This window comes from Janthinobacterium sp. 67, from assembly GCF_002797895.1.
Lineage (GTDB): Bacteria > Pseudomonadota > Gammaproteobacteria > Burkholderiales > Burkholderiaceae_D > Janthinobacterium.
On sequence record NZ_PGES01000001.1, the window covers coordinates 113,506 to 171,176 of the forward strand.

Sequence of the window (57,671 nt, forward strand, 5' to 3'; positions counted from 1 at the left end):
TATCCCACGACAGGCGTGCATTGACGGCGTGCTTGGGCGTGTCGCTCAGGGGCTTGCCCGCGTTGCTGCCACTCTTCTGTTCGCTTTCCGTGTAGGTGTAGTTGGCGCTGGCCGACAAGGTCTTGCCCAGCGGGAAGCGCGTGTTCAGCTCGACGCCGCGTGTGACGGCCTCATCCACGTTGACCGACTGGCCAAACGCATCGACGTTGGGCCAGTTGCCGAAGCTGACGCAGCCGGGACGGTTCGGCGACGGGCGGTAGTCGCAGTTGACGAGGCCCGTGCCCGTCGTGATCTTGTCCTTGAATGCGTTGTTGAACACGGTGCCGCTGGCGGTCCAGCCGGCCAGGTTGTCGAAGTAGGCGCCGATTTCCGTGGTCGTGCTCGTTTCCGGCTTCAAGTCCGGGCTGCCGACGAGAGGGATCGTGCCCTGGCCGCCAAAACCGTTGATGCCGGGCGACAGTTGTTCCACGCGCGGCGTCTTGTAGCCCTTGCTGACGCCGCCCTTGACGGTCCAGCTCGGCGTCGCGTTCCACACGGCATACGCGCGGGGGCTGGTCTGGCCGCCGAAGATGCTGTGATCGTCATAGCGGGCGCCGAAGGTCAGCGCGACGTTCTCCAGCACTTGCCATTCGTCTTCCACGAACAGGGCTTTTTGCGTGAACTCGAATGTCTTTGGCGCCACGCCATCCGTCATTTCCGCCTTCCACCATTGCGCGCCGACGGTCGCCATGTGCTTGCCTAATGGCATGACCAGCTTGGTGTCGAACACCTGGCTTTCCACTTCCAGCGTGCGCGCGCTGCCGGCCACGGCGCCGGGCGTGCCTGGCGGAATCGTGCGGCCCAGGGTTTCCGTCTTGTTCACCATGTAGCTGCTGTCGAGGGTGCCGAAGCCGAAGCGGCCCGTGTGCGACAGGGTCCACTGGTCGCGCTTGTATTTCTGTTCCGGGCCGTAGCCGCCTTGCACAGTCTTGGTGCCGAGCTGGCCCTTCGAATTATCGTAGGTCTGGCGGCCTGCGTCGGCGTCGAGGATGACGGTGTGGTAGCGGTTTGGCGTAAAGGCCAGGCGCGCGCCGAAGTTTTCAATGTCCGCACGCACGGGGTTGGCGCCCATGCTGGCGGTCGTATTCCCGCCGGCCGCATTCGGGTAGCGGATATTGGCCGCGTCGCGGCGCTGCTTGCTGCCGCGCAGGGACAGGCCCAGCAGGTCGGTAGCGATGGGGCCACTCAGGTAGAAACGGCCGGCCTTGACGTCGCCGAAGTCCGATTCCTGCTGCGCGGTGTAGTCGGCCGAGACGGAGCCCATCCACTGCTTGCCCACCTTGCGCGTGATGATGTTGATGACGCCGCCCATGGCGTCCGAGCCGTACAGGGTCGACATGGGGCCGCGGATGATTTCGATGCGCTCGATGGCGGCCAGCGGCAGCATGAAGCTCGTCTGCGTGCCGCCGAAGCCGTTCGGCGTGACGTTGCCGGCCGCGTTCTGGCGGCGACCGTCGATCAGTACCAGCGTGTAGTCGCTGGGCATGCCGCGGATGCTGATGTTCATGCCGCCCGTCTTGTCGCCCGCCGCGCCCACGTCGATGCCTTCCACGCTTTCCAGCGCCTGCGTCAGGTTGCCGAAGCGCTCCTTCGACAGCTCTTCGCGCGTCAGCACCGTGATCGAGGCGGGCGCCTGCTTGATGTCCTGCTCGAAACCGGCGGCGGAAACGACCACTTCGGGCATGCTGGCAGGCGCGCCCGTCTGGGCGTGCGCGGGCAGGCAGGACAGGGCGGCCAAGGCCAGGGCCAGGGTGGTGGGGCGCGGCAGGCGCGCGCGGCGGGTACTGTTGGACATGCAAACTCCTGGGGGTTAATTAGTTATTGGTCTGTATTACCGATGTAATGGGAATCATGAAAGCAATAAGAATCATTTACAATTGCGGTCATGGCTATCCACAAAATATGTCGCTCCGGATCTTGCGCAGAAGTTCTTAAGAGATTCTTAACGGCTGGCGGCGGCGTGAAAACCTGGTCCTTGCGGCGTACCTTGCTGGCCGTGCTGCTGGGCCTGACTCTGTCCCTGTGGGTGGGCAGCGCCGCCATCGTGTACGTGGAAGCGCGCCGCGAAAGCCAGGAATTGTTCGACCAGTCGCTGACCGAAACGGGCCATCTGCTGCTGTCGCTGGTGGAAAAGGATGCGCGCGAACACGGCTTGACGGGGCCCATCGACCTGCCCCTGCGCGGCCAGCCGAATCCCCACCAGTATTTGCTGTTCAAGGTGCGCGACGCGCAGCAGCGCGTCCTGTACCGCAATGACGCGGCGTCCGACATCGCCCTGTCGCGCAGCGCGCCGGACGGCCTGTCCTGGACCAGCATCGGCGGCCAGCGCTGGCGGTTGTTTTCGCTGTGGGACCCGCAGCGCACTTTGCAACTGCTGGTGGCCGAGCCGACCAGCCACCGCGACGACATCAGCCGCGGCTTCTTTTACCGCATCGCGCTGTTTGGCCTGCTGCTGGTGGCGCTGGCCACGATTGCCATCTGGTGGAGCATCCACCGCGTGTTTCGCGTGCTGCAGGCGTGCGCCGATGAAGTGTCGGCGCGCACGCCCGATGAACTGGCCGACGTCAGGCTCGCGGGCGCGCCCGCCGAGCTGCATCCGCTGCTGCTGGAAATAAACCGCCTGTTCGGCAGGGTGCGGCAAAGCCGCGACAACGAGCAGCGCTTCACGGCCGATGCGGCGCACGAATTGCGCACGCCGCTGGCCGCCATCAAGACCAATCTGCAAGTGCTGCAGCGGGCCCGCAGCGCGGACGAACGCGAGGAATTCATCGCCGCCCTGGGCGCCAGCGTGGAGCGCGCCACGCGCCTCGTCAACCAGTTGCTGGCGCTGGCGCGGCTCGATCCGCAGTCGCAAGCGGAGACGGCGCTGGCGCCGGGCGACCTGACGCACCTGCTGGCGCAGCAGGGCGCGCAATGGCAGGCGCTGGCCGCGCCGTACGGGCTGTCGCTGAGCGTGAACATGGCGCCGGCGCCGTGCGCGCTGCACGCGGACAGCCTGCAGCTGCTGCTGCGCAACCTGGTCGACAATGCCCTGCGCTACACGCCGGCACCGGGCTTTGTGGCCGTCAGCTGCGGCGTGGAGAATGGGCGCAGCTGCCTGCGCGTGGCCGATACGGGACCGGGCATCGCTCAGGAATGGCACGAGCGCGCGTTCGAGCGCTTCGTGCGCCTGGGTGGCGGGCAGTTGCCGGGCAGCGGCCTGGGACTGTCCATCGTGCGCCGCATCGCCGAGCGGCATGGGGCGCACATCGTGCTTGGCACGGGCTTGCAGGGCAGGGGGCTGGCGGTGACGCTCGTGTTTCCCGCGCCTGGCGTGGCCAACGGCTGCGCGATCCGATAGCGATAAAACGCACAAGACGGATGCGGAATGCGGTATCTTTCTGTTATGCACAGCCCACACCAGCACACGCCTCCCGACATCCCTTCCTTATCCCTGGCCGCCGCGCGCGCCTTGCACCTGGCCGCGCAGGGCCTGCTGCAGGCGCGCCGCAAGAAAGCCGTGAAGGCCGACGTGCTGGCCGCCATCCGCCAGATGGGCGTGCTGCAGATCGACACCATCCACGTGGTGGCGCGCAGCCCGTATCTGGTGTTGTGGAGCCGGCTGGGCGACTATCCGCAGCCATGGCTCGAGCAATTGCTGGCCGAGGGTGCGCTGTTCGAATACTGGGCGCATGAAGCGTGCTTCGTGCCCATCGAAGACTATGGCTTGTACCGCCACCGCATGCTGGACCCGGCCGCCATGGGCTGGAAGTATTCCGTCAAATGGATGTCCGAGCAGGGCGACGCCGTCGCTTCCGTGCTCGAACATATCCGCGCCAACGGCGCTGCGCGCTCGGCCGATTTCGAGCGCACGGATGGCAAGGCAGGCGGCTGGTGGAGCTGGAAGCCGGAAAAGCGCTCGCTCGAAGTACTGTTCACGTCGGGCGTGCTGATGATCGCCAAGCGCCATCAGTTCCAGCGTTATTACGACCTGGCCGAACGTGTTTTGCCGGGCTGGCACGACGGCTTGCTGCCGACCGAAGAACAGGTGCGCCGGCGCCTGCTGCTGGCCAGCGTGAAGGCGCTGGGCCTGGCGCGGGCCAGCTGGATCAGTGACTACTTCCGCACGAAACAGCCACGCGCCAGCCTGACGCATGATTTGCAGGCGCTGGCGGATGAGGGCGCGCTGCTGCGCTGTACGGTCGACGGCTGGATGGACGCCGTGTACGTGCATGCCGGGCATGGGGAGTTGCTGCGCGACGCGGCTGCCGGCAAGCTGGCGCCCACCCTGACGACGATTTTATCTCCGTTCGACCCCGTCGTCTGGGACCGGCGCCGCGCGCTGGAATTGTTCGGCTTCGACTACCGGCTCGAGTGCTATACGCCCGCTGAAAAACGCCGCTATGGCTATTTCAGCTTGCCGATCTTGCGGCGCGGCGCGCTCGTGGGGCGGATGGACGCCAAGGCGCACCGCGCGCAGGGGCGCTTCGAGATCAAGTCGCTGGCGCTGGAGGACGGCGTGCGCGTCAGCCCCCGCCTGGTGCAGGACGTGGCCGGCGCCGTGCGGCGCCTGGCGCTGTGGCATGCCTGCCCGCAGGTCGAGATAGCCCAGGCGCAGCCGGCCGCTTTTGGCGCGCTGCTGGCCGAGGCGCTGCAAGACGGCGATGCCGCCGCAAGGCGGGCCGCATGATGCTGCCGCCGGCTCCCTCCCATCTGCTCGGCGCGGACGGCCAGCCATGTTTTGGCCGCTACACGGGCCAGCTGGACGCCTTCGACTGGGCCGCGCTGGCGCCGCCGCACGCGCGCGGCGCCTTGTGGCGGCTGTTCCACCACAAGCGCTGGCATTACGTGGCCCTGTCGACACCGGCCGTATTTTGCGGCGTGGCCATCGTCGACCTGGGCTGGACCAGCACGGCGTTCGCGTATGCCTTCGACCGCCACAAGGGCAAGATCGTGGCGACCTTTTCGCAGGATGGCATCCCCGGCCTGTGCGCGTCGGTGGCGCCGCATGCGGGCGCGAGCAGCCGTTTCCGTTTTTTGTCGCACAAGATCAGCATCGAGGCGCAGCCGCAGCAGCGCTGCCGTCTGCGGCTCGATTGCGGCCATTTCGGCATCGATGCGGAATGGGGCCCGCCCGTGGCGCCCACCTTGCTGGCCATCGGCCCCGTGGGCGAGGGCGGCAGCGTGCATGCGACGCAAAAGTCGGGCGGCTTGCCCTTGTGGGGCACCGTGCGCTGCGGCGCCGTCGGCTACAGTCTGGACGACGGCGTGGCCAGCTTCGATTATTCGAACGGGCTGCTGGCGCGCGAGACGGAATGGCGCTGGGCTTCGGCGCACAGCCTGGACCTCGGTTTCAATCTGCAGGCCGGCTATTTCGGCGCGCATGAAAACGCGCTCTGGCTCGATGGCCAGCTGTATGCGCTGGGCCGCGCGCATTTCGACTTCAATCCCGATAATCCGCTGGCGCCGTGGCATGTGTGGACGGACGACGATCTGCTGGACCTGCACTTCAAGCCGGAAGGCGCGCGGCGCGAAGACAAAAACCTGTGGATCGCCGCCAGCCGCTACATCCAGCCCATCGGCACGTTCAGCGGCTGGGTGCGCACCAGCGCGGACTCTCCCAAGCGCATCGTGGCGCAGCTGGCGGGCGTGACGGAAAGCCACCGCTCGCGCTGGTAAGCATGCTTTTTCGCGAAACACATCGCAAGGTCAAATTTATTTGCCTGCGCATCCTTTACACTGGCGCACAGTCGCTCCGGCAAACCATGAGGCCAGAACATGAGTATCCGTAATCTCGACAAGCTGTTCAAGCCGGCCTCGGTGGCCCTGATCGGTGCCACGGCGCGCGAGCGCAAGCTGGGCGCCATCGCCCTGTACAACCTGCTGGGCGGCGGCTACCAAGGGGAAATCTGGCCCGTCAATCCCAAGTACGACGAGCTGATGGGCCTGAAATGCTACCGCAAGCTGGCGCACTTGCCCAAGGCGCCGGACCTGGCCATCATCTGCACGCCGCCCGCCACCATCACGGCGCTGATCCGCGAACTGGGCGCGCTGGGCACGCGCGCGGCCATCGTCATGACGTCGGGCCTCGATCCCGTGCGCGAGCAGTCGCTGCGCCTGGCCATGCTGAAGGCGGCCAAGCCGCATTTGCTGCGTATCCTGGGGCCGAACAGCATGGGCCTGCTGGTGCCGAAGCTGGGCTTGAACGCCAGCTTCGCCCATGTCGGCGCGACGAGCGGCAAGATCGCCTTCGTGTCGCAATCGGGCGCGCTCGTGTCGGGCGTGCTCGATTGGGCCAGTGCGCACGGCGTGGGCTTTTCCAAGTTCATTTCGCTCGGCACCAGCTACGACATCGATTTCGGCGACCTGCTCGACTACCTGGCCGGCGACGTCGACACGGCCGCCATCCTGCTGTACATGGAAGACATCCAGGCGGCGCGCAAATTCATGTCGGCCGCGCGGGCGGCCGCGCGCAGCAAGCCCGTCATCGTCCTGAAAGCGGGGCGCGAGGCGGAAGGCGCGGCCATGGCGGCCTGGCATACGGGCGCGCTGGCCGGCTCGGACGCCGTGTACGACGCGGCCATCCGCCGCGCCGGCATGCTGCGCGTGTATTCGGCCGAGGAACTGTTCGACGCCGTGGAAACCTTGACGCATATCCGCTCGCAGCGCGGCGAGCGCCTGGCGATCCTGTGCAACGGCGGCGGCCTGGGCGTGATGGCGACCGACGCGCTGGTGGGCAGCGGCGGCAAGCTGGCCGAGCTGTCGCCCGATACCGTGATCGCGCTGGAAAAGGCGCTGCCACGCGGCTGGTCGCACGACAACCCCGTCGGCTTGCCCGGCGACGCGGCCGTGCAGCGCTATGCCGACGCCATCAAGCCGCTGCTCGACGAGCCGCAGGCGGACGCCTTGCTGCTGCTGCACGCGCCCACGGCCATGGTCTCGTCGATCGACATCGCCGAAGCCGTCACGCCGCTGATCAAGGCCACCTCGCGCACGGTGCTGTCATGCCTGCTGGGCGGCACCACGGTGGCGCCCGCGCGCCAGGTCTTCAACCGGGCCGGCATTCCCACCTACGACACGCCGGAAAAGGCCGTGCATGGCTTCATGCAGATCGTGCAGTACCGGCGCAACCAGGAAACCCTGATGCAGGTGCCGGCGCAGCTGCCCATGTCGGCGACGCCGCGCCGCGCGCGCGTGCGCGAAATCGTCGCCGCCGCGCTGGCGGCCGGCCAGACGGTGCTCGGCGAATGCCGCTCGAAAGAGATTCTTGCCGCCTACGGCATTCCCGTCGCCACCACGCGCATGGCGGCCGACGTGGAAGAGGCGCTGGCCGTGGCGGCCGACATCGGCTATCCCGTCGCGCTGAAGATCCATTCGCCCGACATCGCCCACAAATCCGACGTGGGCGGCGTGGCGCTCGACCTCGACACGCCCGACATACTGCGCACGGCCGCCGCCGCCATGGAGAAGCGCGTGCGCCGCATGCGCCCCGACGCGCTGATCGACGGCTTCACGGTGCAGCAGATGGCGCGCCGGCCGCAATCGCATGAACTGATCGTCGGCGTCACGACGGACGCCGCCTTCGGCCCCGTGATCCTGGTGGGGCAGGGCGGCATCGCCGTGGAAGTGACGGCCGATCACGCCATCGGCCTGCCGCCGCTGAACATGGTGCTGGCGCGCGACATGCTGGCGCGCACGCGCGTGTCGAAACTGCTGGCCGGCTACCGCAACCAGCCGCCGGCCGACATCGACGCCATCTGCTACACCTTGATCCAGGTGGCCGAACTGGTGGCCGACATCGGCGAACTGGCCGAACTCGACATCAACCCGCTGGTGGCCGACGCCGACGGCGTGATCGCCCTCGACGCGCGCATCCGCCTGCAGCCCGGGCAAAAGAGCGACCGCCTGGCCATCCGCCCGTATCCGCAGGAGCTGGAAGAGCAGGTGACGTGGATGGAGCAATCGATTCTGCTGCGCCCCATCCGTCCCGAGGATGCGCCGCAGCACATGGACCTGTTCCACGCGCTGGACCCGGACGACGTGCGCCTGCGCTTCTTCACGTCCATGCGCGAGCTGCCCGTGTCGCAGCTGGCGCGCCTGACGCAGATCGACTACGACCGCGCCATGGCTTTTATTGCCACCCACACGGGCCCGGACGGCAAGCCGGAAACCCTGGGCGTGGTGCGCGCCGTGGCCGACCCGGACAATATCCACGCCGATTTCGCCATCGCCGTGCGCTCGGCCCTGAAGGGCAAGGGGCTGGGCCACATCCTGTTCGAGAAGCTCGTCGACTATTTCCGCAGCCGGGGCACGGAAGCGCTGGTGGGCGAGGCCATGGCGCGCAACAAGGGCATGCAGCGGCTCGTGAAAAGTTTTGGCGGCGAAGTCACGCCATCGGAAGAGCCCGGCGTCGTCAACCTGCATATCGGCCTGCGCGCGCCGTAAAAGAAAGCGCGGCTGGCCCGCCGCGGGTTTGTGCAGGATCAAACCGGGCCCTGTCGGTAGTCTTTACACTTTCACTTCCAGGATGATATATCCGGCACGCTTTGGGAGTGAGTGCATGCTTACGGCAACATATATATTGGTGTCCCTGTCGGTGGAACAGTCCAGCATTCGCATGAGCCTGCTGGCCTTTCAGAAGTACATGCACGTGCAGCTGCGCCAGCAAAGTAGGCTGAGCCTGACGCAACTGCAGTATGCGGGCGACTGGCTGAACCGGCTGTACCAGGGCGGTTACTGGCGCAAGGTGGAGATGTATCTGATCCCCGCCATCCGCCAGGCCACGCCGCATGCGGACGGTTTGCTCAATGAGCTCAACGGCTTGAACCACGCGGCGCTGGAAAGCATCAATGTCGTGCAGCAGCGCGCGGGCGCCGTCCTCGACCATTCCGAATTGCAGGCCGAGCAGCTGTGCGCGGCCATCGACGCCTTTTGCGGGGCCTTGCTGCAACGCCTGGAAAAAGAAGAGCGCGAGCTGTTCGCGCTGGCGCGCAAGGTCATCGTGGGCGAAGCGTGGTTTGCCATCGCCTACCAGTTCCTCGCCCACGATGCGCGCGCGCAGGAAGCGCGCCGTGGCAAGGCGCAGGTGCTGCCCTTTGTTTTGCCGGCAGCCGGCGGCGCCGCAACGGCGGCGGATGCCGCAGAGTCCGCGCCTCGCGTGCCGCCACAGCCGCTGCGTGCGCAGGCTTGAACGGGTAGCGAGCGCACACCACGCCTGGCGGCATGTGCCTGGGCTGTGATGGCGGCTGGCACCGCTTCATAGGGAAAAGATACAGGGAAAGATTCGCTTTATCCATTTGATAACTTGTTCAGTCCTGTCCGATGCAATACCCCGGGCTTTGTTATGATGGTGGTTTTGATCCACGCGAAACCCGTCATGTTCGAATTTCTCTTCAAGCGTTCTGCCAGCAAGACTGCCGCTCCCGATCCTGTCGTGGCAGAACAGGCCGCCGCCTCGGCGCAGAGCGCATCGCGCCGCGCCGAACAGGTTGCGCGTGCCCATGCCGTGGCGGGCGACGAAGCCGCCGCCGCCGATTTTATTGTTTCCAGTGAATTTGCCGATGCCCGTCTGATCGCGGCCGAACACGTCCATGCCTTGCCCCTGCTGGAAAAAGTCCACCACGCCATGCGCAACACGGACCGCCGCGTGGCCAAGCTGATGCAGGGCCGCATCGACCTGATCCGTCACCAGGCTGCCGAGACGCAGCGCGCCCAGGCCAGCATCGACACGGCCCAGCGCCTGTTGAACGATGAAAAGCTGAGCCCGAACCAGGTAGCCGAGCTGGACCGCCAATGGCAAGTCATCAAGGCCACGCCCGAGCTGGCGACGGCCTTTGCCGCCGCGCGCGCCGCACTGGCCGCCCGCCTGGAAGCGCAAGTGCTGCTGCAGCGCGCCGTGATCGACGCCGTCGCCGCCGCGCGCGCGCTGGCCAGCAATGGCCAGTCCGCCGGCGAGCTGGCGCAGGCGCTGGCCCGTCTCGATGCGGAACATGCGCAGCATGCGCAATCGCCTGAGCGCGCTTCCTTGCCGAAACACCTGGAAACCGATTTCGCGCAGGCACGCGAGCAGGCGCAGTCCGCCTTGCAAGCGCTGCAGCAGCACCAGGCCGTGTTCGATGCGCGCCAGACCGCGCTGGCCGAATGGCAGGCGCAGGACGCCGCCACGCTCGATGCCGATACTCTGAAACGCGCCTGGCAAGCCCTGCCGCGACTGCCCGAGTCGCCATTGTCGGACAGCCTGCAACAGCAATTCGCGGCCCTGCTGGCCAGCGCCCCTGCGCCCGTGCACGCGGCGCCAGAGGCCGCGGCGGCCCATGCCGAGCCTGTATCTATACCTGTATTGCGCAAGCCGCGCCAGGAACACGCGCCCGTGTCGAAGGAAGCGACGGAGCAATTCTTCAAGGTGCTCGACGCCATGGAAGCGGCACTGCAGGATGGCTTGCTGCACGTCGCTTCCGAGCACGACAAGACTTTGCGCGATACCAAACACGGCCGTTTGACGCCGGCGCAAGCGGACCGCCTGGCCCACGTGCGCGGCGAATTCAAGCGCCTGGCCGACTGGGCGCGCTGGGGCGGCAACGTGTCGCGCGAGGAACTGGTCAAGGCGGGCGAGGAATTGCCGGCGCTGGAACTCCCAATGGCCGAACTGGCCAAGAAAGTGGGCAGCCTGCGCGAGCGCTGGAAGTCGCTCGACACCCTGTCCGGCCCCGCGCCCAAGTCGCTGTGGGAACGTTTCGACGCGGCCTGCAGCGTGGCGTATGCGCCGGCGGCCCTGCATTTCAAGCAACTGGCCGAAGAGCGCCACGGCAATGCGGCCAAGGCCCAGGAATTGATCGCGGAAACGGCGGCCCTGGCGGCCGAAGAAAGTACCGACTGGAAACATGTTGCTTCCGCCTCGCAGCGCTTGCGCCAGGCATGGACGCGCCTGGGCACCATCGACCGCAAGGAAAAGAAACGCCTGGACGCGGAATTTGGCGCCGCGCTGGACGCCCTGTCGAAGCCGCTGGAAACGCAGCGCCAGATCGAGACGGCGCGCCGCGAACAATTGATCGTCGAAGTGGGCTTGCTGAAACCATCGGAGCGCAACACGGTCGACATGCTCAAAGCCTTGCAGGATAAATGGCAGGAACTGGCGAAAGCCCTGCCGCTCGAGCGCCGCGCCGAACAGGCGCTGTGGCAGCGTTTCCGCGCCGCCTGCGACGATATCTTCGCCAGGCGCAAGGAAACGGCCCACGCTGCCGACCACGAGCGCCGCGAACACCTGCATGCGCGCGAAGCGCTGTGCGCCGCGCTGGAAACGGCCGTCGTGCCCGAGGGCGACGACAGGGCCCGCACCGCCTTCATCCATCACTTGCTGCGCGACACGCGCGCCGCCTGGAACGCCACGGGTCCCGTGCCGCGCGCCAGCGAAGCGAAGATCGAACAGCGCTACCAGGCGGCCGTCGCTGGCGTGCAAGCACAGGCGGACGCCATCGCCGAACGGGCAGGCGCGGCCCAGGCCAACGCCTTGCGCGACAAGCTGCGCCTGGTGCAATCGCTGGAAGCGGCACTGGCTGATGGTGGTGCCGGCGCCGACGCGCAGGCGTGGAGCGAGCGCTGGAGCGCCTTGCCGCCGCTCGACGCCCAATACGAACGCAGCCTGCAGCAGCGCTTTGCCGCCGCCCAAGGCGCGCTGGGCGAGGGCAGCGCCGCCTACGTCCAGCAATTGCAGGCCAACCAGGAGCGCTTGCTCCATGAAGTCTTGCGCCTGGAAATCGTCGCCGGCGTCGACAGCGGCACCGAATTTGCCCGCGACCGCTTGAAAATGCAGGTGGAAGTGCTGCAATCGTCGCTGAAATCGGGCCAGAAGCCGCTCACGCAAGCGTCGCAGCTGATGCAGCTGTGCGCGATCGCCGCCGCCACCGATGCGCGCACGGCCAGCCGCATCGAAACCTTGCTGCGCCGCATAGGAGGCAACGCCAAATGAGTACCACCGTTCGCGTCCAGCAAGCTGATTTTGACTTGAGTCAAGAAATCGCACAATTGCGTGCAGGCAACCCCAAGGTGGGCGCCGTCGTCGGCTTCGTCGGCACGGTGCGCGACATGAACGAAGGACTGGACGTGGCGGCCATGGAGCTCGAGCACTATCCGGGCATGACGGAAAAGTCCATCGAAACCATCGTCGAGCAGGCACGGGGCCGCTGGTCCCTGTCCGGCGCGCTGGTGATCCACCGTGTAGGGCCCCTGCTGCCGCAGGAGCAGATCGTGCTGGTGGCGGTCTCGTCCGCCCACCGGGGCGAGGCCTTCGCGGCCTGCGAATTCATCATCGACTACCTGAAGACGGAAGCGCCATTCTGGAAGAAGGAAGATACGCCGGAAGGGGCGCGCTGGGTCGATGCGCGCGACAGCGACGAGACGGCACTGGACAAGTGGGCGGCAAAAGCAAGCGCCATTTGAATCGTACGGGCCCCGCACCGTAGCTTTTGCCCAAATGCATCGGTTTTCTGCTTTGTGTATGCTTGAAAAGTACTTCCTCACCCCAATTTGGTTAACAACTAATTAACCGGGAGCGCTTTTCATGCGACAAGACAAACTGACTACCAAGTTACAGGAAGCCCTGGCCGATGCGCAAAGCTTGGCCTTGGGCAACGACAACCCCTATATCGAACCAGTCCATTTGCTGACGGCCCTGCTGAACCAGGACGACGGCGGCGCCCGCTCGCTGTTGCAGCGGGCCGGCGTCAACGTGGGCGGCCTGTCCAAGGCCCTGGGCGCGTCGATCGAACGCTTGCCCAAGGTGTCTGGCACGGGCGGCGACGTGCAGGTCAGCCGCGAATTCGTGGCCTTGCTGAACCTGGCCGACAAGGAATCGCAAAAGGCGGGCGACCAGTTCGTCTCCAGCGAAATGGTCTTGCTGGCCATGACGGACGACAAGTCCGACTGCGGCAAGCTGGCGCGCGAAAACGGCCTGACCCGCAAGGCATTGGAAGCGGCCATCGACGCCGTGCGTGGCGGCAACAAGGTCGACTCGCAGGAGGCCGAAGGCCAGCGCGAAGCCCTGAAAAAATACACCTTGGACCTGACGGAGCGGGCGCGCAAGGGCAAGCTCGACCCTGTGATCGGCCGCGACGATGAAATCCGCCGCACCATCCAGATCCTGCAGCGCCGCAGCAAGAACAATCCCGTGCTGATCGGCGAACCGGGCGTGGGCAAGACGGCCATCGTCGAAGGCCTGGCCCAGCGCATCGTCAATGGCGAAGTACCCGAGTCCCTGAAAGGCAAGCGCGTACTGTCGCTGGACATGGCCGCCTTGCTGGCCGGCGCGAAATTCCGCGGCGAATTCGAGGAGCGCCTGAAATCCGTGCTCAAGGAACTGGCCATGGATGAAGGGCAGACCATCGTCTTCATCGACGAGATGCACACCATGGTGGGCGCGGGCAAGGCCGAAGGCGCGATGGACGCGGGCAATATGCTCAAACCTGCGCTGGCGCGCGGCGAACTCCATTGCGTGGGCGCCACCACGCTTGACGAGTACCGCAAGTACATCGAGAAGGATGCGGCGCTGGAACGACGCTTCCAGAAAGTGCTCGTCGACGAGCCGACCGTGGAGGCGACGATCGCCATCCTGCGCGGCTTGCAGGATAAATACGCGCTGCACCACAAGGTGGAGATCACGGACGCGGCCATCATCGCGGCCGCCGAGCTGTCGCACCGCTACATCACGGACCGTTTCTTGCCCGACAAGGCGATCGACCTGATCGATGAAGCGGCGGCGAAGATCAAGATCGAGATCGATTCGAAGCCGGAAGTGATGGACAAGCTGGAACGCCGCCTGATCCAGCTGAAGATCGAGCGCGAAGCCGTCAAGAAGGAAAAGGACGAAGCATCGTTGCGCCGTCTGGGCCTGATCGAGGAAGAGATCGTCAAGCTGCAGCGCGAATACAATGACTTCGAGGAAATCCTGAAGGCGGAAAAAGCCGTGGTGCAAGGCAGCACGCACATCAAGGAAGAGATCGAGAACGTCAAGCTGCAGATGGAGCAGGCCACGCGCGAGAGCAACTGGCAGAAAGTGTCGGAGCTGCAGTATGGCAAGCTGCCGCAGCTGGAAGCCCAGCTCAAGCAGGCTGACAGCGGCATCCCGAAACTCGACCCTGACCAGCCGAAGCTGCTGCGCACGGAAGTGGGCGCCGAGGAAATCGCCGAAGTGGTGTCGCGCGCGACGGGCATACCCGTGTCGCGCATGATGCAGGGCGAGCGCGACAAGCTGCTGCACATCGAAGAGAAGCTGCATGAGCGCGTCGTGGGCCAGGATGAGGCGATCACGGCCGTGGCGGACGCCATCCGCCGCTCGCGCGCCGGCTTGAGCGATCCGAACCGTCCGTACGGTTCCTTCATGTTCCTGGGGCCGACGGGTGTCGGCAAGACGGAATTGAGCAAGGCGCTGGCGACCTTCCTGTTCGATACGGAAGAATCGATGATACGCATCGACATGAGCGAGTTCATGGAGAAGCATTCGGTCGCCCGTCTGATCGGCGCGCCACCGGGCTACGTGGGCTACGACGAGGGCGGTTACCTGACGGAAGCCGTGCGCCGCAAGCCCTACAGCGTGATTTTGCTGGACGAAGTGGAAAAGGCGCATGCCGACGTCTTCAACGTGCTGCTGCAGGTGCTCGACGACGGACGCATGACGGACGGCCAGGGCCGCACGGTGGACTTCAAGAATACCGTCATCATCATGACCTCGAACCTGGGTTCGCATAAAATCCAGGCCATGGAAAGCGATGATCCCGGCGTCGTGAAGCTGGCCGTGATGGCCGAGGTACGCTCGCACTTCCGTCCCGAGTTCGTCAACCGCATCGACGAAATCGTCGTGTTCCACGGCCTCGACGAGAAAAACATCGGCGCGATCGCGAAGATCCAGCTCAAAATTCTCGAAGAACGCCTGGCGCGCATGGACATGCAGCTGAGCCTGACGGACGCGGCCCTGCAGCAAATCGCCGAAGCGGGCTATGACCCGGTGTATGGCGCCCGTCCTCTGAAGCGGGCGATCCAGCAGCAGATCGAAAATCCGCTGTCGAAGCTGATCCTGGAAGGCAGGTTCGGCCCGAAAGACGAGATCCGCATCGACGCCCAGAACGGCAACCTGGTGTTTACGGGTGCGCAGGTGGGGCTGGATAAGGTGTAATTCGTGCCCCCAACGGCGAAAGGCTGGGGTCGGACCCTCAGGGTCCGACCCCGGTCTTCGCTTTTGGGTTGAATCTTAGCAAGGGCGCAATCGGGCTAGACCTGATCGCGCCCTTCTTGCTATCATCGGCACTATTTTCTGACTAATTCCGGAGGCGGTACGATGGCAAACACATGGCAAGCAGGGCGGCGCATTGGAGTGGGACTGGCCTTGGCGGCGGCCGTACTGGCCTTGCCTGCGCACGCTCAGGCCCAGGAAGAGAAAGTCCTGAACATCTATAACTGGTCGGACTATATCGGCGACGATACGATCAAGAATTTTGAGAAGGAAACGGGCATCAAGGTACGCTACGACGTTTTCGACAATAACGAAATCCTCAATGCGAAACTGGTGGCGGGCAAGTCCGGTTACGATATCGTCGTGCCGACGGCCCAGTGGGCGCGGCTGCAGATCGATGCGGGCCTGCTGCGCAAACTCGACAAGAGCAAGCTGACGAACCTGGGCAACCTGGACCAGAACCTGCAGGCCAAGCTGGCGAAGATCGATCCGAACAACGATTACCTGGTCGACTGGCTGTGGGGCTACACGACGGTGGGCATCAACGTCAACAAGGTCAAGGCCGCGCTGGGCGGCATGCCCATGCCCGACAATGCCTGGGACCTGATCTTCGACCCGAAATATGCGGCCAAGCTGAAATCGTGCGGCGTGTCCTTCCTCGACTCGCCGTCGGAAGTGCTGCCGGCCGCCCTGCAATACCTGGGCAAGCCCGCGTACTCGAAAGCGGCCGCCGACTACCAGGAAGCGGGCAAGGTGCTGCAAGCGATCCGTCCCTACGTAACCCTGTTCAGTTCGTCAGGCTACATCAATGACATGGCCAACGGCTCCGTCTGCGTGGCGCTGGGCTGGTCGGGCGACATCAATATCGCGCGCCAGCGCGCCATCGATGCGAAGAACGGCAACGTGATCCAGGTGCTGGTGCCGAAGACGGCCGCCCTGATGTTCGACACCATGGCGATTCCCGCCGACGCGCCGCACCCGAACAATGCGCACCTGTTCATCAACTATATCCTGCGTCCGCAAGTGCATGCCAGCCTGAGCAACAAGGTGTTCTACGCGAATCCGAATCCGGCCAGCATCAAGTATGTCCGCAAGGACATCGGCGAGAACAAGGCCATCTTCCTGTCGGACGCCGACAAGCAGCGCATGGCCGCGCCGGAAGCGACCACGGCCGATATCCGCCGCTTGATGACGCGCATCTATACGAAGTTCAAAACGGGAGTGTAAGACGGGAGTGTAAAAACGAGGATGGCGCGAGGGACGGGCCTGTTGGGCCGTCGCTGGCGCCATGCGATAGTGCCGAGGTGAGCGCTACTCGTGATAGCGGTCCATCAGCTTATGGTGGCTGCCGCGCATTTCTTCGACCAGTTCAAAGGCGACAAAGCCGATGATGGCGGCGAAGATGGCGATGAAGAGAAAAACGAGGAAGGTGATTAACATGGTCTTTCAGCCGCCGTTGGACGGCCGTCCGCTGGGTTGCTCAATGTGCCAGAGCAGCGCTCCAACACGTAGTTGATGCAATTAAACTCTAGCAGATCGGCAGCGCTTTACAAGGCTGCTGAGTTCTGAACGCCACCAGTATTTGTCCCAGCGCACTTTTTGCGTATTTCAATCCGGGGTCTGTCACTGCGTGATCGGAATGCGTCCCATTGGGACGCATTCCCCCGGCGGGTCTGACCCCGTGGCCTATTTCACGACCAGATCATGCGCCATCACGGCTTTCAGATAAACGCTGATCGGGTCGCCCGGCTCGCGCTGCGAGAACCACCACGCGCTGGCCTTGCGCATTTCCCATTCCTGTTCCTCGCCCGTCAGCAGCAGGGAGGCCGCCTGGCCCAGGGTGGGCTGGTGGCCGACGATGAGCACGGTTTCCTTGCCGCCGGGCCAGTTGGCCGCCTTCAGGATGTCCTCCGCCTCCGCGCCGGGCGCCAGTTCCGGCATCAGCTTGAACTTGCGCCCCAGCGCTTCCGCCGTTTGCAGGGTGCGCAGGGCGGGGCTGACGAGGATACGGCAATTTTCCGGTAGTTGCGAGGCCAGCCATTCCCCCATGCGGCGCGCCTGTTTCTGGCCTTTGACGGTCAGGGCGCGTTCGAGGTCGGGAACGCCCGGCTCGGCTTCTGCGTGTCGCCACAAGATGAGATCCATGCTGTACTCCTCTGTGTAGAATTGCCTATTCGCCGACCTCCGCGCCCGGCGTGCCCAGTGTGTGCATCAGGTATTGCTGGGCGCTGAACGGCGTTTGCTTGCCGCGCGGCTTGCGGCGCGCGTAATGGCCCGTCGGCTCCAGTTCCCATGCATTTGTATTATCCTTCAAATACGGATTCAGGCCTTCGGCGATCACGCGCCGTTTCAGCGCCCGGTCAAGTACGGGGAAAGCCACTTCCACCCTGCGGAACAGGTTGCGGCTCATCCAGTCGGCGCTGGCCAGGTAGACATCGTGCGCCAGGTCGTTGCGGAAATAATAGATGCGGCTGTGCTCGAGGAAACGGCCGATCACGGAGCGCACCTTGATGTTTTCCGACAGGCCAGGCACGCCAGGCTTCAGGGTACAGGCGCCGCGCACGATCAGGTCGATCTTCACGCCATCGGTCGAGGCCGCATACAGGGCGCGGATCACGGATTCATCGACCAGTGCGTTGACTTTCACGATGATGCGCCCGCGCCGGCCCGCACGGGCGATCTTCGCCTCGTTGCGGATTGCCTTGATGATCTCGCTTTGCAGGCCGAACGGCGCCAGCCACAGATGGTTCAGGTTGTGCGGCTTGGTCAGGCTGGTCAGGTGGATGAAGACTTCATTGACTTCCACGGCCAGGTCCTGGTTCGCCGTCAGCAAGCCGAAGTCCGTGTACAGCTTGGTCGTCGTCGGGTGATAGTTGCCGGTGCCCAAGTGGGCATAGAAGCGCAGCGCGCCTTCTTCGCGGCGGATGACGAGCGCCACCTTGGCATGGGTCTTCAGTCCCACGACGCCGTACACGACCTGTGCGCCCGCCTGTTCCAGCTTGTCGGCCCAGTTGATATTGGCTTCCTCGTCGAAACGCGCCATCAATTCCACGATGACGGTCACTTCCTTGCCCATCTTCGCGGCCGTGATCAGCGACTCCATCAAGTCCGAGTTCATGCCCGTGCGGTAAATCGTCTGCTTGATGGCGACGACGGACGGGTCATAGGCGGCGCTGCGGATGAAGTCGATGACGGTCTGGAACGACTGGTACGGGTGGTGCAGCAAGATGTCGTGCTTGCCCAGCGCGGCAAAGATATCGTTGCCGATGGCTTTATGGGCGAGGCCGGGGAAGAACGGCGGGAAGCGCAGCTCCGGTTGCTTCACGTGGTCGATCATTTCCGACAGGCGCACCAGATTGACGGGGCCATTGACACGGTACAGCCTGCTTTGATCCAGGCTGAACTGGTCGAGCAAGAACTGCGACAGTTCTGGCGGGCAATTGCGCGCCACTTCCAGGCGTACGGAAGTGCCGAATTGGCGGCCGACCAGCTCGCCTTTCAGGGCCTGGCGCAGATTCTTGACTTCATCCTCGTCCACCCACAGGTCGCTGTCGCGCGTGACGCGGAATTGCGAATAGGCGATCACCTCGCGCCCGGCGAACAGGTCCGAGATGTGCGCATGGATGACGGACGACAATAAACAGAAGGATACGCCATCGCCGGAGATCTCGTCCGGCAGCTTGATGACGCGCGGCAAGACGCGGGGCGCCTTGACGATGGCGATGGCCGTGCCGCGGCCGAACGCATCCTTGCCGCTCAGCGAGACGATGAAATTGAGACTTTTATTGACCACCTGCGGGAACGGGTGGGCCGGGTCGAGGCCGATGGGCGTCAGCAGGGGCCGCACTTCGCGGTCGAAATACTGCTTGACCCAGGCGCGCTGCGCCTCGTTGCGGTCGCTGTCGCGCAGCAAATGCACGCCCGCTTCGCGCAGGGCCGGCAAGACTTCGCTATTTAATATCTCGTACTGGCGTTCCACCAGCGCATGGCATTCCTTGCCGATGCGCTCCAGGTTGGCCGCCAGGGCAGGGTGGCCGGCCAAGGTGCCGCCGATGCTGCCCGCCGCCAGCAGGCTGGCCACGCGCACTTCGAAGAACTCATCCATATTGCTGCTGACGATGCACAGGTAGCGCAGGCGCTCGAGCAGCGGAATGTTCGGGTCTTCCGCCTGGGCCATCACGCGCCGGTTGAAAGTCAGTTGCGACAGCTCGCGGTCAAGCAGGATGCCCGATTTGGTCACTTCCGTGTGCAGTTCAGGTTTCATATTCTTTTGTCTTTGCAGATAGTTAATTCTAGCCGTATTTCATCATGTATGACGCGTTGTGAGTGTAATCATGAAATATGACGTAAGCGTGACATAAGCTGTCATAAAGCGTCGCCGGCCCTGTCATTTTTCGGGCCGAAAATGGCAGTTCTCGGGGCGTAGGCAATTATTTCAGGATTTTTTGATCATGTCATAAAGCTGTCATATTCGCTTGCTAGACTGCGCAGCATTCAACCGGGACTTTGAGCCCCTAACAACCCTGAGGACTTGATATGCAAATGAAGCAAATGTTCAAATTTATCGTCGTGGGTGCTTCGGCAGCGATGGCATTTTCTTCCGCTTCCGTCATGGCGGCAGATATGACAGGTGCTGGCGCAACCTTCCCGTACCCGATCTACGCCAAATGGGCCGAGACGTACAAAGCCAACACGGGCAACGGCCTGAACTACCAGTCCGTCGGTTCCGGCGCTGGCATCAAGCAAATCAAGGCCAAGACTGTTGAATTCGGCGCCTCGGACATGCCTTTGAAGGCGGAAGAGCTGGAAGAAGCGGGCCTGATGCAATTCCCGGCCATCATGGGCGGCGTGGTCACCATCGTCAACCTGGACGGCGTAGCCCCAGGCCAGCTGAAAATGACGGGTAAAGTCGTCGGCGATATCTACCTGGGCAAGATCACCAAGTGGAGCGCGCCTGAAATCGCCGCTCTGAACAGTGGCGTCAAGCTGCCGGACACGGAAATCACCGTGGTGCACCGCGCCGACGGTTCGGGCACGTCCTTCCTGTTCACCGACTTCCTGTCGAAAACCAATCCGGAATTCAAATCGAAAATCGGCGCTGGCTCGGCTGTGAAATGGGCCGTGGGCGTGGGCGGCAAGGGTAACGAAGGCGTCGCCGCCAACGTACAGCGTATCAAGGGTTCGATCGGCTACGTCGAGTGGGCTTACGCCAAGAAAAACAAGATGTCGCACACCCAGCTGCAAAACAAGGACGGCAACTTCCTGCAGCCTGACGACGAAAACTTCAAGGCAGCAGCCGCTTCGGCACCTTGGACGCAAACCCCAGGCTTCGGCGTGGTCCTGACCGACCAGGCTGGCAAGAACAGCTGGCCGATCACGGGCGTGTCCTTCATCCTGATGCACAAAGTCCAGGCTGACGCCGCCAAGGCAAAAGAAGTGCTGAAATTCTTCGACTGGGCCTACAAAAACGGTGGCGCCGCTGCCGTGGAACTGGACTACGTGCCTATGCCGGCATCGGTCGTGAAACTGGTGCAAGAGTCGTGGAAAGCCAACCTGAAAGACGCATCGGGCAAAGCCATCTATTAATTCGATAGCTTGACCATGTAAGTACCTGACATCCTTGGCCCGCCAGCAGCACGGCGGGGCAGGGAGTTAGCCAGGACCGCCCGCAAGCCCTTGCGGACGGTCCTGGCTAAAGAAGCAACCATAAAACAAGAGTTAACAACAGCAGTACCGGCAGTACCACCCACATCTGGCACAATATGAGCGCACAATCTACCTCCTCCACGATCCCCATGCCAGGCGGCACCATGACCGATTCCATCAGTCACGCGCAAATGCTTTCCACCATGCGCAAGCAGCGCATCCAGGATTTCATGTTCCACAAGGTGACGATGCTGTTCGCCCTGTCGGTGCTGATCGTCCTGGTCGGCATCATCATTTCGCTGATCATGGAATCGATACCGGCCTTCAAGACCTTCGGCCTGCATTTCATCGTTTCGGCCGAGTGGGACCCCGTCAATGACCAGTACGGCGCCCTGATCCCCATCATCGGCACTCTGGTGACGTCCGTCATCGCCTTGCTGATCGCCTTCCCCGTCAGCTTCGGCATCGCCCTGTTCCTCACGGAAATCTGCCCGGCCTGGCTGCGCCGCCCGCTGGGCACGGCTGTCGAGCTGCTGGCCGGCGTGCCATCGATCATCTACGGCATCTGGGGCCTGTTCGTGTTTGCGCCCCTGTTTGCCGACCACGTCCAGCCTCTGCTGAAGGCGACTCTCGGCAACGTGCCCGTCATCGGCCAGCTGTTCAGCGGCCCCATGATGGGCATCGGTCTGCTGACGGCCGGCCTGGTGCTGGCCATCATGATCATCCCCTTCATCGCTTCCGTGATGCGCGACGTGTTCGAGATCGTCCCTGCCGTGCTGAAGGAATCCGCATACGGCCTGGGCTGCACGCGCTGGGAAGTGGTGCGCAAGATCGTCTTGCCATACACCAAGACCGGCGTCGTCGGCGGCGTCATGCTGGGCCTGGGCCGCGCGCTGGGCGAGACCATGGCCGTGACCTTCGTCATCGGCAACGCGAATAAACTGTCGTGGTCGCTGTTTGCCGCCGGTAACAGCATCACTTCGCTGCTGGCGAACGAATTCGGCGAAGCGCAATCGGCGCTGCACGTGTCCTCGCTGTTCTCGCTGGCCCTGATCCTGTTCGTCATCACCTTTATCGTCTTATCCGCCGCCAAGCTGATGCTGGCTGGCATGTCCCGCAAGGAAGGCACGAAATGAGCCAAGTAAGCACTCTCGACGTTCCGGCCAAGCCGGCCATGAACCCCGTCTACCGCAAGCGCCTGCTGATGCACCGCGTCGGCATCGCCCTGTCGGTGGCCGCCATGGCCCTGGGCCTGGCCGTGCTCGTGTGGATACTGTTCACCCTGGTGATCAAGGGTTTCGGCGCCTTGTCCGTCGACCTGTTCACGCAAACGACGCCGGCGCCCGGCAGCGAAGGCGGCGGCTTGATCAATGCCATCGTCGGCAGCGCCCTGATGGTGGCCCTGGCCACCGTCGTCAGCACGCCGATCGGCATTTTGGCCGGCATCTACCTGGCCGAATACGGCGAAGAAAACAAGCTGGCGCAAGTGACGCGTTTTGTGACGGACATCATGCTGTCGGCGCCATCAATCGTCATCGGCCTGTTCGTGTATGCGCTGTACGTGGCGCATGTCAAACACTTCTCCGGTTACGCCGGCGCCATCGCGCTGTCCCTGATCGCCGTGCCCGTGGTCGTGCGCACGACGGACAACATGCTGCGCCTGGTGCCGAACAGCCTGCTGGAAGCCGCGTTCGCCCTCGGCGCGCCGCGCTGGAAGGTTGCCACCCTGGTGCGCTTGCGCGCCGTGAAAGCTGGCGTCATCACCGGCGTCCTGCTGGCATTGGCCCGCATCGCCGGCGAAACGGCGCCGCTGCTGTTCACGGCCCTGAATAACCAGTTCCAAAGCTTCAACATGAATGCACCGATGGCCAACTTGCCGTCCGTCATCGCATCGTTTGCGATGAGCCCGTACGACAACTGGCGCTCGCTGGCCTGGGGCGGCGCACTGCTGATCACCTTCAGCGTGCTGGCCCTGAATATCCTGTCGCGCACCGTGTTCAGCCAAAAAGTCCCTAATTAAACAGATACCGAGCGAAGCGAACCCCTATGAATACGCAAATGAATCCAGCCCAAGACTTGGCACCAAAGAAAAAAACCATCGAGATTTCGGGCCTGAACTTTTTTTACGGCAAAACGCAAAGCTTGCATAACGTCAACCTCGACATCCACGAAAAGAAAGTCACGGCCTTCATCGGCCCGTCCGGTTGCGGCAAGTCGACCCTGCTGCGCACCCTGAACCGCATGTACGACCTGTACCCGGGCCAGCGCGCGGAAGGCTCGATCCTGTACCGCGGCCGCAACGTGCTCGATGCGGACCAGGACGTCAACATGCTGCGCGCCAAGGTCGGCATGGTGTTCCAGAAGCCGACACCGTTCCCCATGTCCGTCTACGACAACATCGCCTTCGGCGTGCGTCTGTATGAAGACCTGTCGAAGGGCGAAATGGACGAGCGCGTCGAGTGGGCCCTGAAAAAGGCCGCGCTGTGGGGTGAGGTCAAGGACAAGCTGAGCAAGAGCGGCCTGTCGCTGTCGGGCGGCCAGCAGCAGCGTTTGTGCATCGCGCGCGGCGTGGCCGTCAAGCCTGACGTCCTGCTGCTCGATGAGCCGACCTCGGCGCTGGACCCGATCTCCACGTCGAAAGTGGAAGAGCTGATCAGCGAACTGAAACAGGATTACACGATCGCCATCGTGACGCACAATATGCAGCAGGCGGCGCGCTGCTCCGACTACACGGCCTATATGTATTTGGGCGAGCTGGTGGAATTCGGCGAAACGGACCAGATCTTCATGAATCCGGCCCGCAAGGAAACGCAGGATTACATCACGGGCCGCTTCGGCTGATCCGTCCCGCATAGCTACTACAAGACAACTGAATACGGAGAGACAGCATGATAGGCGAACATTCATCCAAGCAATACGACAACGAACTCGAAGCGATCCGCTCGAAAGTGCTGCTCATGGGCGGCATCGTTGAAACCCAGTTCCTCGACGCGATGACCTGCTTCCGCATCGGCAATGCCGAGCGCGCGGACCGCGTGATGCGCGAAGACGACGTCGTCAACCAGCTCGAAGTGTCGCTCGACGACGCGTGCAGCCACCTGATCGTGCGCCGCCAGCCGGCCGCCAACGATCTGCGCACCATCATGGCCACCATCAAGGTGATTACCGACCTCGAGCGCGTCGGCGACGAGGCGACGAAAATCGCCCGCGTGGCAAAGAACCTGCACAAGCGTGGCAACGGCGTCGTCAACCATTACGAGATGGTGCGCGGCATCGCCAACACGGCCACCGACATGCTGCACGACGCCCTGGACGCGTTCGCGCGCAACGATGGCAAGCAAGCCTTACAATTAATTGCACAAGATGCCATCATCGACCACGAGTTTCGGTCTATCATGCGCAACCTGATTACCTTTATGATGGAAGACCCGCGCACGATTTCGGCGGCGCTCGACACCCTGTGGGTGGCCAAGGCCATCGAACGGATCGGCGACCATGCGAAAAACATCGCCGAATACGTGATTTACGTGGTTGAAGGCAAGGACATCCGCCACACCAAGGTGGCTGCTCCCGCCATTTCCGAGGAGCTCCCTGAGTAAGCTTTATGGCATCTGATAAAACCACGGTATTGATTGTTGAAGATGAGCCGGCCATCGTTGAACTGGTGACCTATTCGCTGCGCGAATCCGGCTGGAATTGCTGTTCCGTACAAAACGTTGCCGATGCCTGGGAATTCATCCAGCACCGCACGCCGCACCTGATCCTGCTGGACTGGATGTTGCCGGATCAAACAGGCTTGCGCCTGCTGTCGCGCATCCGCGCCGACCGCAATTTCGCCGCCATCCCCGTCATCATGCTCACCGCCAAGAGCATGGAAGAAGACAAGCTGGCCGGCTTGAACAGCGGGGCCGACGATTACGTCACCAAGCCGTTCTCGCCGCGCGAGCTGCTGGCCCGCGCCAAGGCTCTGCTGCGACGCAAGAGTCCGGAACACGCGCAGGCGCCCATGCGCGCCGGCAACGTGGCCCTGGACCCCGTCAGCTGCACCGTGATGATGGATGAACAGAAGATCGATATCGGCCACGCCGAATACAAGCTGCTGAAATTCCTGCTGGCCCATCCGGAACGCGTGTTTTCGCGCAGCCAGCTGCTCGACAAGGTGTGGGGCGACCATGTGGTGATCGAGGAGCGCACGGTCGATGTCCACGTATTGCGCTTGCGCAAAGCCTTGAAAGAGGCGGAAAGCCTGATCAAGACCGTGCGCAGCGTCGGCTACATGTTGTCTGAAAAGTAAAGTTTGACTCTATGAATCCGAAATTGCTGTTCTGGGTACCGGCCGCCCTGCGCATGGTGCTGGCGCTGCTGGGCGTGGCCGTCGTCTGGTATCTGTTTGGCGCCACGTATGCGCTGGGCATTGCCTTCGTGCTGATGGCCATGATGGTGTTCGTGCAGCTGTCGTATCTGTTCCAGCTGAGTAACTGGCTGGACAATCCGCAAAGCGCCAAGCTGCCCGATGGCTGGGGCGCCTGGACCAGCATTTTCGCGCGCCTGTACCGCATGCGCCGCGACGACGAAAAAAACCAGGCCGAGCTGACGGAATGGCTGGCGCGTTTCCGCCAGGCCATGCACCTGCTGCCCGACGGCGTCGTCATCATGGACGACGTGCTGTTCCTCGAATGGTGCAATCCCGCCGCCGAGAAACACCTGGGCCTCACGCACGAGCGCGACAAGGGCATGCGCGTGACGAACCTGATCCGCAGCCCCGAGTTCATGGATTACATCATCCTGGGCCGCTACGACCAGCCGCTGACGATCACCTTCCGCAACCGCAAGCTGATCGTGCAAATCATTCCATTCGAGAACCGCCGCCAGATCCTCGTCACGCATGACGTGACGGAAACGGAACGCATCGAAATGATGCGCCGCGACTTCATCGCCAATGCCTCGCACGAATTGCGCACGCCGCTCACCGTCATCGTTGGCTTCCTGGAAATCGCTTCCGCCGAGCTGGACCTGGACGCCACCACGCGCGCCGCCCACCTCAAGCTGATGACGGAGCAGGGCCACCGCATGCAGCATCTGATCGAGGACATGCTGACCCTGTCGCGCCTGGAATCGGTCGACTATCCGCTGCGCCCCGAGCCCGTGGATATCAAAAAGCTCATGCAGCAAGTCTTGCGCGACGCCAAGGGCTTGTCGGCCGGCAAGCATGAAGTGACGATGGAATGCAACGGCCCCGGCGTGCTGGGCAGCTACGACGAGCTGTACAGCGCATTCGGCAACCTGGCCTCGAACGCCGTGCGCTACACGCCGGCCGGCGGCACCATCACCCTGCGCTGGCAGGATGGCCCGGCCGGGCCGCAATTCATCGCGCAAGATACGGGCATCGGCATCAGCCAGGAACATATCTCGCGCCTGACGGAACGTTTCTACCGCGTCGACAAGAGCCGTTCGCGCGAAACCCAGGGCACGGGCCTGGGCCTAGCCATCGTCAAGCACGTGCTGCTGCGCCATGGCGGCACCCTGGCCATCCAGTCCGTGGCCGACAAGGGCAGCAGTTTCATCGTCAGCATGCCCAAGTCCGTCGTCACGCCGCTGCACGGCGAATTGCTGGTCAAGTAAGCGGAGGAAGGGGAGGACTTCTTCCCTGTTTCCTGCGCGACTAGTGCAAGCTTGGCATAAGTCGTTACAATCAGGCCATGACTTTAATCAACGCCTCTTTTCGCCATGCCGGCGCGCAGCAACTGGCCCAGTCGCTGCAGGCCGCGCGCCAGGATACTTTATCCCTGTTCGACTGTTACGTCAGTGCCGGCCTGGACGTGGTGGCTGGCCTGCCCCGTCATCCGCGCCTCAATCCGCCCTTGTGGCAACTCGCGCACATCGCCTGGTTTGCCGAATGGTTCATCCTGCGCGAAGCCGCTTCCAGCCATCCGGCCGACGCCATTTACAACTCCCTGCTGACGCGTGGCGACGACTTGTTCGATGCCAATATGGTGGCGCACCGCGCGCGCTGGAAGCTGGAATTGCCCAGTCCGGGCGCCGTCAAGACGTATTGCCGCGAAGTGCTCGACCGGGTGCTCGATAAACTGTCGCGCGAAGCCAATGTCGACAGCGCCCTGGCGCCGTACCGGCTGGCCTTGGCGCATGAAGACTTGTGTGGCGAGGAAATGCTGGCCGGCTTGCAATGGCTGGGCCTGGAAGCGCCGGAATCGCTGGCTGCCAGCCCGGCCTTGCCGCCGGGGGCCGGCGAGATCGCTTTTCCTGGCGGCACCATCGAACTGGGCTCGCCGCGCGGGGCCGGTTTTGCCTTCGACAACGAGTCGCCGCCCCATGCCAGCTACGTGCCGCCATTTTCCATCGATGCCTGTGCCGTATCGAACGCCCAGTTTGCCGATTTTGTCGCCGATGGCGGCTACCAGAACCGCCAGTTCTGGAGCGCGGCCGGCAGCGCCTGGCTGATGCAGCAGGAGCGCTCGTCGCCCCTGTACTGGCTGCGCGAAGCAACACAGTGGCGCGCCATGCGTTTCGGCCAGCGCACGACCTTGCCGCCGAACGAAGCCGTGCGCCACATCAACCTGTATGAAGCGCAGGCCTACTGCGCCTGGGCGGGGCGCCGCCTGGCGACCGAGGCGGAATGGGAGTATGCTGCGCTGTCCGGCCACCCGCGCTTTCACTGGGGCCAGGTGTGGGAGTGGACGGCGACGCCGTTCGAACCGTATGCGGGCTTTGCGGTCGATGCCTGGCGCGAATATTCGGCGCCGTATTTCATGCAGCACCAGGTGCTGCGCGGCGCCGCCTTCGCCACGCCGCCACGCCTGCATTCGCCCCGCATGCGCGCCTTCCACGCGCCCGAACGGGGCGACGTCTTTGCCGGCCTGCGCACTTGCGCCTGGTAACGGAGCAGGGAGCAGCAACCATTTCAGGAATTCTTTTGAGTACAGATAACGCCCCGCAGTTCATTCCCAAACGCATCACGCCCACGCCGGAACAGGTCGCCATCCAGACGGCGCAAAAGAAAGTGGTCTTGATCGACGCCAATGCCGGCGCGGCCAAGACGACGACCCTGGCCCTGCGCCTGGCCGAAGCGCTGCACCGGGGCCGCGCGCCCGAACGCATGCTGGCCCTCGTGTTCACGGAAGCGGCGCGCGTGGCCCTGCGCCAGCGCCTGCTGGAAGTGGGCGTGCCGCTCGGCGTCGTCAAGCGCCTGACCATCGACACCTTCGACGCCTTTGCCGCCAAGGTGCTGTTGCAACTGGAAAACATGCAGGTCGCTTCCATGCGCAGCGATGAAGAGCTGCGCCCGGTGGCCTGGGAAGCTTTGGCCGTCGTGTCGGAAAAGTATGCTCACCGTTACCCGCTGGAAATCAACACGACGAACGGGGCGATTGCCGAATTCTTGAAATTGCAGTTGCGCACCAAGGCGCGCCTCGATTTCCAGAATCCCGACTTCGACAGCAATTCCCTCGACGACAACCTGGAGCTGCTGGGCATGTCGCGCACGCATTATCTGTGGCTGCGCGAATACGAAGGCTTGCGCGGCGCCGACACGGGCGATATCCAGTTCCGCGCACCGTTCGATGCCACCTACGACCTCGTGCGCATGCTCGATGGCGACGAGCCGCTGCGCCAGCAATTGCCGGCCTTCCAGATCATCGTGGCCGATGAATTGCACGATTTGAATGAAGCGTCGTTCCGCCTGCTGACCATGCTGATACGCCGCGGCAACGCCTTTTTCTGCGGCGCCGGCGACAAGGATCAAGTCATCTACACGTGGTCGGGCGCCGACCACCGCTTCCTGCGCCAGCGCTTCGAGCAGGAATTCCCCACCTTGCAGCGCTTGCCGCTGACGGCGTCCTACCGCTACGGCCCGCAACTGGCGCAGGCCGTGGGCGTGCTGAAAAACAAGGCCAGCGTGTCGGCCCTGTCGCGCGCCACCCGCATCGAGCTGCTCGAGTATGACCATGCGCAGCCGCAGGCGTGCAGCGCCCAGCTGATCGCCGCGCTCGAACATGCGCATGCGGGCACGACGGCCATTTTGCTGCGCGACCGCGATCAGGCCATCCGCGTGGAAACGGCGCTGTTCCAGAGCGGCATCGCGTATGGGCTGGTGGACATGAACAGCTATCTGCTGAGCCTGGAAGTGCTGATGCTGCGCGGCATGGTCGCCATCGCCCGCAAGGACTTGCATGCGATCAAGAGCGGCCCGCGCCGAGGCGAGATCCTCGAAGCCCTGGTGGCCTTCGCGGAAATCCCGTTTACGCGCGCGGAATTGCAGCAAGCCAAGGCCGACGTGGCCAACTATCCCGACTTACTGGAAGGCTTCCTGACGAACCAGCTGGCCAAGTCGCAGAACCAGGACAAGGCGGCGCTGACCCTGGCCGCCGTCGATTATCTGCGCGCGCTGCCCCCCGACGCGCTGGCGGGCGAGGCGCTGCAGCACATCTTTGGCCTGATGCAGCTGGAACAGACGGCGCGCCGCATCTATGTCGACCCGGCCCAGGCGCGGGTCGTCGCCCGTTCCCTGCACGGCTTTATCGCCGTGTGCCGCGAAGCGGGCGTGGCGCTGGGCGGCTTTGCCGGCTGGCTGGGCGAGATGGAGGAGGCCGTGACGGTCTCGACCGGCAAGGCCAAACTGGTGATTGCCTGCATCGACCAGATCAAGGGTCTCGAATACAACCACGTGATCTTGCCTTACCTGGCCGTCGATGAATTCCCGCGCAGCAAGACCGATCCGCTGGAAGAGGAAAACCGTTTCTATGTGGCCGCCACCCGTGCGCGCGACAGGCTGACCTTGCTGACGCCGGAAGACCCCGCCTACCGGAGCCGCTACATCGCCGCCCTGCAGCTCAAGCAGAAGATTGTTGCGCTGAAGTCATAGATCCTTTGCTGTGCGGCTGCTTTTTGCGAAAGACGAAAGCGGGCATACTTTGTTGGTGTGATTGATTGCAATCTGAACCAGCAAAGGAGTAATGATGCGAGTATTTTTAACGGGCGCAGCGGGTTTCATCGGCAGTTCCCTCGCGGCAGGCCTCGTGCGCGCCGGCCATCAGGTGACGGGTCTTGTGCGCAAGCCGGAACAGGTGGCCGAGCTGGCCACTATCGGGGTACGCGGTATCATCGGCACCTTGAACGACCGCGAGCTCATCATCGAGCGGGCGAGGGCGGCGGACGCCGTCATCAATGCGGCCAGCAGCGACCACCGGGGCGCCGTCGAAGCCATCATCGAAGCGCTGGCCGGCAGCAACAAGCCTTTCCTCCATACCAGCGGCTCGTCCATCGTGGGCGACGCGTCGGGCGGCGAAGGCACGGAACAGGTTTATTTTGAAGACAAGCTGCCGGCGCCCACGGCCGACAAGGCGGCCCGGGTTGCCATCGATGACCTGGTACTGGCCAGCGCAGGCAAGGGCGTGCGCGCGAGCGTGCTGTGCAATACCCTGATCTACGGCCACGGCGCCTTGCCGCGCGACAGCGTGCAACTGCCCCGCTTATTGAAACAGGCGCGCAAGAGCGGCATCGTGCGCCACGTGGGGCCGGGCCGCAATATCTGGTCCAACGTGCATATCGGCGACGTCGTCAGCCTGTATTTGCTGGCGCTGGAAAAGTCGCCCGCCGGCACCTTTTACTTCGTCGAATCGGGCGAAGCGGCTTTCCGCGACATGACGGCCGCCATCGCCACGGCACTGGACCTGGGGCCCGCGCAGGACTGGCCGCTGCCGGAAGCCATTGCCGAATGGGGCTACGAGATGGCTTCCTACGGCCTCGGCTCCAACAGCCGCGTGCGCGGCGAGCGGGCGCGCAAGCTGCTGGGCTGGCAGCCGCAAGGACCGTCCGTGCTGGCATGGATCGAGAACGACATGCTCCATCCGCCGCACGCCATCACGAATTGATGCAGCTCAGCAAAACCGCAGCAGTGTGCGCTAGCGAACGGTGCTGTTTTGCGATCGGGAGTATGATGTCTTTGCTTGGTTGAGACGCACTGCCGTGAAGTTGGCGGCATGTTCGATCTTCCAGCAGGTCAGCCGGTCGCCTCGAGGATCGGCACCAGATTTTGGCCGCCGGCGCCCTTGCGCTCGCCGGCCGTGCACTGCCACTCCAGGTCGCGGTGTGTACTGCGAACCCCTTCAAGGCCGGCCTAGCCGGTCTTTTTTTTGCCGGTTATTTCTGTCCCCGCGCCATTCACCGCCACCTGTCCGCCATTCGCCGAAGCGGTGTTTTCGCGCGCCCAAAATCCGCGTATCTTTACGATGAACCAACTTCAAGGGGTGACCGTGAAACCTGAACCAGCGTATTACCGCCGTACCCAGCTGCTGTGGGGCGTGCTGCTGATCGCCGTCGGCGCCATCATCCTGCTGGACCGGCTCGATGTGATCTATCTCCATGATTACTATGCACTATGGCATTATTGGCCGGTAATACTGGCCGTCTTTGGCCTCAACAAGCTGCTCACGCCGATGTCCGCCAAGCAGGTACTGAGCGGCCTGTGGCTGATCTTCTTCGCCGCCTGGTGGTATGTGTCGTATGAAGAACTGTGGAACTTGAATTTCTACAATAGCTGGCCCGCCTTGCTGATCGCCTGGGGCGTGGGCCTTGTGCTCGAACCGCTGTTGAACAAACATTTTATTGCCTACCGGGAGTCCGAGCATGAAAAATAGACCGCCGCTGCACTCGCCATCGCAAATCGTGCTGGGCGTCATCGTCATCGGCCTGGGGCTGCTGTTCCTGCTCGATAACCTCGGTTTCATCAATGTGCGCTATACCTTCCGCTTCTGGCCCACCATCCTCATCATTTTCGGCTTGCTGAAAATATCGCAAAGCCATTCCCGCTCCGGCTACATCCTCGGCGGCGTGATGGTCTTGCTGGGCCTGAGCTGGACCTTGAAAGCCATGGGCTTGTTCTATATCAACTGGAGCATGCTGTGGCCGCTGCTCATCATTGCCGCCGGCGTGGCCGTCGTGTCGAAATCCCTGCCCGGCGGACAGCAGCGGCAGCGCCGCCGGCACTTTGCCGCGCCGCCCGATGGCAGTGCCGCGCCCGACGCATTCGGCCAGGCCAGGAATGGCGCCGTATCGCTCGACAAGGAAGCCGCCGGCGCCACTGCAGCGCCCGGCGCCAGCGGGCAGGCGGACGACGACAGCATCATCGAAGTGACGGCCATCCTCGGCGGCTATGTGCGGCGCGTATCGTCGCAGCGCTTCAGGGGCGGCGATATCAACGTCATCATGGCCGGCTGCGAAATCGACCTGCGCCAGGCATCGATCGAAGGCGAAGCCGTGCTCAACGTGTTCGCCCTGTGCGGCGGCGTCACCATCAAGATTCCGCCCGACTGGAGCGTCGTGCTGCAGGGCACGCCCATCCTTGGCGGCTTCGAAGAAAAGACCATCGTGCCGCCGAACCAGAACAAGCGTTTGTACGTGACGGGCTACGCCATCATGGGTGGCCTGGAAATCCGCAACTAGGCGCGCATGTCCGGACCCTTGTCGAAGCGGCGCGGCGCCGTCGTGGTGTTGCTGGTCTGCATCGCGCTGGGCCTGGCCCTGGCTTCCATCCTGGCCAGGGTGGCGCACGCGCCCTGGCTCAATGCCGTCCTGCTGGTGGCGCCCGCCACGCTCGTGTATGCGATCGGTTCGGGGTTTTCCGCGTTTTACCTGTGCCGCGCCTATCCCTTGCACGCCCGCCATCCGCTCGCCATCGCCGGCGTGATGGGCGTGGCGGCCCTGTTCGCGGGCTTGCTGTGGGCGACCCTGCTGCAATTTTTGAACAGCGTCAGCCTGTTGACGGAGCAGCACTGGCTGGGCGTGGACCTGACACCATCGCTGCTGGCCCTGTTCTTCGGCCTGGGCGCGCTGCTGTATTGCCTGGCCGCCGCCGTGCATTATCTGCTGCTCGAATTCGTGCGCGCCAGGATGGCCGAGCAGCGGGGCCTGGAAGCGCAGCTGATGGCGCAGGAAGCGCAGTTGCGCATGCTGCGCACGCAGATCGACCCCCATTTCCTGTTCAACAGCCTGAACTCCATCAGCGCCCTGACGTCTATCGATGCGGCGGGCGCGCGCCAGATGACGGTGCAGCTGGCCAGTTTCTTTCGCCAGAGCCTGAGCCTGGAAGCGCACAAGCACATCACCGTGCAAGAGGAACTGGTGCTGATCCGCCATTTCCTGGCCATCGAACAGGTGCGTTTCGGCGCACGCCTGCAAGTGGCGGAAAGCATCGACACTGCCGCGCTGGCGTGCCTGCTGCCGCCCATGCTGATACAGCCGCTGGTGGAAAATGCCGTCAAGCATGGTATCTGCGGCTTGACGGAGGGCGGCCGGATCGCCATCGAAGTGCGGCGCGCGGGCAGCCTGCTGCAGATCGCCGTGCGCAATCCCGTCGATGCGGATCAGGGCCCGGCGCGCGGCAATGGCGTGGGCCTGGAGAATGTGCGCCAGCGCCTGGCCGGCGCGTATGGCCACGAGGCCAGCGTGCACTGGACGCGGCGCGGGCCGACGTTTGAAGTAACGTTATCGATGCCGGCGCAGACCGGCGACACGGAGGAAGCATGATGCAGGCAAGAATGCGGGTGGCCATCGTCGACGATGAAGCGCTGGCGCGCGGCGTGCTGCGCGAATACCTGGCGCGCCATGGCGATATCGAGATCGTGGCCGAATGCGCCAACGGCTTCGAGGCCGTCAAGGCCATCGCGGAACTGGAACCGGAACTGGTGTTCCTCGACATCCAGATGCCGCGCCTGGACGGTTTTGAAGTGGCCGAGCTGATCGGCGCGAAGACGCGTTTGATCTTCGTCACGGCCTACGACCAGTACGCCTTGAAAGCGTTCGACTGTCACGCCCTCGACTATCTGCTCAAACCGTTCAGCGAACAGCGCTTCGACCAGGCGCTGGCCCATGCGTGCGCCCACCGCAGCATGCCCGAGACTGTACAAACGCTGGCGCGCGAGGCGGCCACGCGCGCCGCACCGTTGGACCGCGTGCTGATCCGCGACGGCGCGAAAGTCCACGTGATCGCCAGCGCGCGCATCGACTACATCGAGGCGCAGGACGATTACATCAGCATCCGCTCCGAAGGCAAGTCCTACCTGAAAAGCCAGCGACTGTCGGAACTGGAGACCCAGCTCGATCCCGCCAAGTTCCTGCGCGTGCACAGGTCGTATCTGCTCAATATCGACGGCATCCGCCGCATCGAGGCGGCCACCAAAGACAGCCACGTGGCCATCTTGCGCGACGATACGAGGATACCCGTGAGCAAGGCGGGCTACCAGAAGCTCAGATTATTGGTGGGCTAGCATTTTCGCTGGCGTAGATGCATAATCATCTGCACATGATATCATCCGGAGGTGATAGTGAATGCGCCGAGGATATGGCCGGTCACGTTTCACGATGACTTCGATGCGGAATTCGATGCTCTGCCGATAGATGTTCAGGATGAATTGCTGGCGAGTGCCGATGCGTTGTCGAAGCTGGGCCCGGCTGCCGGGCGTCCTCACGTGGGGACGTTGAAGAATCCTAAACACCCGAACATGAAAGAGCTGCGTTTCAAGGCCAATAACGGGGCACAGGTGTGGCGCGCGGTCTTTGCTTTTGATACGAGGCGTGAGGCGGTCATTCTGGTTGCAGCGGCCAAGCAAGGTGTCGATGAGGACAAGTTTTACCGGGATTTGTTATTCAAGGCAAATGCACGCTACGAGCAACACCTCAACAAGCTGGATGTGGCGAAAGCGAGGCAGGGCAAGGGCCGGAGATGATTTTAGGAACAGGAGTTTGCCATGGGAAGAAGTTTGAACGACGTCATCGACAGTTTGCCGGCTGAGCGGCAGGCAAAAATTGCCGCTCTGTCCCAGGAAAAAATGCAGGAAATGATAGCGCATGCCGCTACGCTGACGGATTTCCGCAAGGCAGTGGGCAAGACCCAGGCGGAGGTCGCCAGGGAACTTGGGATTCAACAGCATGCTGTTTCCCAACTGGAAAAGCGTACCGATACCTATGTCTCGACCTTGCGCCGTTTCCTGCAATCGCTGGGCATGACATTGGAGCTGTCGGTTGTTGCGCAAAACGGCGTGCGTATCGAACTGCAGAATTTTCTACGCAGCCAGGAAGTTGAAGCCGATGTCAATGTCAAGGCAGTGCCTGCGCATTCAGCCGCGCCTGTCACCAAACCAGCAAGGAGAAAAGCAGGCGTGCCGCGCAAGCAGGCTGGCAACGCCTGAAGCCGCTTTATCCAGCAGCCAGTTGCACATCCCACCACGTGGGGAGCAGCTGGCGGATTTCCGGGCGCGAAAAACGGTCGTCGATCAGGTAGACGACGCCCTTGTCCGACTGGGTGCGGATGACCCTGCCGGCCGCCTGCACCACCTTTTGCATGCCCGGATACAGATACGTGTAGTCGTAGCCGGCGCCGAAGATGTCGCCCATGCGCTGGCGGATTTGCTCGTTGACGGGATTGATGTGCGGCAAACCGAGGGTGGCGATGAAGGCGCCGATCAGGCGCGCGCCGGGCAAGTCGATGCCTTCGCCGAAGGCGCCGCCGAGCACGGCAAAGCCGATGCCGCGCGTGTCCAGGCCGAAACGTCCGAGGAATTGCGCGCGGGCAGTATCGTCCATGCGGCGCGGCTGCTGCCAGATGGGAACGTCGGGGTAGTGCTGGGCAAACAGGGTGGCCGTCTTTTCCATGTAATCGAAGCTGCTGAAGAAGGCCAGGTAGTTGCCCGGCGTTTCCGCGTATTGCTTCGCCATCAGCTGGGCGATGGGCAGCAAGGAGGCGGCGCGGTGCTGGTAGCGCGTGGAAATCGTGTCGGCCACGCGCACGGACAATTGTTCCGCCTGGAATGGCGACTCCACGTCGACCCAGGCCGTGTCGGCCGGCATGCCCAGGGTGTCGCTGTAGTAATTCCACGGACTCAGGGTGGCGGAAAACAGGGCCGTGCTGTGGCTGGCCGCGAAGCGTTCCTTGAGAAACGGTGCCGGGACGATGTTGCGGATGCAGATGGTGGAGCCAGTGTCGGTTTTGCTGACGTCGAATAGCGAATGTTCGCCGAAGCTTTCCGCCAGGCGGTTGATCAGCAGCACGTCGAAATAAAAGCGCTGCAAGTCTTCGTCCAGGGCCGTGGCATGTTCGGCCATGTAGTCGCCGATGGCCGTCGCCACGCCTTGCAGGGCGCCAAAGAATTTCTCGGGCAAGGCCGCATGCACGTGGTAATCGCCATCCTGCTCTTTCAACAAAGCCGTCCACTGGCGCGACAGGCGGTCGAGCGGCTTTTTCAAGGTGTCGGGCGCGAACTTGCGCAGCATCTTCAGGTCGATCTGCGCCAGTTCGGCGGTATACATGCTGCGCGCGCGCGACACCATATTGTGCGCCTCGTCGACCAGCACATTGACTTTCCAGTCGTGGGCCAGCGTCATGCCGTACAGCATGGCGCTGAGGTCGAAATAGTAATTGTAGTCGCCGATGACGACGTCACTCCAGCGCGCCAGCTCCATGCCCAGGTAATAGGGGCAAATACCTTGCTGCAAGGCGATGGCGCGCACGGCTTCCTTGTCGAGGATCAAACCGCTGGCCAGCGCCACCTCGCGCGCCAGTGGCAGGCGGTCGTAAAAACCCTTGGCCAGCGGACACGATTCGCCATGGCAGGCTTTGTCCCTATGTTCGCAGGCGCTGGTCTTGGCGCTCAATTCCAGCACGCGTAGCGGCAGCAGCGGCGCGCTGTCCTTGAGGATGGCGCAGGCGTCGAGCGCCATCTGGCGGCCGGGCACCTTGGCGGCCAGGAAAAACAGTTTATCGAGGCCATGTGCGGCCGTCGCTTTCAACATGGGGAACAGGCTGCCCACCGTCTTGCCGATGCCGGTCGGCGCCTGCGCCAGCAAGCCGCAGCCGCGGCTGCTGGCCTTGTACATGGCTTCGGCCAATTGCCGCTGGCCCGGGCGAAAGTCCGCATGGGGGAAGGCCATGCTGGTGAGCTGCGCGTCGCGGCTGGCGCGGTGCGTCATTTCCTGCTCGGCCCAGTCGAGAAACAGGGCGCAATGCTGTTCGAAGAACAGGCGCAGCGCCTCGGCCGTGCACTCTTCGTGCATGACGGTTTCCTTCTGGCTCACGATATCGAAATACACGAGCGCCACGCGCAGCATGGGCAAGTTCAGTTGCTGGCACAGCAAGTGGCCGTAGATGCGCGCCTGTGCCCAGTGCAACTGGCGGTGGTTGGCGGGCATCTTGTCGAGTTCGCCCCGGTAGGTCTTGATCTCTTCCAGCTGGCGCCGCGCCGGGTCATAGCCATCGGCGCGTCCCCGCACGTGCAGGGGGCCGAAGTCGCCGGAAAGACTAATTTCACGCTGGTAATCGTCGTCGCGCCGGCCCGTGACGGTGGCGTGGCCGGCCATGCCTTCCTGCGCCGTGGGCGAGGGCGTGAAACGCAAGTCCAGGTCGCCCACCTTGGCCGTGAATTCGCACAGGGCGCGCACGGCGATCGTGTACTTCATGCCGCTCATGTGGCCACCTGCCACTGCAGGTAGCACACGCTGACGGGCATGGCGTGCTCGGCGCAATACGCGATCCAGCGCAGCTGGTTGTCTTGCAGGCGGTCGCCCGGACCCTTGACTTCGATCATCCGGTAGCGCTGTTCGGCCGGCCAGAACTGGATCAGGTCGGGAAAGCCGCTGCGGTTGCTTTTGATGTCGAGCAAGATGCGCTCGAACGCCTTCTTCAGGTGGACTGCCGGGATGCAGGCCAGCGCCAGGCCCAGCAAGCCGTCGTCCAGCACGTCCCAGCTGACGAAGGGCGAGACGATGCCGTGCTTGGCGGCAAGCGTGGCGCGGATGGCGGCGTGGTAGCGGCCGTCGTCCAGCTGCGACAGGCAGGCGGCAAAGTCCGTGCTGCGGCGCTGGTAAAAATCGGCGCTGTGCAAGTCGGCCGGGCCACGGTGGAACGGGTGGAAGAAGGCCCCCGGCATGGCCTTGAAAATGGCGGGCCAGCACAGCAGGCCGAACAGCGAGTTGATCAGGGTGTTTTCCACGTAATACACGGGCGCGCCATCCTGCATCAAATACTGCTGCACCACGCCTTCCACGTAACACGCCTGTTCAGGATAGGGCAGCAGCAGGTCGATGCGTTCCACGGCGGCCGCCGCGCTGGCCGCCTGTTTGGCATGACCCAGCTTGCGCCGCAAACGGGGCGCCATGCGCAGCAGCAATTGCTGTTCCGCTTCGCTTTCCGGCGCGGCCAGGGCGATCGTCAGGCGTTCGTAGGCCGCTTGCGGCTGTTCATCTTTTTCCAGCACGCGGATGGCGCGGCCCCGCGCGCCCGGATAGCGGCAATCGGCGTAGGCGCGGTAGGCGGCCGGCCAGTCCTGGCATTTTTCCAGGTGCTGGGCGATCTGGAAGCGCAGCTTGTCGCGCCGGCTGGCCAGCCAGGTATTGTCCTCGGCCAATGGCAGCGCCGCCAGTTCCCGCAGCACCTCGTCGGCCGGTGCGCTGTCGTTGTAGCGTTCGCGGCACTGGTGCAGCACTTCGTAGTGTTCGATATCCTGGCGCGTGCGAAACCCGCGCGATTGCGGCGAGAATTCCACTTTTTCGTATTGATACACGCCCAGGTCGGACAGCACGAATTCCGACCAGTCCTGGTGATAGTTGCCAAAATAAATCAGGCGCAGGCGGTCGCACAGCGCTTGCAGGCCGATGCGGTACAGCACGTCGCCGGAGGTCGGATACCATGCGGAAAACGGTTTATTTTCCCCATGCTGCTCGCGCAAGGCGTCCAGTTGCTCGGCCTTGCGCGCCGCTCTCAAGGGCGCGGCGAGGTCGAAGGCCTGGGCGACTTCCGCCTTCAGCAGCAGGTCGAACAGTTCTTCGAGCGAGATGACGGGATCGGCCACCACCCAGCCCGTCGCCAGCAGGGCCAGGGCCGCCGCGCGCGTGTCGCCGATTTCCGGGTAACTGAGTTTGCTGGCACGAAACAGGCAGCCCTTGCGCATGACGAGGCGCACGAACAGGGCGCGCGACGGCTGCGGCAGCGCGCCGAAGGCGGCGATGAACTGTGTTTCTTCCAGACTCAGCAGATCGGCGTAGCGCGCGCTGATCCAGCTCAGCACATCCTGGAAATTATCCAGATAGTACAGGGGATTTTCCAGGACTCTCAACATGGGGATGGCAATAGGGCAAGATGCAAGGTGATCGGTTTTACTGTGTTTATATACAGTTTAAACCTTCCGTCGCCGCTTGCCCAGCGATTTCATGTTCAGCCAGCCGTGCTGTAGGCAAAACCGCTGTCGAACTTTTCGTAGGGAATCAGTTCCGCGCGCAGGCTGGCCAGTTCCATATCGGTCAGCAAGCCCCGGTGCGCTTCCTTGCGTCCCTTCGGCAGCAGTACGTCGTAATCGACGATGTCCCTGGCCAGCAAGGCCTGCAGCACGTCGGCTTGCCGCGCCGTCAGGTAGCGTGCATGCGTGCCCAGGGTTTTCGTCAGTTGCTCCTTGAATGCCTCGTCGCTGACGCCGTTGTATGTATCCTGGTCCGCTATGCTGTTCAACAACATGTGAAGCAGGAAGTCTTGCAGGTTTTTCGCCAGGTAGCGGGCTTCATTCTCGTCGTGCCACAGCAGCACGATGGGCATCTCGCCGTCTTGCTCGCTTGACGCGAAAAAGCAGTAGTGGTCGCCCGCGCCCGTTTGCGCGAACGGGATGAACTGGAAGGCGGGATCGATCTGCCGGTAATCGTCCGTATCCAGCAAGGTTTCCGCTTCTGCGGCGACGGCCTCGATGTTGAGCAGTTCGAAATCGTCGGCATGCAGCAGCAGGGTGGGCCGCTCCGTCAAGGTGGGATAGACCAGCTTGTACCAGTCGGGCCCGTATTCGCCCACGGCCAGCATGCCGTCGCGCTCCAGTTGCCGATACAATGCGGGATAGGTGAAGCCGTGCTGCTGTTCAATTTCCGACAGTGTCATGTTTGTCCCGTTCAACGTGATTCGTGTGGGCATGATAGCCGAGGCCGTACTTGGCACGCTTCACGGCAGCAACGATGTGCATCATTGCAAACATTTAAGTTTGCTTGTGTGGCATGGTCACGTATGCTTGCCAGACCAACATTCGCCGAAGCCGCATGAAAAACATCATCCTGATTTCCGCCGCCTGCCTGCTGGCGCTGCTGTCGACCATAGGCGCTTCGCTGCCATACCCGATTTTGCCGCCGCTGTTCGCGGCCGAGGCGCCGAATGCCTTCAACAACTTCCTGGGCTTGCCGTCCAAATTGCTGTTCGGCCTGGCGCTGACCATCAACCCGCTGGGCTTGCTGATCGGCTCCGCCTTGCTGGGCCCCTTGTCCGACCGCTATGGCCGCCGTCCCTTGCTGATGCGCACGGCCGTGGGCGCCGCCATCGGCCACGCCATTACGGCCTGGGCGCTGGTGATCCAGTCCTACCCGCTGTTCATCGTCGCCCGTTTCATCACGGGTTTGCTGGAAGGGAACGGCGCCGTGGCGCGCGCCATGCTGGCCGACCAGTTGACGGGAGCGCTGCGCCTGCGCGCCATGTCGTGGCTGAACGGCGCGTTTTACCTGGGCTGGCTGGTGGGGCCGATCCTGGCGGGCGCGACTCTGCATTGGGGCGTGACGGTGCCATTCTGGATCGCCGCCGCCGCCCTGATGCTCGTCGCCGTGCTGGTGGCCGTGGGCTTGCCGCGCGAAACGCCCTCGCTCTTGACGACGTCGTGGTGGCAAGTGGCGCGCGACCGCCATTCGCTCAATTTGCTGCGCCATGAGGAGCTGCGCACCCTGTTCATCGTGCAACTGGCGCTCACCTGCGGAGTGGCCAGTTTTTACGAGTTCTATCCGCTGTGGCTGGTCGAGACGGCCAATTACCATGCGCAGGAGATTGCCTGGGTGAATGTGGGCCTGTGCGGCACGATGACCATCACGTCCCTGCTGGCGGGCGGTCCCAGCCGCCATGCGCCCTTGCTGCGTGCCAGCTGGTATGCGTGCGGCGTGGCGCTGGCCGTGGGGATTCTGGCGCTGGGCAATATCTGGGTGGGCATTGCCGCCATCGTGCTGTTCGGCATTCCAAACGCGTTGTACAACACGGTGATACAGGGCTGGTGCGCCGAGCGCTTCAGCGCGCACGGTCAGGGCGCCGTGATGGGTTTGCTGGCAACGACGTTTTGCATCGCCAACATCGTCGTCGCCCTCAGCGGCTCCGTGCTGACCCTGATCGATACGCGGCTGATCCTCGTCGCGGGCGCCTTGTCCGCCGCCTGGGCCGCATGGCGCATGGTGGCCTGGCGCCGCCAGCTGGACGGCGCCGTCGAGGCGAAGGCATGCGAGGATTTCTGCAGCTAGGCTCAGGCTATTTCGGGGGTATGGGAGGAGGGCGAATACCGGACCCTGCCGGTGGATTCTTGTAGGTCGGTAGGTCGGATTAGCGCGCAAGCGCGTAATCCGACATCACCATTAACGCCAACAATGCGTCGGATTACTTTTTGGTAGCTTTCGGCTTGGCCGCCGGCGCCGCTTTGTCAGCCGCGGCGGTGGCGCCGTTTGTCGCTTTTTCCGTTGCCTGCGCCACTTGCGCGCTGGCCTTGGCGATCTGCTCTTCCACCGTTTTCACGGCCTGCTTCGTGGCCTTGGTCACTTGCTCGTAGCCGAGGAAGGCGTTGTCGATGGCGGCCTTGACGATGGCGACGGCGTTTTCCGAGCCGGGCGGCACGTTCTTCGTGACGTCGTAGATCAGGGCGCTCAAGTTGCTTTTCGCTTCGGCCACGTGGGCTTCGGCGGCCGTCGTGAATTCCGTGTGGATTTCCTTGATGATGTCGTCGAGTTGCTGTTTATACGCTTTGGCTCCGGCCACGCCCGGTTGCAGCTGGGCAGCGGCGGCGGCCATGGCGGCCTTCGGATCCTTGGCCTGGCTGATTTCCTTGCCGGCGGCAAGGCCATCTTCGATGCCGGACTTGGCGGTGGCCATGTTCAGCGCCAGCACCTGTTCCACGCCTTGCACGGCCTTCGAGGTGAGGGTGTTGAAGGTCATCAGCTGGAATTCAAACAGGGCCTTGGTGGCCGTTGCGAATTGTTCGGGATTCGTAAACATGTGGTCTCCTCGGTTTGAATAGATACGTTCTTATCGTTCCATACTCTTTCGACGCCGCAATGCCATCGCTTGCAATCAAGCCGGTGCCCCCGTGTGGTCATGGCCCCATTATTTAGCAAGCGCCGGTTTTTCGCAACGGCTATCTTTGTACGGTCCCGAAGCCAGTTCCCAGCCAAATCCCAGGGTGGACTGGGCGCACGACAGGGTGCCGTCGATCTTGCTGCGCCATTGGTACCAGGGTGCAGGTCCGGCCGAGGCGCAGGCGCAGGCGGCCAGCAGGGCCGTGGCGATCAGGTATTTCATGGTTGCTCCGAAAGAAATGCTTGCGAGCATTGTAGCGCGCTTGCCGTTCAGGGCGCGGGCGATTGCGGCGCCACGGCCGGCAGCTGCAGGGTGAAGGTGGTGCCGCTGGCGTCGCCCGTGTTGCTGGTGGCGTCGATATGCCCGCCCAGCACGCCCGTGACGATGTTGTGCGCCACATGCAGCCCCAGGCCCGAGCCGCCGGAACCGAGCTTGGTCGTGAAGAAAGGGTCATAGACGTGCACGAGGTCGTCGGCCGCGATGCCCACGCCCGTGTCGGCGATCGACATGGTGATCGTTTTCCCATCGTCGCTGCCACGCGCCCTGACGGCGATATTGCCGCCGCTGCGGCCTTCGAAGGCGTGGCGCAGGCAGTTTTCCAGCAGGTTGCTCAGCACCTGGCCCAGCGGACCCGGATAGCTGTCCATGGCCAGGTCCTCGGGCACGTCCTGCGTCAGCGTCAAGCCGGCCGCCTTGAGCGGCGTGGACAGGGGCAGCATCAGCTCGGCCACGAACTGGCGCAGCAGGAAGTGGCGGCGCTGCGAACTGGCGCGGTCGACGGCGATCTGCTTGAAGCTCGAGACGAGGTCGGCCGCGCGCTGCAGGTTGCGCAGCATGATGGCGTCGGCCTCGCTGGCCTGGGTCAGGTAGGCGCCCAGTTCGGAACGGCGCAAGCCGTCCTGGAAGCTGGCCTGGAGTTCGCGCGTGCGTTCGGCCATCGTGGTGGCCACCACTAGGCCGTTGCCGATCGGCGTATTGAGTTCATGCGCGATGCCGGCCACGAGCGCGCCCAGCGCGGCCAGCTTGTCGCGGCGCACCAGTTCCTCCTGCGTGATGGACAGGTTTTCCAGCGCGGCGGCCAATTCGCGGTTTGCCTGTTCCGACTGTTCCTTGGCCTGGGTCAGGGCCGCCGTGCGTTCGGCCACCAGCTCTTCCAGGTGGGCGCGGTGGCGCTGCAATTCGCGTTCGTGGCGCATGCGGCCAATCGCGATGCCGGCCAGGTCGGTTGCCGTGTCGATCAGCTCCAGGTCGCGCGCATCGGGCGTGCGCACTTCGCGGTAGTACATGGCGAAGGAGCCGAGCACGGCGCCATCCTGCCCGAAGATGGGGCGCGACCAGCAGGCGCGCAAGCCGAACGGCGCGGCCAGCTCGCGGTAGGGCGCCCACAGCGGATCGCACATGATGTCGCTGACCACCACCGGTTCGCGCAGGAACATGGCCGTGCCGCAAGAGCCCACGCCGGGGCCGATGGCCACGCCTTCGAGCAGGGCCATGTATTCGGGCGGCAGGCTGGGGCCGGCCGCGCTGTGCATGTGGACGCCGTCATCGTCGAGCAGCATGATGGAGCAGTACACGCCGCGCGACTGGCCTTCGATCAGGAGTAGCAGCTGGTTCAGGGTGGGAATCAGGGGGGCGCCCTTGGCGACCATTTCCAGCAGGGCGCTCTGGCCCGAGCGCATCGCTTCGGCGAGGTTGCGCTCCGTCAAGTCGATGATGCGCGCATGCACGAGCTGGCGGCCCGGCACGGACAGGCGCATCAGCCGGATTTCGCAGGCGATGGGGCGGCTGTCGCGGTGGCAGCAGCTGGCGCGGAAGACGACGATCTTGCCTTGCAAGGTATCGCGGATCTTTTCTTCCAGCAGTTGCGGCGAGGCGCGGCCATCGCTCTGATGGGTGGGGAACAGCGGTTCCATGCCGCCTTGCAGCAGCTCGGCCAGCGGCATGCCGAACAATTCCTCGGCCAGGTGGTTGGCGTCGATCAGCAGGCCGTTGTCGATATCGAACAGCAGCACGGCATCGGGCGAGCCGGCCAGTATCGAGTGGTAATTGACTTCCAGCGTTTGCGGATGCAGGGGGCGCGGCGGCGTGGCGGCATGCGGCGCCGGTGCTTCGGCCTTGTGCAGCGCCAGTTCCATGAGGATTTTTTCCGCCACGTCGCGCGCATTGAAGGGCATCTTGATGTAGTCGGAGGCGCCGGCGCCCACGCTGCGGCCTTGCTCCTCGGCACTGGGGGTGGCCGACATCAGCAGCAGGGGGACGCTGTGGCGACCGCCCGCATTGCGCAAGCGCATGCAGGTGGCGCCGATATTCGTGCCCGCCAGGGCCGCGTCGAGCAGGATCAGGTCCGTTCCGCCGGCCGCCAGTTCCACGCCTTCGTCGATATCGCCCGCCAGCCCCGTGCCCAGGTTATGCCGGTCCAGCACATACAGCAGTTCGCGCACATCGTTTGACGAATTGCTGACCAGCAGCACATTGGCCCGGTCGGTGATGGAAGAAATCAACTGGTTCATGGTGTCGCGCCCTTACGCGTTTCATGGGCCTAGTATTACATCAAGGCAAGTAGGAGTAAACGATAATTCTTGATGACCAAAAGCAAGGGTCATAGTAGCCGTTCAGGCGGCGTTTTGCACTGCGGGCGCCGCGGCCAGGTCGGCGCGCGCCTGTTCGATGCGCGGATAATTATCCTCGATCCAGTCGACCAGCACGGCCAGGCGTTCGGCCGCCTCGCGTCCCAGCGGCGTGAGGCTGTATTCCACCTTGGGCGGGATCACCAGATACGCCTGGCGCAGCACGAAACCGTCGCCAGCCAGCGCTTCCAGGGTTTGCGCCAGCATTTTTTCGCTGACGCCGCCCACTTCACGGCGCAGTTCGCTGAAGCGCCGCGTGCCGCTCAGCAGCAGTACCAGCACCAGCACGGCCCAGCGGCTGGTCAGGTGGCTGAGCACGGCGCGCGACGGGCAGGCGGCGGCCATCAGGTGCGCGCCCTGGGTTTGGCGGGCGAGGGCGGCGCGCAGGCTGGCACCGGGAGTGTCTGTGGACATGATAGTTGGCCTTGATAATTTAAAATTTACGCATACTTACCAAAAGGTACGTACTTACAATAAGTAAGTAATAGTCCTATTATAGGGTTTTACCACTCACGTACCAAGGAGAAATCATGATCGTCATCACCGGTGCCACAGGCAATCTGGGGCAGCACGTCATCGCCAGCCTGCTCAAATCCGTACCCGCAGCCAATATCATCGCCGCCGTGCGCAATCCGGCCAAGGCCGCCAATCTGGCCGCCCAGGGCGTGCAAGTGCGCCAGGCCGATTACAACGACGGTGCCAGCCTTGATGCGGCGTTCAAGGGCGCAACGAAGATCCTGCTGATTTCGTCGAGCGAAGTGGGCCAGCGCATCCAGCAGCACCAGAACGTCATCGATGCGGCCAAGCGCGCCGGCGTGGCCCTGCTGGCCTACACGAGCGTCTTGCGCGCCGACACGTCGCCGCTGGGCCTGGCCGCCGAGCACGTGGTCACGGAAGCGGCCATCCGCGCGTCCAATGTGCCGTACGCTTTCCTGCGCAACGGCTGGTACCTGGAAAACCACACGGAACACCTGGCGCCCGTGCTCGAGCATGGCGTCGTGCTGGGCGCGGCGCAAAACGGCCGTTTCTCGTCGGCCGCGCGTCTGGACTATGCCGCCGCCGCCGCTGCCGTGCTGGTCGCTGACAAGCCGCAAGCCATCTATGAACTGGCCGGCGACCAGGGCTTTACCCTGGCCGAGTACGCGGCCGAAGTGGCGCGCCAGTCGGGCAAGGCGATCGTGTACAAGGATTTGCCGCAGGCGGACTTCAAGGCGGCGCTGGTGGGCGTGGGCGTGCCGGAAGGCTTTGCCGATCTGCTGGCCGATTCCGATGCGGGCGCGGCCAAGGGCGGCCTGGAAGACCATGGCAAGCAATTGAGCGCGCTGATCGGCCGTCCGACGACAAGCCTGCTCGACGCCGTCAAGGCCGCGCTGGCCAAATAAGAAGAGGGTGCCGCAGGGATGCGGCATTCTGGAATGAAAAAAGCCGCAAACTCGTGAAAGTTTGCGGCTTTTTTGCGAATTAGGTAATGGTGCCCACGAAGGGACTCGAACCCCTACACCCGAAGGCACATGGACCTGAACCATGCGCGTCTACCAATTCCGCCACGTGGGCACTGATGCTGCTAGTTACTGCTGATGTCTCACTATGGTACTGCTTTACTGCGGACTACAACGAAAACAACTCGTTGCTGGTGGTGCCCACGAAGGGACTCGAACCCCTACACCCGAAGGCACATGGACCTGAACCATGCGCGTCTACCAATTCCGCCACGTGGGCATTGTGCTGCTTGTTGCTGCTATCTTGCTACTGTACTGCGGATCACAACGATGAGCAACTCGTTGCTGGTGGTGCCCACGAAGGGACTCGAACCCCTACACCCGAAGGCACATGGACCTGAACCATGCGCGTCTACCAATTCCGCCACGTGGGCATTGTTACTGCTTGCTGCTTGTCGCTGCGTGTTCTGCAGCGAGGACAAAATCATAAGGGCTGGCGCGCATTCGGTCAATCAACATTTTGCACTTTTCTTCAAGAAACATGTTTTTTCGCCTGAAAAGGGCTGTTCCCTATGAAAAAAGGGGAAATCTGCCTCTTTTTTCAGCGATTTTCCGCAGACTTCTATCCGCAGGCATGCCGCGTGACCAGTCTGGCGCGAGAGGGAAGGGCTTTTCGCTGCGGAAATGAAAAAAGCCGCAAACTCGTGAAAGTTTGCGGCTTTTTGCGAATTAGGTAATGGTGCCCACGAAGGGACTCGAACCCCTACACCCGAAGGCACATGGACCTGAACCATGCGCGTCTACCAATTCCGCCACGTGGGCACTGATGCTGCTATTGCTTACTACTTTGCTGCTCGAGTATTCGTTGCCAAATAACTTGGCAACAATTCTGCTATTATAGCGGCTTGAAGAGTTTTGCGCCAGATGAGCTTTCGCTCCATACTGCACATCAACCCTGTACCGCTTTCCTGCAACCGCATTCCCGTGAAGGTTTGTCGCTGCAAGAGACCGAGATTATAGAGCAATATTTGCCGAAGTCAAATGCATTGCGCAGCTTTTCTTCTTTTTTTCATCGGCGGGGCACTTGTTCGGTTTCCGCTACGCTGTCCGTTAGGCAAACCAAGGCGTCCTCCGGTACACTACCGGACATCACCGTGTCAATATTGACGGTGATGTCATCGGTCTTTGTCTTCCGTTTGATCACTGTCAATAACAACTATAGAAATACTTTTGAGCCAAAATACCCACACCATCCCCAGCCGGGAGGACATTCTCGGCATATTCCGCAGCGTCAACGCGCCTCTCGACCCGCAGTCTCTCGGGAAAACGCTGCAAGTGCATGCCGATTCCATGGATGTCCTCGTTCGTCGCCTGAAGGCGATGGAGCGCGACGGCCAGCTCAAGTCTGACGCCAGCGGTGTTTTCAGCCTGGCCGACCAGAGCGCGCTTGTCGCCGGTCGCGTCACCAGCCACCGCGATGGCTTCGGCTTCGTTATTCCCGACGACGCGAGCGCCGACCTGTTCCTGCCTGAGAAAGAAATGCAGAAAGTACTGCATGGCGACAAGGTCATGGCCCGCATCGTCGGCACGGACCGCCGCGGCCGCCCGGAAGGCACGATCGTGGAAGTCACGCAGCGCGCCAACACCCACGTCATCGGCCGCCTGATCCAGGAGAACGGTACCTGGGTCGTGGCGCCGGAAGACCAGCGCATCGGCCAGGATATCCTGGTGACCGGTTCGGTGGGCAAGGCCAAGGCCGGCCAGATCGTCAGCGTCGAGTTGACCGAGCAGCCGATGCGCTTCAAGCAACCGGTCGGCAAGATCGTCGAAGTGCTCGGTGCGCTCGATGATCCCGGCATGGAAATCGAGATTGCAGTGCGTAAATTCAACGTGCCGCACATCTTTTCCGCCGCCGCCCTCAAGCAAGCTGAAAAACTGCCGTTCGAAGTGCGCGCCGCCGACCTGAAAGACCGTGTCGACCTGCGCGACGTGCCGCTCGTCACCATCGATGGCGAGGATGCGCGCGATTTCGACGATGCCGTGTATTGCGAGCCCGTCAAGATCGGCCGTGCCAACTGCTTCCGCCTGATCGTGGCGATTGCCGACGTCAGCCATTACGTGAAACCGAACGACGCGCTCGATATCGACGCGTTGGAGCGCAGCACGTCCGTCTACTTCCCGCGCCGCGTGATTCCGATGCTGCCGGAAAAACTGTCGAACGGCCTGTGCTCGCTGAACCCTGCCGTCGACCGTTTGACCCTCGTGTGCGACGCCGTCGTCAGCGACAAGGGCGAGCTGAAGGCGTACCAGTTCTACCCGGCCGTCATCCATTCGGCCGCGCGCCTCACGTATGACGAAGTCGCCGCCGTGCTGGGCAACACCAAGGGACCCGAAGCGGCGCGCCGCGCGGACATCCTGCCGCACCTGCAAAACCTGGAAGCCGTCTACCGCGCCTTGCTGAAAGCACGCACGGAGCGGGGCGCCATCGACTTCGAGACGACGGAAACCTATATCGTCTGCAACAGCGCGGGCAAGATCGAAAAGATCATTCCCCGCACGCGCAACGAAGCGCACAAGATCATCGAAGAGTGCATGCTGGCGGCCAACGTCTGCGCGGCCGATCTGCTGCTGCGTAACAAGCATCCAGGCACCTACCGCATCCACGCCAGCCCGACCAAGGAAAAGCTCACGCAAGTGCGCACCTTCCTCAAGCAAGTCGGCCTGAACCTGACGGGCGGCGATACGCCATCGGCATCCGATTACCAGACCCTGATGCAGCAGATCAAGGAGCGTCCCGACGCTGCCCTGCTGCAAACGATGCTGCTGCGCTCGATGCAGCAAGCCGTCTACAGCCCGGACAATATCGGCCACTTCGGCCTGGCGTACGAGGCGTATGCCCACTTCACCAGCCCGATCCGCCGCTATCCCGACCTGCTGACGCACCGCGCCATCAAGGCCATCTTGCAAGGCAAGAAATACGAGCCCAAGCTGTCCGAGAAGACCGTGCTGAACACGAACGTGTCGAACGCCACGCGCAAGCAGCAGGCGAAAGACAAGGCCGAAGGCAAGCCGAAGAAGACCGATCTGACGATATGGGACGCGCTGGGCGTGCATTGCTCGGCCAACGAGCGCCGCGCCGACGAAGCGTCACGCGATGTCGAAGCCTGGCTGAAGTGCTACTTCATGCAGGACAAGCTGGGCGAGGAATTCACCGGCACCATCACGGGCGTGACCACCTTCGGCGTCTTCGTGCAACTGGACACCCTGTTTGTCGAAGGCCTGGTGCACGTCACCGAGCTGGGCACCGACTACTTCCAGTACGACGATGCGCGCCATGAATTGCGCGGCGAACGCACGGGCAAGCGCTACCAGCTGACCGACCGTCTGACGGTGCAAGTGGCGCGTGTCGACCTGGAAACGCGCAAGATCGACCTGCGCCTGGTCACCGATGCGGAACTGGCGGGCGAAGAAGCGCCAGCCAAGCAGGCCGGCGGCAAGCGCAAGGGCGAAAAGAAATCGATGGTCAAGCCTGGTCCCGCGACCGAGCAGCGCCACGAGATCAAGGCCAGCGTCAATGGCGGCGGCAACAATGGTGGCAAACCCGGCAAGGGTTCCGGCGGCCGTTCCAACGGCGCCAAGGCGCAAGCCAAGCCTGCAGCCAAGGCAGCGCCCAAGGCGGCAGCCCCCAAGGCCGCCGAGTCTAAGCGCAGCAAGAAACCAGCCGCGGCACCCGCTGCGGCGGCACCACGTGCAGCAAAAACTGTATCAAAATCAAGCAAGAACAAGCGATAAGCGATAGATAGATAATGAAGAATAAAATGATTTTCGGCTTCCACGCCGTCACCTCGCGTTTGCGTCATGAAGCGTCGTCCGTGGAAGAAATTTTCGTCGATGCCAGCCGCGTCGACGGCCGCATGAAGGACATGATCGCCGCCGCCAAGGCTGCGAACGTGCGCGTCATGCCCGTCGATTCGTCGCGTCTGGACAAGATCGTCGGCACGCGCCGCCACCAGGGCGTGATCGCGTTTGCCTCGCAGCTGTCGCTGGCGCGCAATCTCGATGAGCTGCTGGACGCCATCGACGGCCCGCCGCTGCTGTTGATTCTCGACGGCATTACCGACCCGCACAACCTGGGCGCCTGCCTGCGCGTGGCCGACGGTGTCGGCGCACATGCCGTCATCGTGCCGAAGGACCGCGCCGTGGGCTTGAACGCCACGGCCGCCAAGGTCGCCAGTGGCGCCGCCGAAACCGTCCCGTACATCACGGTGACGAACCTGGCGCGCACCATGCGTGAACTGAAGGATCGCGGCATCTGGCTGATCGGCACCTCGGACGACGGCGAAAAAGGCTTGTACGAAGCCGATTTCACGGGCCCGACGGCTCTCGTCATGGGGTCCGAAGGCGAAGGCATGCGCCGCTTGACGCGCGACACCTGCGACATCCTCGTCAGCATCCCGATGTTCGGCTCCGTCGAGAGCCTGAACGTGTCCGTGGCTTCGGGCGTGTGCTTGTATGAAGCCCGCCGCCAGCGCATCGCGCTGGAAGCCTAAAAAACGTCCATGGCTGCGTTGCATTGCCTCGCCGTACATTCGTACTGTCTTCGGCAATGCGCCTTGCCCTGAACGTTTTGTAACGCTTCCAGAAAATCAGCCGCCGCCCTTGAGGCGGCGGTTGTTTATCTGCCTCTCCGGCAGCACGCCGCCGAATACGCTACCATTTGCGTTCCACCTTATCCATTTTCATTATGTTCCACCACCTGCGCGAAGACATCAACAGCATCATCGAACGTGACCCGGCCGCCCGCAATGGCTGGGAGGTGCTGACCTGTTATCCGGGCTTGCACGCCATCGTCATGCATGGCTGGGCGCACTGGTGCTGGACGCGGCACATGAAGTGGGTGGGGCGCTTCATTTCCTATATCGCCCGCATCATCACGGGCATCGAGATCCATCCGGGCGCGGTCATCGGCCGGCGCGTCTTCATCGACCACGGCTTCGGCGTGGTGATCGGCGAGACGGCCGTCGTCGGCGACGACTGCACCATCTACCAGGGCGTGACCCTGGGCGGCACCTCGCTGCACAGCGGCGCCAAGCGCCATCCGACCCTCGAGCGCGGCGTCATCGTCGGCGCCGGCGCGCAGGTGCTGGGCAGCTTCACGGTGGGCGAGTACGCCAAGGTGGGCTCGAACGCCGTGCTGTTGAAACCCGTGCCGTCCGGCGCCACGGCCGTTGGCAACCCCGCGCACATCGTGCAAAAGGATGTCAGCGCCCTGCGCGAGGGCAGCACGGCCCATTTGTTCGCCGCGTATGGCGTCACGCCCAACGGCGACGATCCGCTGTCGAAAGCCCTGCAAGGGCTGATCACGCATGCCGTGGCGCAGGAACAGCGCATCGAAACCATCCTCGCCACCCTGAAGGCGGCGGGCATCTGCTGCCAGGGCGTGCCCGAGTGTGATAAATTCGATTCCGAGCAAATGAACAAGCTGGTTGATTAAGGATACAGGCATGACTACAGACGCAAACATAGCTGAAAACGCAGCAGAAAAGAGCAGCGACAATCCGAATCTGCTCGACCCGTTCGAGATCCGCGTGCTGGCCGTGCTGGCCGAAAAGGAAGCGCTGACGCCGGACAGCTATCCGCTGTCGCTCAACGCGCTGACGAACGGCTGCAACCAGCTGTCCAGCCGCGACCCCGTCATGGCCCTGTCCGAAGAAACCGTCTACGACGTGCTGCAGCGGCTGATGCAGCGCAAGTTCGTCAACGGCATCACGCAGGCCGGCGCGCGGGTCGCCAAGTACGAACACCGCATGCGCATCAAGTGGTCGCTGGAACAGGACAAGCTGGCCATCCTGACGATCCTGATGCTGCGCGGCTTGCAGACGGCGGGCGAAATCCGCAGCCGCAGCGGCCGCGTACATGAATTCAAGTCCGTGGCGGAAGTGGAAGCTGGCCTGCAATTCTTGATCGACAAATATCCGCCGCTGGCGGCCAAGCTGGCCGTCGCACCCGGCGCCAAGGAACCGCGCTACGGCCATCTGCTGGGCGGTGAAGAGGCGCTGGCGCAGATCGAGACGGCGGCAGGTTTTGCCGGCGCCGTCAGCGCGCCGCAGCAGGGCAGCCGTGTGGCCCAGCTGGAGCAGGAAGTGCTGCAATTGCGCAGCGACTTCGATGGCCTGGCGGCGCAGTTCGAGGCGTTCCGCAAGCAGTTCGAATAATGGCCGCTCACGCGTGACGTTTTCCTTTTGCGCCGCTCCTGCGGCGAGACCCACTCGGGCATGCCCAGCTTCGACGCCCGGGATGCCTGCGTCAATGACGCGAAGCGCGCGCATCGGCCCTTTCTTCGGCTGGCCGGAACGGGTAGCCGAGCTGCGTGCGCGGCTCGTGCATGGCGCGTGACAGGCCCGGCATTTCAGCCGCTCCCTGTCAGTCCGGCCCCGTTTCCGGTATCATTCGGCATGAATACTATTTCCTTCCAACCGTTTGTTATTGGTGTCGCTGGCGGAAGCGGCAGTGGCAAGTCCACCGTATCACAGCAGGTGCTGGCGTCGTTTGGCGCCGACATGGTCTCGGTCGTGATGCAGGACGACTACTATTGCGACCAAACCCATCTCTCCCCTGAAGTCCGGCGCCAGCAGAATTACGACCATCCGCAGGCGTTCGAGTGGCCATTGCTGGTGCAGCACATCCAGGCCTTGCGCAACGGCGAGCCGATCGAGATGCCCGAGTACGACTTCACGCTGCACAACCGCTCCAACCGGACCATTTCCGTCAAGCCGGCGCCCGTGATCGTGATCGAAGGCCTGTTCGCCTTGTATGACGAAGACTTGCGCAACATGATGTCGCTGAAGATCTTTGTCGACACGGCCTCCGACGTGCGCTTCATCCGCCGCATGCAGCGCGATATCACGGAGCGCGGCCGTTCGGTGGAAAGCGTCATCGAGCAGTACCTGGAAACCGTGCGCCCGATGCACAAGCAGTTCATCGAGCCGACCAAGCGCAATGCCGATGTCATCTTGCCGCATGGCGCGAATGGCCCCGCGGTCGACATGATCACGGCCAAGGTGGCCAGCGTGATTGGTCAATTGAAACCGGCCGCCTGAAGCCTGCCGGCTAACATCCCGTTGCGTCAGCGTTCTCCCATCGATTCCGAAAACGTCTTGGTGATCGGTTTCGTCAGGTAGCGCAAGACCGTCTTGCGGCCCGTGTTGATTTCCACCGTGGCCGTCATGCCGGGCTGGATCAGGATAGGCTCGCCATTCTTGCCCATCAGATTGCGCCCGCTGGTCTTGATCTGCACGCGGTAGTAGGGCTGTTCGTTGCCCTTGTTGTCTTCACTTAGGGTGTCGGCGCTGATGTAGCTGACGGTGCCGCGCAAACGCCCGTAGATGCCGTAGTCGTAGGCGTCCAGTTTCACGGCCGTGGGCAGGCCTGGCTTGATGAAGGCGATGTCGGCCGGTTTGACTTTCGCTTCGATGATCAGGTCATCGTCCGTCGGCACGATCTGCAGGATTTCCTCGCCCGGCTTGGCCACGCCGCCCAGGGTAGTGAGGCGCACGTTGCGCACGATGCCGTCCGTGGGCGCGTAGATATCCGTCGAACCGAGCTGCTCCTTGCGCTGCGTGACCGTCTGCAGCACGCCTGCCAGGTCTTCCTGGGCCTTCACCAGGTCCGTCTGGCTGTCCTGCAGGTATTTGTTGCGCCGGTTGGTGATCTGCGCCTGGATGTCGACCACTTGCCGCCGCAGTTTCAGCACTTCGGCGCGGCTGACATCCCCCGTTTCCAGCAGCGGCAGATTCATTTCCAGCTCTTCCTTGATCAGCTTCATGGCGCTTTCCAGCGAGCTCACTTCCGCCTGCACGGCGCCCTGGCGCTTGCCGAACAGGGCCAGCTGGTTGGCGCGAAATTCCGGGAACGCCTGCAGTTCGGGCGGGAACTTCGGCGTGCCGCCAAACACTTCCGCCTGCAGGCGCGCCACGGCCGCCTTCAGACCGGCCGCCTTGGCCGTGCTTTCCAGGTAGCTCGTCTCGGCCCGCGTGCGGTCGAAACGCGCCAGCAATGCTCCCTTTTTCACCACGCTGCCTTCGTGTACGCGCAGTTCGGCCAGCACGCCGCCATCGGCCACCTGGATGATCTGGTTGCGCGAACTGGCGATCACTTGGCCGTTGGCGCGCGTGACCTGGTCCAGCTCCGCCCATGAAGCCCAGGCGATGACGCCGGCCAGCGCCGCCGTGCAGCTCCAGATCAGCACCCGGCCCCGTTTCGCTTCCTCTCTCGTTGCCACCTTGGCCAGTTTCATGCGACGGCTCCTTGCGCCACCGGCGCAGGGGCCGCACTGGGCACGGCTTGCGGCTTGCCCGACAGCTTGGCCAGCACGGCATCGCGCGGACCGTCGAGCAGTACCCGTCCCGCCTGCAGCACCACCAGGCGGTCGAGCAGGGGCAGCAGGGCGTTCTTGTGCGTGGTGGCGACCATGGTCACGCCTTCGGCCGCCAGTTCGCCCAATAGCCCGACGATGCGCGCTTCCGTCTTCGCATCCATGGCGCCCGTGGGCTCGTCGAGCAGCCAGATGCGCGGCTTGGCCAGCAGCAGGCGCGTGACGGCGATCAATTGCCGCTGGCCGCCCGACACGCCGCGCCCGCCTTCGGTGATGGTCAGCGCCAGTCCCCGTGGCTGGCCCAGTATCAGCTCGATCAGGCCAGTACGTTTTGCCGCCGCCAGGATCGCTTCCTCGCCCGGGTCGGCCAGTCCCAGTAACAGGTTGTCGCGCAGGGTGCCGCTGAACAGCCGCGTTTCCTGCGGCAGGTAGCCGACCATTTCGCGCACCACGGGCGGCGCCAGCAGGGCCATGTCGACGTCGCCCAGGTAGGCCTTGCCCTCGGCCGGCTGGTACAGGCCCGAGGCCAGTTTCAGCAGGGTGCTCTTGCCCGAGCCGATGGCGCCCACCAGGCCGACCCGTTCGCCGGGGCGGATGGCCAGGCTGTCCACTTCCAGCGCCACCTTTTGCGCGCCGCCATACGTAAAGCGGATGCGTTCGAAGCGCAAGCCCGTATCGAGGCTGCGCGGCGTCAGCGCGAACTGCGCGTTGTCCGCTTCGTTGGGCAGGCTGATGACCTGTTCCAGGCCGTCGATCGAGGCGCGCGCATGCGCCCACTGCACCATCACGGCGGGCAGCTGCACGATGGGCATCAGGGCGCGGTTGCTGATGATGGTGCAGGCCATCAGGGCGCCCATGGTCATCTGGTTCTCGGCCACGAACCACGCACCCATCGAGATCAGCGCCACGTTGGTCAATTGCTGGAAGGCGGCCGTGATGTTTTGCGACAGGGCCGCATAGTCGCGGATGTTCTGCTCCGCGTTGCTGCTTTCGGCCACCAGTTCGGCCCAGCGCGCCTGCATCATCCATTCGGCGCTGCTGCCCTTGAGCGTTTCCACGCCATCGACGGCTTCCACCAGCAAGCCGGCCTTGCGGTTGCTGGCGTTGAGGTTCTTGCGCGTGTGGCTCTCGATGGCGCGCTGGAACATCAGCCCGCACAGGAGGGCCAGCGGCAGCGCCACCAGCGGCACCACCACCAGCCAGCCGCCGATGATGGTGATCATGGCGAGGAAGATCACGGCGAAGGGCACGTCCGTGAGCACGAACAGCGACGTCGACGTGAGCACGCCGCGCACCATTTCAAAGCCCTTCACCTGCGCCGCCAGGGTGCCGACGGAAGCGGGGCGCGACTCCATGCGGATGCCCAGCATGCGCTGGAAAAACCACTCGGACAATTCATGGTCGACGTCATTGCACGAGTGGTCGACGATGCGGCTGCGTACCTGCTTGAGGATGAATTCCAGGCCGATCGACAGGGCCACGCCCACCACCAGTACCCACAGGGTGCTGAAGCTCTGGTTCGGGATCACGCGGTCGTACACCTGCATGGAAAACAGCGAGGTGGCCATGGTCAGCAGGGTCACCAGCGCGGTGGCCAGCACGGCGTCGACGAACACGCTTTTCTTCAGCCACAGGGCCTGGCGTACCAGGCTGAGTGCGCCGGGGCGGGCGCCGCTTTTTTCGCTGCGGCGCGGCAGGCCCACGCAAGCGAGGCCGGCCAGCGAGGCCAGCTGCAAGGCGCGTCCATCGACGCCTTCGCCGCGCCAGGCGCCGTCGGCGCCGCGCGACTGCAGCAAGCCCCAGCCCGTGCTGGCGCTGTAGACGGCGAACGGCAGCTCGCCCGGCGTCGGTGCGTGCAGCTGGCGCGCCGCGCCTTCCAGCCCGGCCGCTTGCCAGATGGCGGTAAGCACCATGGCGGGCGCGCCGCTGTCGTCGATATCTTCGAGCTGGCGCTGCAGGTCGGCCAGGCGCGCGCTGGCGACGTGCTGGCCCGTCAGGCGCGCAGCCCGTTCGATAAGTGTCAGCAAGCCATGTTTGATGGAGTTGTCCACGCTGTCTCCTGTGTGCATCATGTCGGTGTCAATTCGCGCGCGCCACGCCCGCCGGCGTCGTGCGCCCGGCCAGGGTGCCCGTCTGCGCGGCCAGGCGCAGGCTGGCGGCAATCGCCTGCGCCCGCGTGTCTTCCAGCGAAAACCGCGCCTGCGTTGCTTCACGCACGGCGTTGAGCACGTCGTTCCAGCTCTTGCGGCCGATCACGTACTGGCGCGCATACGATTCGAATACCTGCGTCGAGGTGGTGCTGGCTTCGCCCGCGTTGCCCAGGCGCTGGCGGCTCGCCTCGGCCTCGTTCCAGTCCAGCGTAAAGCGTTCGCGCACGTCGCGTTCGGCCGCATCGTGCGCGGCGCGCGCCCCTTCGCGCCTGGCCACGGCGGCGTCCACGCCGGCCTTGGCCGACAAGCCGGCGCCCGGCTGCGCCTGCAGCACCAGCATGGCGCGCGTGCGGTTGTCGGCATTGATGCCGCCCGTGGGCTTTTCCATGCGCAGCACGACTTTTGGCATGTAGGCCGAGCGTTGCAGGGTGATTTCGGAGTCGGCCGCCTGCGCCTCGAAATCGAGGCGGTGCAGGGTGGGGGAGTAGTCGACGGCCTGGCGCATGACCCGCTCCAGGCTGGCGTCGGGCAGCGGTTCGCCCACGCCGATGCCGCTGGCGGTGACGAGGCGCACCGGTTTGCCGGCCAGCTGCGACAGCTGCGCCAGCGCGTTGTCCAGCGCCTGGCGCGCATTCGACACGTCGTTGGCCGCCTGGTAGGCGCGCGATTCGGCCAGGCGCTGGTCCGTTTGCGAACTGACCGACTGCGCCACGCGGCGCTTGATCATGTCCAGCAGGCGCTGGTGTTCGGCCAGTCCCTCTTCGGCAGAATGCACGCGCGCCGTCTGGCGCAGCGCTTCCGTGTAGGCGGCGATCACGCGCAGGGACAGGGTCAGGCGTTCCTCTTCGATGGCCGCGCCGGCCGCGTCGACCCGGCTGCCGGCCGCATCGATGCCCGCGTCGATGCGCCCGCCGCTCCACAACGGCTGTTCGACGCGCACCACGCCGCCCGTTTCGCGCGAACCCGTGGGGACTTCGGCCGACAGGCTGGGGAAGCGCTGCCACTGCGCGCCATCGAGCTCGGCGCGCGCGGCCGCCTGCGCCGAACGCTTGCCCTGGACGGCG

46 protein-coding genes and 4 tRNA genes (2 of these 50 only partly in view) are annotated in these 57,671 nt (G+C 63.5%); 32 read left to right on the top strand and 18 right to left on the bottom strand.

The features are described 5' to 3' along the window. Positions 1-1,834, bottom strand: partial view of a TonB-dependent receptor domain-containing protein gene (locus tag CLU90_RS00545; RefSeq protein WP_092712440.1) — the 5' portion only. The gene continues 311 nt to the left of window position 1, outside the view; the window shows 1,834 of its 2,145 coding nt (coding positions 1-1,834); its start codon is at positions 1,832-1,834; its stop codon lies beyond the left edge, outside the window. A gap of 165 nt (positions 1,835-1,999) precedes the next feature. Here CLU90_RS00545 and CLU90_RS30055 point away from each other — a divergent pair, with 165 nt between their 5' ends. The 9 genes from CLU90_RS30055 to CLU90_RS00590 all read left to right on the top strand — a co-directional run bounded on the left by CLU90_RS30055 (position 2,000) and on the right by CLU90_RS00590 (position 16,465). Next, entirely contained in the window at positions 2,000-3,379 is a 1,380-nt protein-coding gene (locus CLU90_RS30055) for a sensor histidine kinase (RefSeq protein WP_269799987.1), read from the top strand. Positions 3,380-3,424: 45 nt separating this feature from the next. Continuing rightward, a complete protein-coding gene (locus CLU90_RS00555) occupies positions 3,425-4,708 on the top strand; it encodes a winged helix-turn-helix domain-containing protein (RefSeq protein WP_092712444.1) in 1,284 nt (427 codons plus the stop codon). After that, positions 4,705-5,697, top strand: coding sequence for a DUF2804 domain-containing protein (locus CLU90_RS00560; RefSeq protein ID WP_100426922.1), 993 nt, complete (start codon positions 4,705-4,707; stop codon positions 5,695-5,697). The genes CLU90_RS00555 and CLU90_RS00560 overlap by 4 nt, the downstream gene beginning before the upstream one ends. A gap of 99 nt (positions 5,698-5,796) precedes the next feature. Beyond that, positions 5,797-8,463, top strand: coding sequence for a bifunctional acetate--CoA ligase family protein/GNAT family N-acetyltransferase (locus tag CLU90_RS00565; protein WP_198511116.1), 2,667 nt, complete (start codon positions 5,797-5,799; stop codon positions 8,461-8,463). Positions 8,464-8,578: 115 nt separating this feature from the next. After that, positions 8,579-9,208, top strand: a complete 630-nt coding sequence (locus tag CLU90_RS00570; RefSeq protein WP_157808696.1) for a hypothetical protein — start codon at positions 8,579-8,581, stop codon at positions 9,206-9,208. A gap of 186 nt (positions 9,209-9,394) precedes the next feature. Beyond that, on the top strand, positions 9,395-11,983 hold the full coding sequence (locus CLU90_RS00575; RefSeq protein WP_100429338.1) for a DUF349 domain-containing protein: 2,589 nt from the start codon (positions 9,395-9,397) through the stop codon (positions 11,981-11,983). Then, complete coding sequence (moaE, locus tag CLU90_RS00580; protein ID WP_100426924.1) at positions 11,980-12,453, top strand: molybdopterin synthase catalytic subunit MoaE; 474 nt, start codon at positions 11,980-11,982, stop codon at positions 12,451-12,453. Before CLU90_RS00575 ends, moaE begins: the two co-directional genes overlap by 4 nt. A gap of 121 nt (positions 12,454-12,574) precedes the next feature. After that, positions 12,575-15,181, top strand: a complete 2,607-nt coding sequence (gene clpB, locus CLU90_RS00585; protein WP_100426925.1) for an ATP-dependent chaperone ClpB — start codon at positions 12,575-12,577, stop codon at positions 15,179-15,181. Positions 15,182-15,343: 162 nt separating this feature from the next. Continuing rightward, on the top strand, positions 15,344-16,465 hold the full coding sequence (locus tag CLU90_RS00590; RefSeq protein ID WP_092712453.1) for a polyamine ABC transporter substrate-binding protein: 1,122 nt from the start codon (positions 15,344-15,346) through the stop codon (positions 16,463-16,465). 84 nt (positions 16,466-16,549) lie between these two features. Here the strand turns inward: CLU90_RS00590 and CLU90_RS30060 are convergent, their stop codons facing one another. The 3 genes from CLU90_RS30060 to ppk1 form a co-directional block, all read right to left on the bottom strand. Next, positions 16,550-16,678 (bottom strand): hypothetical protein, encoded by a 129-nt coding sequence (locus CLU90_RS30060; RefSeq protein WP_256267160.1) that lies wholly within the window; start codon positions 16,676-16,678, stop codon positions 16,550-16,552. Positions 16,679-16,924: 246 nt separating this feature from the next. Beyond that, complete coding sequence (sixA, locus tag CLU90_RS00595; protein ID WP_100426926.1) at positions 16,925-17,383, bottom strand: phosphohistidine phosphatase SixA; 459 nt, start codon at positions 17,381-17,383, stop codon at positions 16,925-16,927. Between the two features lie 25 nt (positions 17,384-17,408). Continuing rightward, positions 17,409-19,502: a polyphosphate kinase 1 gene (ppk1, locus tag CLU90_RS00600; RefSeq protein WP_092712455.1), complete on the bottom strand. Its 2,094-nt coding sequence runs from the start codon at positions 19,500-19,502 to the stop codon at positions 17,409-17,411. Between the two features lie 272 nt (positions 19,503-19,774). Here ppk1 and pstS point away from each other — a divergent pair, with 272 nt between their 5' ends. The 16 genes from pstS to CLU90_RS00680 all read left to right on the top strand — a co-directional run bounded on the left by pstS (position 19,775) and on the right by CLU90_RS00680 (position 35,085). Then, positions 19,775-20,824 carry a phosphate ABC transporter substrate-binding protein PstS gene (gene pstS, locus CLU90_RS00605; protein ID WP_092712457.1) on the top strand — a complete coding sequence of 350 codons (1,050 nt, stop codon included), beginning with the start codon at positions 19,775-19,777 and terminating at the stop codon, positions 20,822-20,824. A gap of 224 nt (positions 20,825-21,048) precedes the next feature. Further along, positions 21,049-22,020 carry a phosphate ABC transporter permease subunit PstC gene (gene pstC, locus CLU90_RS00610; protein ID WP_232731033.1) on the top strand — a complete coding sequence of 324 codons (972 nt, stop codon included), beginning with the start codon at positions 21,049-21,051 and terminating at the stop codon, positions 22,018-22,020. Next, a complete protein-coding gene (gene pstA / locus CLU90_RS00615; protein ID WP_092712462.1) occupies positions 22,017-22,904 on the top strand; it encodes a phosphate ABC transporter permease PstA in 888 nt (295 codons plus the stop codon). Before pstC ends, pstA begins: the two co-directional genes overlap by 4 nt. Positions 22,905-22,942: 38 nt before the next feature. Beyond that, on the top strand, positions 22,943-23,725 hold the full coding sequence (pstB, locus tag CLU90_RS00620) for a phosphate ABC transporter ATP-binding protein PstB (RefSeq protein WP_010396817.1): 783 nt from the start codon (positions 22,943-22,945) through the stop codon (positions 23,723-23,725). 47 nt (positions 23,726-23,772) lie between these two features. Then, complete coding sequence (phoU, locus tag CLU90_RS00625) at positions 23,773-24,483, top strand: phosphate signaling complex protein PhoU (RefSeq protein WP_034755071.1); 711 nt, start codon at positions 23,773-23,775, stop codon at positions 24,481-24,483. A 5-nt stretch (positions 24,484-24,488) separates the two neighbouring features. Then, a complete protein-coding gene (locus CLU90_RS00630) occupies positions 24,489-25,178 on the top strand; it encodes a response regulator (RefSeq protein ID WP_034755074.1) in 690 nt (229 codons plus the stop codon). An 11-nt stretch (positions 25,179-25,189) separates the two neighbouring features. Then, positions 25,190-26,506 (top strand): phosphate regulon sensor histidine kinase PhoR, encoded by a 1,317-nt coding sequence (gene phoR, locus CLU90_RS00635; protein ID WP_092712464.1) that lies wholly within the window; start codon positions 25,190-25,192, stop codon positions 26,504-26,506. A gap of 77 nt (positions 26,507-26,583) precedes the next feature. Further along, positions 26,584-27,780, top strand: coding sequence for a selenoneine synthase SenA (gene senA, locus CLU90_RS00640; protein WP_232731034.1), 1,197 nt, complete (start codon positions 26,584-26,586; stop codon positions 27,778-27,780). A 35-nt stretch (positions 27,781-27,815) separates the two neighbouring features. Further along, entirely contained in the window at positions 27,816-29,762 is a 1,947-nt protein-coding gene (locus tag CLU90_RS00645) for a UvrD-helicase domain-containing protein (protein ID WP_100426927.1), read from the top strand. Positions 29,763-29,856: 94 nt separating this feature from the next. Continuing rightward, complete coding sequence (locus CLU90_RS00650; protein ID WP_100429340.1) at positions 29,857-30,771, top strand: NAD-dependent epimerase/dehydratase family protein; 915 nt, start codon at positions 29,857-29,859, stop codon at positions 30,769-30,771. 381 nt (positions 30,772-31,152) lie between these two features. Further along, the gene (locus CLU90_RS00655) at positions 31,153-31,536 is read left to right on the top strand and encodes a LiaF transmembrane domain-containing protein (protein WP_232731035.1); all 384 of its coding nucleotides are present in this window, start codon (positions 31,153-31,155) and stop codon (positions 31,534-31,536) included. After that, a complete protein-coding gene (locus tag CLU90_RS00660; protein WP_100426928.1) occupies positions 31,526-32,341 on the top strand; it encodes a LiaI-LiaF-like domain-containing protein in 816 nt (271 codons plus the stop codon). The genes CLU90_RS00655 and CLU90_RS00660 overlap by 11 nt, the downstream gene beginning before the upstream one ends. A 6-nt stretch (positions 32,342-32,347) precedes the next feature. Next, entirely contained in the window at positions 32,348-33,424 is a 1,077-nt protein-coding gene (locus CLU90_RS00665; protein WP_100426929.1) for a sensor histidine kinase, read from the top strand. An 11-nt stretch (positions 33,425-33,435) separates the two neighbouring features. Continuing rightward, positions 33,436-34,164 carry a LytR/AlgR family response regulator transcription factor gene (locus tag CLU90_RS00670; protein WP_100426930.1) on the top strand — a complete coding sequence of 243 codons (729 nt, stop codon included), beginning with the start codon at positions 33,436-33,438 and terminating at the stop codon, positions 34,162-34,164. A 57-nt stretch (positions 34,165-34,221) separates the two neighbouring features. Next, positions 34,222-34,623: a type II toxin-antitoxin system RelE/ParE family toxin gene (locus CLU90_RS00675; protein WP_232731036.1), complete on the top strand. Its 402-nt coding sequence runs from the start codon at positions 34,222-34,224 to the stop codon at positions 34,621-34,623. Between the two features lie 33 nt (positions 34,624-34,656). After that, a complete protein-coding gene (locus CLU90_RS00680) occupies positions 34,657-35,085 on the top strand; it encodes an XRE family transcriptional regulator (RefSeq protein ID WP_157808697.1) in 429 nt (142 codons plus the stop codon). 7 nt (positions 35,086-35,092) lie between these two features. On the opposite strand, the gene CLU90_RS00685 is transcribed toward CLU90_RS00680, so the two are convergent. The 3 genes from CLU90_RS00685 to CLU90_RS00695 form a co-directional block, all read right to left on the bottom strand. Then, the gene (locus CLU90_RS00685) at positions 35,093-37,348 is read right to left on the bottom strand and encodes an ATP-dependent DNA helicase (RefSeq protein ID WP_100429343.1); all 2,256 of its coding nucleotides are present in this window, start codon (positions 37,346-37,348) and stop codon (positions 35,093-35,095) included. 5 nt (positions 37,349-37,353) lie between these two features. Next, entirely contained in the window at positions 37,354-39,006 is a 1,653-nt protein-coding gene (locus CLU90_RS00690) for a VRR-NUC domain-containing protein (RefSeq protein ID WP_100426932.1), read from the bottom strand. A gap of 95 nt (positions 39,007-39,101) precedes the next feature. Further along, positions 39,102-39,806: an SMI1/KNR4 family protein gene (locus tag CLU90_RS00695; protein ID WP_100426933.1), complete on the bottom strand. Its 705-nt coding sequence runs from the start codon at positions 39,804-39,806 to the stop codon at positions 39,102-39,104. Positions 39,807-39,961: 155 nt separating this feature from the next. Between CLU90_RS00695 and CLU90_RS00700 the strand changes: the two genes are divergently transcribed. After that, positions 39,962-41,191: an MFS transporter gene (locus CLU90_RS00700; protein WP_100426934.1), complete on the top strand. Its 1,230-nt coding sequence runs from the start codon at positions 39,962-39,964 to the stop codon at positions 41,189-41,191. 133 nt (positions 41,192-41,324) lie between these two features. Here CLU90_RS00700 and phaP read toward each other — a convergent pair whose 3' ends face one another. From phaP to CLU90_RS00720, 4 genes are all read right to left on the bottom strand, one after another. After that, positions 41,325-41,936 (bottom strand): TIGR01841 family phasin, encoded by a 612-nt coding sequence (gene phaP, locus CLU90_RS00705; RefSeq protein ID WP_100426935.1) that lies wholly within the window; start codon positions 41,934-41,936, stop codon positions 41,325-41,327. Between the two features lie 108 nt (positions 41,937-42,044). Beyond that, positions 42,045-42,239, bottom strand: coding sequence for a hypothetical protein (locus CLU90_RS00710; protein WP_092712487.1), 195 nt, complete (start codon positions 42,237-42,239; stop codon positions 42,045-42,047). Positions 42,240-42,286: 47 nt separating this feature from the next. Next, positions 42,287-44,527 carry an ATP-binding protein gene (locus CLU90_RS00715; protein WP_100426936.1) on the bottom strand — a complete coding sequence of 747 codons (2,241 nt, stop codon included), beginning with the start codon at positions 44,525-44,527 and terminating at the stop codon, positions 42,287-42,289. A 102-nt stretch (positions 44,528-44,629) separates the two neighbouring features. Next, entirely contained in the window at positions 44,630-45,058 is a 429-nt protein-coding gene (locus CLU90_RS00720; protein ID WP_092712492.1) for a winged helix-turn-helix transcriptional regulator, read from the bottom strand. A gap of 116 nt (positions 45,059-45,174) precedes the next feature. Here CLU90_RS00720 and CLU90_RS00725 point away from each other — a divergent pair, with 116 nt between their 5' ends. Next, a complete protein-coding gene (locus tag CLU90_RS00725) occupies positions 45,175-46,026 on the top strand; it encodes an SDR family oxidoreductase (protein WP_092712494.1) in 852 nt (283 codons plus the stop codon). Between the two features lie 87 nt (positions 46,027-46,113). Here the strand turns inward: CLU90_RS00725 and CLU90_RS00730 are convergent. From CLU90_RS00730 to CLU90_RS00745, 4 genes are all read right to left on the bottom strand, one after another. Beyond that, positions 46,114-46,198 (bottom strand) — tRNA-Leu (locus CLU90_RS00730). Between the two features lie 80 nt (positions 46,199-46,278). Then, positions 46,279-46,363, bottom strand: a tRNA-Leu gene (locus CLU90_RS00735). 69 nt (positions 46,364-46,432) lie between these two features. Next, positions 46,433-46,517, bottom strand: a tRNA-Leu gene (locus CLU90_RS00740). A gap of 303 nt (positions 46,518-46,820) precedes the next feature. Next, positions 46,821-46,905: transfer RNA gene (locus CLU90_RS00745), tRNA-Leu, on the bottom strand. A 408-nt stretch (positions 46,906-47,313) separates the two neighbouring features. On the opposite strand from CLU90_RS00745, the gene rnr reads away from it, so the two are divergent. The 5 genes from rnr to udk all read left to right on the top strand — a co-directional run bounded on the left by rnr (position 47,314) and on the right by udk (position 53,183). Continuing rightward, the gene (gene rnr / locus CLU90_RS00750) at positions 47,314-49,875 is read left to right on the top strand and encodes a ribonuclease R (protein WP_100426937.1); all 2,562 of its coding nucleotides are present in this window, start codon (positions 47,314-47,316) and stop codon (positions 49,873-49,875) included. Positions 49,876-49,889: 14 nt separating this feature from the next. After that, positions 49,890-50,633, top strand: a complete 744-nt coding sequence (gene rlmB / locus CLU90_RS00755) for a 23S rRNA (guanosine(2251)-2'-O)-methyltransferase RlmB (RefSeq protein WP_058048541.1) — start codon at positions 49,890-49,892, stop codon at positions 50,631-50,633. A 194-nt stretch (positions 50,634-50,827) separates the two neighbouring features. After that, positions 50,828-51,577, top strand: a complete 750-nt coding sequence (gene cysE / locus CLU90_RS00760; protein WP_034784004.1) for a serine O-acetyltransferase — start codon at positions 50,828-50,830, stop codon at positions 51,575-51,577. Positions 51,578-51,587: 10 nt separating this feature from the next. Continuing rightward, positions 51,588-52,298, top strand: coding sequence for a YceH family protein (locus tag CLU90_RS00765; protein ID WP_100426938.1), 711 nt, complete (start codon positions 51,588-51,590; stop codon positions 52,296-52,298). A gap of 240 nt (positions 52,299-52,538) precedes the next feature. Next, complete coding sequence (gene udk / locus CLU90_RS00770) at positions 52,539-53,183, top strand: uridine kinase (RefSeq protein ID WP_092712503.1); 645 nt, start codon at positions 52,539-52,541, stop codon at positions 53,181-53,183. A 26-nt stretch (positions 53,184-53,209) separates the two neighbouring features. Here udk and CLU90_RS00775 read toward each other — a convergent pair whose 3' ends face one another. The 3 genes in view from CLU90_RS00775 to CLU90_RS00785 are tightly spaced (at most 28 nt apart) and all read right to left on the bottom strand, a layout consistent with a single transcriptional unit that may run on beyond the window. Next, on the bottom strand, positions 53,210-54,379 hold the full coding sequence (locus CLU90_RS00775) for an HlyD family type I secretion periplasmic adaptor subunit (RefSeq protein WP_092712505.1): 1,170 nt from the start codon (positions 54,377-54,379) through the stop codon (positions 53,210-53,212). Continuing rightward, the gene (locus CLU90_RS00780; RefSeq protein ID WP_198511117.1) at positions 54,376-56,508 is read right to left on the bottom strand and encodes an ATP-binding cassette domain-containing protein; all 2,133 of its coding nucleotides are present in this window, start codon (positions 56,506-56,508) and stop codon (positions 54,376-54,378) included. The genes CLU90_RS00775 and CLU90_RS00780 overlap by 4 nt, the downstream gene beginning before the upstream one ends. Before the next feature lie 28 nt (positions 56,509-56,536). Next, positions 56,537-57,671, bottom strand: partial view of a TolC family protein gene (locus tag CLU90_RS00785; protein WP_198511118.1) — the 3' portion only. Its footprint extends 89 nt past the window's final position; the window shows 1,135 of its 1,224 coding nt (coding positions 90-1,224); its start codon lies beyond the right edge, outside the window — the gene reads right to left on this strand; its stop codon occupies positions 56,537-56,539.

Coding starts and splice junctions, on each gene's coding strand:
- CLU90_RS00555 (WP_092712444.1), top strand. CDS start 3,425: ATGCACAGCCCACACCAGCACACGCCTCCCGACATCCCTTCCTTATCC.
- CLU90_RS00560 (WP_100426922.1), top strand. CDS start 4,705: ATGATGCTGCCGCCGGCTCCCTCCCATCTGCTCGGCGCGGACGGCCAG.
- CLU90_RS00565 (WP_198511116.1), top strand. CDS start 5,797: ATGAGTATCCGTAATCTCGACAAGCTGTTCAAGCCGGCCTCGGTGGCC.
- CLU90_RS00570 (WP_157808696.1), top strand. CDS start 8,579: ATGCTTACGGCAACATATATATTGGTGTCCCTGTCGGTGGAACAGTCC.
- CLU90_RS00575 (WP_100429338.1), top strand. CDS start 9,395: ATGTTCGAATTTCTCTTCAAGCGTTCTGCCAGCAAGACTGCCGCTCCC.
- moaE (WP_100426924.1), top strand. CDS start 11,980: ATGAGTACCACCGTTCGCGTCCAGCAAGCTGATTTTGACTTGAGTCAA.
- clpB (WP_100426925.1), top strand. CDS start 12,575: ATGCGACAAGACAAACTGACTACCAAGTTACAGGAAGCCCTGGCCGAT.
- CLU90_RS00590 (WP_092712453.1), top strand. CDS start 15,344: ATGGCAAACACATGGCAAGCAGGGCGGCGCATTGGAGTGGGACTGGCC.
- CLU90_RS30060 (WP_256267160.1), bottom strand. CDS start 16,678: ATGTTAATCACCTTCCTCGTTTTTCTCTTCATCGCCATCTTCGCCGCC.
- sixA (WP_100426926.1), bottom strand. CDS start 17,383: ATGGATCTCATCTTGTGGCGACACGCAGAAGCCGAGCCGGGCGTTCCC.
- ppk1 (WP_092712455.1), bottom strand. CDS start 19,502: ATGAAACCTGAACTGCACACGGAAGTGACCAAATCGGGCATCCTGCTT.
- pstS (WP_092712457.1), top strand. CDS start 19,775: ATGCAAATGAAGCAAATGTTCAAATTTATCGTCGTGGGTGCTTCGGCA.
- pstC (WP_232731033.1), top strand. CDS start 21,049: ATGACCGATTCCATCAGTCACGCGCAAATGCTTTCCACCATGCGCAAG.
- pstA (WP_092712462.1), top strand. CDS start 22,017: ATGAGCCAAGTAAGCACTCTCGACGTTCCGGCCAAGCCGGCCATGAAC.
- pstB (WP_010396817.1), top strand. CDS start 22,943: ATGAATCCAGCCCAAGACTTGGCACCAAAGAAAAAAACCATCGAGATT.
- phoU (WP_034755071.1), top strand. CDS start 23,773: ATGATAGGCGAACATTCATCCAAGCAATACGACAACGAACTCGAAGCG.
- CLU90_RS00630 (WP_034755074.1), top strand. CDS start 24,489: ATGGCATCTGATAAAACCACGGTATTGATTGTTGAAGATGAGCCGGCC.
- phoR (WP_092712464.1), top strand. CDS start 25,190: ATGAATCCGAAATTGCTGTTCTGGGTACCGGCCGCCCTGCGCATGGTG.
- senA (WP_232731034.1), top strand. CDS start 26,584: ATGACTTTAATCAACGCCTCTTTTCGCCATGCCGGCGCGCAGCAACTG.
- CLU90_RS00650 (WP_100429340.1), top strand. CDS start 29,857: ATGCGAGTATTTTTAACGGGCGCAGCGGGTTTCATCGGCAGTTCCCTC.
- CLU90_RS00660 (WP_100426928.1), top strand. CDS start 31,526: ATGAAAAATAGACCGCCGCTGCACTCGCCATCGCAAATCGTGCTGGGC.
- CLU90_RS00665 (WP_100426929.1), top strand. CDS start 32,348: ATGTCCGGACCCTTGTCGAAGCGGCGCGGCGCCGTCGTGGTGTTGCTG.
- CLU90_RS00670 (WP_100426930.1), top strand. CDS start 33,436: ATGCGGGTGGCCATCGTCGACGATGAAGCGCTGGCGCGCGGCGTGCTG.
- CLU90_RS00685 (WP_100429343.1), bottom strand. CDS start 37,348: ATGAAGTACACGATCGCCGTGCGCGCCCTGTGCGAATTCACGGCCAAG.
- CLU90_RS00690 (WP_100426932.1), bottom strand. CDS start 39,006: ATGTTGAGAGTCCTGGAAAATCCCCTGTACTATCTGGATAATTTCCAG.
- CLU90_RS00695 (WP_100426933.1), bottom strand. CDS start 39,806: ATGACACTGTCGGAAATTGAACAGCAGCACGGCTTCACCTATCCCGCA.
- CLU90_RS00700 (WP_100426934.1), top strand. CDS start 39,962: ATGAAAAACATCATCCTGATTTCCGCCGCCTGCCTGCTGGCGCTGCTG.
- phaP (WP_100426935.1), bottom strand. CDS start 41,936: ATGTTTACGAATCCCGAACAATTCGCAACGGCCACCAAGGCCCTGTTT.
- CLU90_RS00710 (WP_092712487.1), bottom strand. CDS start 42,239: ATGAAATACCTGATCGCCACGGCCCTGCTGGCCGCCTGCGCCTGCGCC.
- CLU90_RS00715 (WP_100426936.1), bottom strand. CDS start 44,527: ATGAACCAGTTGATTTCTTCCATCACCGACCGGGCCAATGTGCTGCTG.
- CLU90_RS00720 (WP_092712492.1), bottom strand. CDS start 45,058: ATGTCCACAGACACTCCCGGTGCCAGCCTGCGCGCCGCCCTCGCCCGC.
- CLU90_RS00725 (WP_092712494.1), top strand. CDS start 45,175: ATGATCGTCATCACCGGTGCCACAGGCAATCTGGGGCAGCACGTCATC.
- rlmB (WP_058048541.1), top strand. CDS start 49,890: ATGAAGAATAAAATGATTTTCGGCTTCCACGCCGTCACCTCGCGTTTG.
- cysE (WP_034784004.1), top strand. CDS start 50,828: ATGTTCCACCACCTGCGCGAAGACATCAACAGCATCATCGAACGTGAC.
- CLU90_RS00765 (WP_100426938.1), top strand. CDS start 51,588: ATGACTACAGACGCAAACATAGCTGAAAACGCAGCAGAAAAGAGCAGC.
- udk (WP_092712503.1), top strand. CDS start 52,539: ATGAATACTATTTCCTTCCAACCGTTTGTTATTGGTGTCGCTGGCGGA.
- CLU90_RS00775 (WP_092712505.1), bottom strand. CDS start 54,379: ATGAAACTGGCCAAGGTGGCAACGAGAGAGGAAGCGAAACGGGGCCGG.